Source organism: Vibrio sp. Isolate33 (assembly GCF_022397895.1).
GTDB classification, from domain to species: domain Bacteria; phylum Pseudomonadota; class Gammaproteobacteria; order Enterobacterales; family Vibrionaceae; genus Vibrio; species Vibrio pomeroyi.
This window is the reverse complement of record NZ_JAKEUP010000026.1, coordinates 1-50456: the sequence shown is the minus strand read 5'-3', so window position 1 is coordinate 50456 and position 50456 is coordinate 1. Positions and strand designations below refer to the sequence as shown.

Below are 50456 nucleotides of genomic sequence, written 5' to 3'. Positions count from 1 at the left end.
TTAACGCACCCGAAGGATTGTTAGTGTCGTTTCCGCTCGACTTGCATGTGTTAGGCCTGCCGCCAGCGTTCAATCTGAGCCATGATCAAACTCTTCAATTTAAGATTTTGYGACTCAACGAATACTGACTTCAAAACTAATAYTTACCGAAGTAAACATGTAATTCTAAAGCTATTACCATTCYAACAGAATGRTAATGAATTGACTGTGCCAAATAACCGAGGTTATTTGTATTGGTCACTCAGTTCATTGAAATCATTTTGTTACCGAAGTAACTGCTATTACCTAAGTAATAACGTTTTGATATTCATCAACGAGTGCCCACACAGATTGATAGGTTTAAATTGTTAAAGAGCTTTTCCTTTTTGAGCTTCGCTCAAATCGGACGGCCATTTTAGCGATTTAAGTTNAGTGCCCACACAGATTGATAGGTTTAAATTGTTAAAGAGCTTTTCCTTTTTGAGCTTCGCTCAAATCGGACGGCCATTTTAGCGATTTAAGTTTTAGTGTCAACCACTATTTTCAAAACTTTTTTCAAGCGCTTAGCTTGGCTAATTTGACCTGCTGATTCGTTTTGGTTTCTTTCGAAGCCATCCCGTGTCAGCGAGGTGGCATTATAGAGATTTCGATCACACTGGCAAGCCCTTTTTTAAGTTTTTCTCGTTTTTTTATTCGTTCGATTAAAAAGAACTCAAAACGCCTCAAAAGTAAGCTTTTCTATTACATATTCTTTAGTTTTTCAGTGAACAAAGAGACTTTTTCCCAGTTTGTGTACTCAACTTCCTTGGTTGTATCCGTTTCGCCACCTGTCATATTCATAATGAAGCGAATCATGGTTTTATCGAACCAGTTGTAACGTGGGTAATAGAGGGCACCGGCAAATACACCGATTAACGTCGGCTGCCACGGAGACTTTATAAGAAACTTCTTAATGTAAGCACTTCCTTCTGGCGTATCTTTACCTTGGTCTTCTTTACGCGCTGTTAAGTTCACGCAGAAGAACGCAACCTTGCTTGACTTTAACTGAGCAAGGTTGGCATCAATGAATTGATATAGCTTCTTATTAAGGTGGCCGTAACGAATCGATGCACCGATCAATACTCTGTCATATTGAGCAAAGTCGACAGTACCAATTGTGTGCAGATCTTGAAGCTCACATTCGAACTCATTCATTTCATCTTTTATATAGTTCAAGATTTTCTTAGTCTGGCCTTCACGGCTTGAATACAAAAATAGAGCTTTTGCCACAATGTTGTCCTTAGCTACGCCAAAACGTAGGGGTCAATAAGATTAATAAGGTGAAAATTTCTAATCGGCCAAACAGCATAGATACGATAAGTACCCACTTTGCTTTGTCATTCACATCGCCAAAGTGCACCGCGACTTCCCCAAGGCCCGGGCCGAGGTTATTCAATGTTGCGGCTACGGCAGAGAAAGCACTCAACTCATCCATACCAGTTGCAATAAGAGCCAACATACAAACCACAAAAACCAGAGCGTATGCAGAGAAAAAGCCCCAAACCGCATCCACGACACGTTGTGGTAGTGCAGAACCACCAACCTTGATGGTATAGACAGCGCGCGGGTGAACAAGACGCTTCATTTCACGAGCACCTTGCAGAGTAAGTAGTAAGATTCGAATCACTTTCATACCACCACCCGTAGAACCTGCACATCCCCCTATAAAAGAAGAGAACAAAAGCAGTACGGGTAAGAACAGTGGCCACTCTGAAAAACCAGTCGTAGTGAAACCAGCAGTTGTAGATATAGATACCGTTTGGAACAAGGCTTGATCGAAAGCATCATAGTACGAATCATAAGAGTGGTGATTCAGCAGTAATAAGAAACAAACTAAGAACAGTACTACTTGTATAAAGATAAAAGCGCGAAATTCAGGATCTTTCCAGTAATACTTAGGATGCACACCACCTGAAGCAAATGCTGCGAAGTGAAGTGAGTAGTTACACGCAGATATAAGCAGGAACACAACCGTAATCATGTTGATAGCCGGGCTATTAAAATAACCCATGCTTGCATCGTGTGTTGAGAAACCGCCAATTGCAATAGTCGAGAAGCTATGACTGATCGCATCAAAGAAGCTCATACCCGCCAACCAAAACGCTACTGCACAAGCAATTGTTAGGCTGAGATAGATGTACCACAGCGCTTTTGCTGTTTCAGCAATACGTGGGGTCATCTTACTGTCTTTAACAGGACCCGGTATTTCAGCACGGTACAGCTGCATACCACCGATGCCAAGAACAGGAAGAATGGCTACCGCCAATACGATGATACCCATACCACCAAACCATTGCAGGAACTGACGGTAAAACAGAATTGCCTTAGGGAGATCATCAAGGCCGACAATAACCGTCGCCCCTGTGGTAGTTAATGCAGAAAAGGATTCAAAGAAGGCATCGGTTACCGAAACACTAGGATTATCAGCGATCAGAAACGGTAACGCACCCGCACTACCGATTACCGTCCAGAACAAAACAACAATCAAAAAACCATCACGCGCTTTCAATTCATGTTTATAGCGGCGGTTTGGAAACCAGCAAGTTGCTCCGCAAAACAATAGAACGAAAAAGGTCGTCACAAATGGCACACCCGCACCATCTCGATAGATAAGTGCGACGAGCGCAGGTGCGAGCATTGATACACTAAAAAGTGCTAATAATAATCCGACGATTCGAATAATTGAGCGAAATTGCATGAGCTATTGAACGAAGCGAAATGCTTCACACTTCCTAGTTGTCTTTGACTTTCGTTACCAGTGCCTTAGCACCGCTTTTATTGATCATGGTTTGGGTAAACGAATCTACCTGCAGGAGCTCGATTTCAATAATAAGCTCAACTTGAACACCATAATCCGCTTGGACCTCAACAGCTTGATGCTGAGCCATGATGGATTGCGCAATTGGCACAAAGCCATAGTCTAACTCTAGCCGTAATTTTGTGGTTATTTTTTTCTCGATTGTTTGAAGCAGCTTGAGAGCTTGTTGCACTCCTCCACCATAGGCCTTAACCAAACCACCCGTTCCAAGCTTAATTCCACCTGAATAACGAGTCACCACAGCCGTTAACTCACCCACACCAGAACCAGACAGTTGCGCCAAGATCGGCTTACCCGCTGTACCTGAGGGTTCACCATCATCACTAAAACCCCAAAGCATTGAATCTTCAGGTCGACCCGCCACAAAACCCCAACAATTATGTCGCGCTGAAGAATGCTCTTTCTTTACCTGCTCTACGAACTGTTTGGCAGCTTCTACACTTGGAGTATGAGCAAGATGAGTAATAAAGACGCTCTTTTTTATCTCTTCTTCAAACAGAGCCGACGCAGACGGTATTAAATAGGGCTGTTCATTCATATCGTTAACTTAATTAATAAGAGCGGCGAAGTGTATCACGCGTGAATAATAAGGGTTAGAGGATCTGTGCCATCGCACAATGTTAAACAATTGTTTAAAAAATGTATTGAAATTCACCAAACAGAGGTACAGACTAAGATAACTGGTCTTACCAGGTGTTCTACAATAATAGAAAGATAACAAGATTCTCTCAAACAATCGTGGATTGTATGTCATGGAGATAGACAATGATTTACCAAGCTAACACCCTACAGGTAAAGGAATTACAAGATGGTATTGCGGAATTAAGCTTCTGCGCTCCGGCCTCTGTAAACAAACTCGACCTTGCTACTTTAGAATCACTAGATAAAGCGTTAGACGCTCTTAATGCTCACGCAGGATTACGTGGTTTAATCTTAACTTCAAACAAAGACGCGTTCATTGTAGGCGCAGACATCACTGAATTTCTTGGCCTATTCGCTAAGCCAGAAGCAGAACTTGATGAATGGTTAAGATTCGCGAATTCAATTTTCAGTAAGCTCGAAGACCTTCCTGTCCCAACTCTTTCAATGATGCGTGGCCATGCCCTTGGCGGCGGCTGTGAATGTGTACTGGCTACCGATTTCCGTATCGGTGACAAGACCACCAGCATTGGCCTACCTGAAACCAAGCTTGGCATCATGCCTGGCTTTGGTGGTTGTGTGCGCCTGCCTCGTGTTATCGGTGCTGACAGCGCAATGGAAATTATCACTCAAGGCAAAGCATGCCGTGCTGATGAAGCGCTTAAGGTTGGCTTGCTAGACGCCATTGTAGATACAGACCAGTTATTAGAATCGGCGATCAACACCGTTTCTCTGGCAGCCAATGAAAAACTCGATTGGCAGCTACGCCGTAAACAAAAAACATCAGCGCTTTCACTAAGCAAACTAGAAGCGATGATGAGTTTTACCATGGCTAAAGGCCTAGTCGCTCAAAAAGCAGGACCTCATTACCCTGCGCCAATCACTTCTGTGATTGCGATTGAGGAAGCGGCACGTAGCGATCGCGATGCAGCACTCGACATTGAACGTAAGCACTTCGTTAAGCTAGCGAAATCGGAAGAAGCAAAAGCATTAGTTGGCTTATTCCTGAATGACCAGTACATCAAAGGCCTAGCGAAGCAAGCGGGTAAGTCAGCAAACAAAGCAACGGAGCGTGCAGCCGTACTTGGCGCAGGTATCATGGGCGGCGGTATTGCTTACCAATCAGCATTGAAAGGCGTGCCTGTGATGATGAAAGACATCGCACAAGCATCGCTTGATCTAGGTATGAACGAAGCATCTAAGCTGTTGAATAAACGGTTATCACGCGGTCGCCTAGATGGATTCAAGATGGCAGGTATTCTGTCTTCTATTACTCCAAGCCTACATTACGCAGGTGTAGAACAGTCAGATGTGATTGTTGAAGCGGTAGTAGAAAACCCGAAAGTAAAAGCAGCCGTATTGAGCGAAGTGGAAGGTTTGGTTGGTGAAGACACCGTTCTAACATCAAACACCTCTACGATTCCAATCAACCTGTTAGCGAAATCACTGAAGCGCCCAGAAAACTTCTGTGGCATGCACTTCTTTAACCCTGTGCATCGTATGCCTTTGGTTGAGATCATCCGTGGTGAACATACTTCAGAAGAGACAATCAATCGCGTTGTCGCTTACGCAGCGAAGATGGGTAAATCTCCAATCGTTGTTAACGACTGCCCAGGCTTTTTCGTTAACCGTGTACTTTTCCCTTACTTTGGCGGTTTCAGCATGTTGCTACGTGACGGTGCTGACTTCACTAAGATCGATAAAGTCATGGAGCGCAAGTTCGGTTGGCCAATGGGCCCTGCATACTTGCTAGACGTTGTAGGCCTAGACACTGCACACCACGCACAAGCTGTGATGGCGCAAGGTTTCCCAGAGCGTATGGGTAAAGAAGGTCGTGATGCGATTGATGCACTTTACGTTGCTGAAAAATACGGTCAGAAGAACGGCAGCGGTTTCTATACATACAGCGTAGACAAACGCGGTCGTCCTAAGAAGACCTTCTCTGAAGACATTCTTCCTATCTTGGCTGACGTATGCGAACAGCCACAAGATTTTGATGACCAAACAATTATCCAACGTGTGATGATTCCAATGATCAACGAAGTCGTTCTTTGTTTAGAAGAAGGCATCATCGCAACACCGCAAGAAGCGGATATGGCACTGGTTTACGGTTTAGGCTTCCCTCCATTCCGAGGCGGCGTATTCCGCTACTTAGACAGTGTGGGTATTGGTAACTTCGTAGAAATGGCGAAAGGCTACCAAGACTTAGGTGCAATGTACCAAGTTCCTCAACTATTGCTTGATATGGCTGCGAAAGGCGAAAGCTTTTACGACGCTCAACAAGCCAGTTCTCTGTAACCCACATTTGGAAAAGGAATAGCAAAATGAAAAATGTAGTTGTTGTTGATTGCCTTCGTACCCCAATGGGACGTTCCAAAGGTGGAGCTTTCCGTCACACTCGTGCTGAAGATCTGTCGGCACATTTGATGAAAGGCATTTTAGAGCGCAACCCAGAAGTAAACCCTGTCGAAATTGAAGATATTTACTGGGGTTGTGTACAACAAACGCTAGAGCAAGGCTTCAACGTTGCACGTAACGCTGCCTTGCTTGCTGGTCTACCGATTGAGATTGGTGCGGTGACGGTCAACCGTTTATGTGGTTCATCTATGCAAGCTCTGCATGATGCAACTCGCTCTATCATGGTTGGTGATGCTGAAATCTGCCTGATCGGTGGTGTGGAGCACATGGGCCACGTACCAATGAACCACGGTGTTGATTTTCACCCTGGCATGTCGAAACACGTAGCGAAAGCTGCCGGTATGATGGGCCTAACCGCTGAGATGCTAGGTAAAATGCACGGTATTAGCCGTGAAGACCAAGATGCATTCGCAGCACGCTCACATGCTCGCGCTCAAGCAGCAACAGTTGAAGGTCGTTTCAAAAATGAAATCCTGCCAACCGAAGCTCACGCAGCAGATGGTTCTCTATTTACCCTAGACTACGACGAAGTGATTCGTCCTGAAACCACGGTTGAAGGCCTATCCCAACTGCGTCCTGTATTTGACCCAGCAAACGGTACGGTAACAGCAGGTACTTCATCAGCATTGTCTGATGGTGCTTCTGCAATGCTTATCATGAGCGAAGAGAAAGCCAACGCACTTGGCCTTAAGATTCGTGCTCGCGTGAAGTCGATGGCTATCGCAGGCTGTGATCCTTCAATCATGGGTTACGGCCCAGTACCAGCAACCCAAAAAGCACTAAAACGTGCGGGCCTAACCATTGAAGATATGGGTGTAATTGAGCTAAACGAAGCGTTTGCTGCTCAATCTCTTCCATGTGCGAAAGACCTAGGTCTACTGGATGTGGTTGATGAGAAAGTAAACCTTAACGGCGGTGCGATTGCTCTTGGTCACCCACTAGGCTGTTCTGGTTCTCGTATCTCTACAACCCTAATCAACCTAATGGAAGCACAAGACGTGAAATACGGCTTAGCGACCATGTGTATCGGTTTAGGCCAAGGTATTGCAACGGTATTTGAACGCCCTTAGCGCTCTTTGGTTGTAAAACTTGTCGGGTAATCTTATGTGCAGCTATCTTTATATAGCTGCACTTTTTATATCTGACTATAAAGTCATGTACAGATTCGTTCAGCAAGTCTAGTCAGAGAAAAGCACCCAATGATATGTATGCATAGAACGCATAGATTCAATGTTGATGTTTCATTATTTTTTCTCGGATGATTCAACTAAAGTTACTTCAGTTTCCTAATATTCCTCCTACGGAGCAGATCATGTTTAAAGCACTTGTACTAAACCAAGAAGACAAAAAAACTATCGCATCAGTTTCTCAAATTGAAGAGTCTCAACTACCAGAAGGTAACGTGAAGATCGATGTAAGCTACTCTTCTTTGAACTACAAAGATGGTTTGGCGATTACAGGTAAAGGGCGCATTGTTCGCAACTTCCCTATGGTTCCTGGTATCGACCTTTCTGGTGTGGTTTCACAATCTGATGACCCTCGCTATAAAGCGGGCGACGAAGTGGTTCTAACGGGCTGGGGTGTTGGTGAAGGTCACTGGGGCGGCATGGCTGAGAAAGCAAGCCTAAACGGTGACTGGTTAGTGCCAATGCCTGCAGGTCTTGACGCTAAGAAAGTAATGGCGATTGGTACAGCGGGCTTCACTGCGATGCTTTGTGTACAAGCTATCGTAGATGCTGGTATCAAACCGGAAGACGGTGAAATCCTAGTAACAGGCGCAAGTGGCGGTGTAGGCAGCGTGTCTATCACTCTATTGAACCAACTGGGTTACAAAGTAGCAGCGGTGACTGGACGAGCTTCAGAAAATGGTGAGCTTCTAAAATCACTAGGCGCTACACGCATTGTTGAGCGTGCAGAACTAGAAGAACCAGCAAAACCACTAGAGAAACAACTGTGGGCTGGTGCTATCGATACGGTTGGCAGCAAAGTACTTGCTAAAGTATTGGCGCAAATTGATTACAACGGTGCGGTAGCAATGTGTGGTCTAGCTGGCGGCTTTGACTTACCAACAACGGTAATGCCATTCATTCTGCGTAACGTTCGCCTACAAGGTGTGGACTCAGTAATGTGCCCTCGTGAAAAACGTATTAAAGCGTGGGAACAACTGGCTGAACTATTACCAGAGTCTTTCTACGCTCAAGCTACCAAAGAAGTGTCTCTAGATGGTGCTATTCAAGCGGCAGAAGACATCACTAACGGTCAAATCACTGGTCGTGTAGTTATTAAGCTGTAATAGCTAGCACTCTAAAAGCAACACGCAAAAAACAAAAGGGCTGATCATTATCAACCCTTTTCTGTTTGCTATTCAATATAAAACCTACCCCAAGCCAACATCCGCAATCCGTTTTTGAATCAGCTCACCACACTCCTCTTTTACCACTCTTCTTAGCCACTGTTGTGAGGCAGAAGAATCACAACGGGAGTGCCAGATCAGCGAGTAATCAAATGGCATAAACTCGAATGGCAGCGGCTTAACGACTAAGTCGTAACGCTCTGCAACCAAGTACGCCAGATCGGCTGGTACAGTGATCACGAGCGGCATTCTATCGACAATCGCCAATGCGGCTTCAAGGTGGTACGCGCGCAGCACCATTTTACGAGGTTGTTGATTGGCTAAAGCGTTATCCAATAACGCCTTAACACCATCACTGATCGCAATCATCGCATGAGGTAAAGACACATAATCCTCAAGGCTCAACGAACTGTCAGCCAAAGGGTGATTCTTAGATAGCAAGCACGACACGCCCACTGGCCCTAGCACTTCTTGATGTAGTGGTGCGACACTGCCACTTGGTCGGCAAATCGCCATGTCGACACGTTCGGTACTGAGTTGCTTAAACAAATGCTCATGCTGAAGCGGTGCAAACTCCAAAGAGATGTTCGGCGCTTGCTCATAAATCTTCGGCAGTGCATAAGGCAAGATGGTTTGCATTGCGTAGTCAGTGGTCGCAATCAAAAAGCGCTCACTGCAATAGTATGGTTCGAAATCACTCGGGCTAAGTAACTGACGAAATGATTCTAAAGGCTGATCTATGCGTTGGCTGATCTCGAGTGCTTTTTTGGTGGGGATAAGGTGCTGACCTTGACGCGTAAACAAGGGATCGTTAAGTAACTCTCTTAAGCGCCCTAATACTCGGCTGGTTGCCGACTGGCTTAAGTTAAGACGAATCGCAGCCTGGCTAACACTGCCCTCTTCAATCAATACCTTTAAAGCGACCAATAAATTCAGGTCTCTACGATAGATGTCTTCTAATTCCACGCCACTTACCTAGCTGTATACAATCATCATTAGTCACTAAGTTGTTTATAGCATGCTTTAGATAAAAAAAATCCCGCATTACGCGGGGAAGCCCAAGAAAATTTGGGGATAGTGTCGGAATGTTGTCGTATCGGAATTTGCTTGTTGTACTCGAGTTAGTGCTCTTGCTCTTCGGCTACACCTTGCCAACGGCGCATCTCAACCCAAATACCAATAATCGTTGCTACTATGCCAAAGATTGGCATCAGTGAGGTCTCTGTCGATGAGCGTAGTACTAACGCGCAAAAAGAAATAAAACAGAGAACCGAATAAATTGTTAATCTATCTAATCCTGTCAACATCGCCACTCCTTAGCTAGTTGCCTTTGTCTCAAGTTGTTATCAACTTGTTAACTAAGTTATAGGAAATGATTCTGTTTGCCAAGCACTTATTGCATATTTTTTCTGCAGACGTATTATTCACTCGTTAGATAGATATAGAGATACAAACCATGACATTCAAACCTGAACTGGCAACCCATACTTTAGAAGCTGAAGGCCTGCGTTGCCCAGAACCAGTAATGATGGTCAGGAAGACAATTAGAAACATGCAGGATGGCGATGTGTTACTGGTAAAAGCTGACGATCCTTCGACAACTCGAGATATCCCGAGCTTTTGTCGATTCATGGATCACCAGTTGGTAGGCCAAGCGACTGAAACTTTGCCGTACCAGTATTTGATCAGAAAGGGATTGGAGGCGTAAGCCCCACCTAGAATCAAGCATCAAAAAAGCCGCTCGTACCTTATGTTCTTTGCAGAACTCAGAGTACGAGCGGCTTTTTGTTTATTCGTTTCTCGATCTGTTTTGCAGATGCTCAAGCTGATGTTGAAGCGATCGAATGTCTTTTCGCATAGGAATAATATGCGACACCCGAATCCAAGCTTCGACGGCAAGCGCAGTCATGATCATTGCACCAGCCACCATTGGTAGCCACATGTCCGTCAACACCATGCCTAGTAATGTCAGAGCCAAACCAAAGGTAAATAGATAGCTTTGGCTTTGTGGAGTAATACCCATATAACGCGTCAACATAATCATGCCCTCGTGTTCTTAACTCACAAGATTAAAATATCATGACAAGTATGACAGTTATATGTCCGTTCGCTCGATAAACCCCACAATACTGTAAGAGTATGACCTACAACACATTACTCCACTGGTTGAGTATAATTATCCTCAATAACACCGATTAATAGAACACAGCAGCAATAGCCAAACCGACGAATAACAAGGCCGTGATCTTACGAATCAGGTCAAGCGGCATCTTATCTGCCGACAATTTACCGATGATCACTACAGGCACATTCGCCAACAACATACCGATGGTCGTACCTAGAATCACCCAGGTTAATGCATCCGCATATTGAGCCCCTAGAATGGAGGTCGCTATCTGGGTTTTATCACCAATCTCAGCAATAAAGAAAGCGATAAAACTGGCGACAAATGGGCCTCGGTTCGAGATCTGTTCATCATCGTCTAACTTATCGGGAATCAGAATCCAACCAGCCATCGCAATGAAGCTGACCACCAGCACCCACTTTAAAACTTCAGGCGACAGGTAATCTGCGATCACCACACCGAGCCATGCAGCGAGGGCATGATTGGCGATAGTGGCAAAGAAAATAGCAGCAATGATCGGTATCGGTTTTCGATATCGACTGGCTAACAAAAGGGACAGCAACTGGGTTTTATCACCGATCTCGGCAAGGGCCACAGTTGTAATTGAAATAGCTAAAACGCTCACGACATGCTCATTTGGGATGGAGATTATTATATTTAACCAAAGACAAACCTCGCGCCCCATCCCGGTTCACGATGCTTGTCTAAGGTCTTGCTAAGCGCCACCAAGGTGGTGGTTGCCTCGAACGCCATGATGATTTTGCATCAATTATGTTGACGAACGAACTCATTCAATAGGATATGAATAAGTAAGCTACTCCCCAAAGACCGCGAGATTCTAATCACCCACGTAGTCAAACACAAGTGTCAAACTTATCAAAATATCCACTTGTGCCGAAAAACAAACATTAAAGGCAAAAAAATCCACTAAACGACATTTTAGACCACTAATTAAACAAGATTACCCCTACTCGCTTTACGAATATCTCGGTATACTCAGAGGTTATTTTTCTCATTCATTTAAAAGAATCGCGCGAACCTGACTATGCAAAAATACGATATCAAAACCTTCCAGGGAATGATCCTCGCGCTGCAGGATTACTGGGCTCAAAACGGTTGTACCATTGTTCAACCTCTAGATATGGAAGTAGGTGCAGGCACCTCTCACCCAATGACATGTCTACGAGCACTTGGCCCAGAGCCAATGTCTACAGCTTACGTACAACCTTCACGTCGTCCTACTGATGGCCGTTACGGTGAAAACCCTAACCGTCTGCAGCACTACTACCAATTCCAAGTAGCGCTAAAACCATCGCCAGACAATATCCAAGAGTTGTACCTAGGCTCACTAGAGGTTCTTGGTGTTGACCCACTTGTTCACGACATTCGCTTCGTTGAAGATAACTGGGAAAACCCAACACTAGGCGCATGGGGCCTTGGTTGGGAAGTATGGCTAAACGGCATGGAAGTAACTCAGTTTACTTACTTCCAACAGGTTGGCGGCCTTGAGTGTAAGCCAGTAACTGGCGAGATCACTTACGGTATCGAGCGTCTAGCAATGTACATCCAGGAAGTAGATTCGGTTTACGACCTAGTATGGAACGTAGCACCAGACGGTTCTAACGTGACTTACGGTGACATCTTCCACCAAAACGAAGTTGAGCAATCAACATACAACTTCGAGCACGCAGACGTAGATTTCCTATTCACTTTCTTCGATCAGTGCGAAAAAGAGTGTAAAGAGCTACTTGAGCTTGAGAAGCCACTTCCGCTTCCAGCTTACGAGCGCATTCTAAAAGCAGGTCACGCATTCAACATCCTTGATGCGCGCAAAGCTATCTCTGTAACAGAGCGTCAACGTTACATCCTTCGTATCCGCAACCTGACTAAATCAGTTGCTGAGGCGTACTACGCGTCACGTGAAGCGCTTGGCTTCCCAATGTGTAAGAAGGACAAATAATCATGGCGAAGAATTTTCTAATTGAACTAGGTACGGAAGAGCTTCCACCAACAGCACTCCGTTCTCTAGCAGAAGCATTTGCTTCTAACTTTGAAGCTGGTCTTAAAACGGCTGAGCTTTCTCACGAAGGCATCAAGTGGTACGCAGCACCTCGTCGTCTAGCACTTAAAGTAACAGCTCTGGCTGAAGGCCAAGCGGACAAAGTCGTTGAAAAACGTGGTCCTGCTGTTTCTGTAGCATTCGATGCAGAAGGCAACGCGACTAAAGCAGCACAAGGTTGGGCTCGTGGTAACGGTATTACTGTTGAGCAAGCTGACCGTCTGAAAACAGACAAAGGCGAGTGGCTTCTTTTCAAACAAGAAGTAGCTGGCAAACCTGTTCAAGAATTGGTGATGGATATCGCTGCGAAAGCACTAGCTGGTCTACCAATTCCTAAAGCAATGCGCTGGGGTAACTCAGACATTCAATTTATCCGTCCAGTGAAAACACTGACAGTACTACTAGGTGATGAGCTTGTTGAAGGCGAAATCCTAGGCGTAGCATCTGCTCGTACTATCCGTGGCCACCGTTTCATGGGCGAGCAAGAGTTCACAATCGATTCTGCTGACCAATACCCTGCGATCCTAGAAGAGCGCGGTAAAGTAATGGCGGATTACGAAGCGCGTAAAGCAATCATCCTTGCTGACTCTCAAAAAGCGGCAGCAGCGGTTGGCGGTAAAGCTGACCTAGAAGATGACCTTGTTGAAGAAGTAACGTCTCTGGTTGAATGGCCAGTAGTACTTACAGCGAAGTTTGAAGAAGAGTTCCTAAAAGTGCCTTCTGAAGCTTTGGTTTACACCATGAAAGGTGACCAAAAGTACTTCCCTGTTTACGACGAAAACAAGAAGCTACTTCCGAACTTTATCTTCGTATCAAACATCGAGTCTAAAGAGCCTCGTCACGTTATCGAAGGTAACGAGAAAGTTGTACGTCCCCGTCTTGCTGATGCTGAGTTCTTCTTCAACACAGACCGTAAGCGTCCGCTGATCGACCGTCTTCCTGAACTAGACCAAGCTATCTTCCAGAAGCAACTTGGTACTATCAAGGACAAAACAGACCGCATCACAGAACTTGCTGGCTACATCGCTGAGCAAATCGATGCTGACGTTGAGAAATCTAAGCGCGCAGGCCTACTGGCTAAGTGTGACCTAATGACATCTATGGTATTCGAATTCACGGATACACAAGGTGTAATGGGCATGCACTACGCGACTCACGATGGTGAAGACGAGCAAGTTGCACTAGCACTTTACGAGCAATACATGCCTCGTTTCGCTGGTGACGATCTACCAAGCACGGGTATCTCTTCAGCAGTTGCAATGGCAGACAAGCTAGACACTATCGTAGGTATCTTCGGTATTGGCCAAGCACCAAAAGGTTCTGACCCATTTGCACTTCGTCGTGCGTCTCTAGGTGTGCTACGTATCATCGTTGAAAACGGCTATAACCTAGACCTAACCGATCTGATCGGTAAAGCGAAAGAGCTACTTGGCGACAAGCTAACTAACGAAAACGTAGAAGCTGACGTTATCGACTTCATGCTAGGTCGCTTCCGCGCATGGTACCAAGATGCTGGTTTCAGCGTTGATATCATCCAAGCGGTACTAGCACGTCGTCCAACTAAACCAGCTGACTTTGACCAACGTGTTAAAGCGGTTTCTCACTTCCGTGAACTGGAAGCAGCAGAAGCACTAGCAGCAGCGAACAAGCGTGTAGGTAACATCCTTGCGAAATTCGATGGCGAGCTACCAGCTGAAATCGACCTAACGCTTCTTCAAGAGGATGCAGAGAAAGCACTGGCTGAAAACGTTGAAGTAATGACGGAAGCACTAGAGCCAGCATTCGCAACAGGCAACTACCAAGAAGCCCTAAGCAAGCTTGCAGATCTACGTGAACCTGTTGATGCATTCTTCGATAACGTAATGGTTATGGCTGATGACGAAGCGCTTAAGAAGAACCGTCTAACGCTACTGAACAACCTACGTAACCTGTTCCTACAGATTGCTGACATCTCTCTACTGCAAAAATAAGCACGAGTGAGACAGTTGCTCTCAGTCATACTCTGAGCAATCAAAAGTAAATACCCAAAGGGAAGCGAAAGCTTCCCTTTTTGTTTTTGTGAACCAAGCATTTGTTTGTAGAGGTGTTATTGATTATCTGAATGAATCAGCGCTCAGACTGTAGAGGGCATTGTTTGCTATAACTGACCTGTTTATTCAGGGGAAGGGAACAATGAAAAAAACAGTACTCGCGCTTTCAATACTCGCACTCAGCGCATGCAGCCAAACCAGTGATGACAGCTTATTGCTGACGATTGATAACAACACTGTCGTATTTGAATCGACAGGAAAAGGCACTGTTATTGCTGAACAGGAACTTGCTAAAGGTAGCTATACCTTCTCTATCAGCGATACTCAAAATACCTGTGGCACCAACTATGCGCTGGCTGAAGAAAACCGCATCAAATTCAATAAACCCCTTCGCCTAGACGACTGCGCCGAGAAGTCTGAATTAGATATCAAGGTCTTTCGCGCTAACACCTATCAGTTTACGCTCAACCCACAAACCAATGAGCTGATGGTTCAGATAAAGCCGAAGCAACAACAAGTACAAAGCTTTGCTTGTCCGATTCCTAGTGACGAGCCAACCACCATCGAGGTTGCTCAAACCTTTGATGATGGTACCTTGGTGAGAGATGCCCTTTCAGGCAAACAAGTCACAGTAACTAATGGCCGCGTCACCATGCAGCCAGCAGAAAATAGCCAAGGTGTCTTGTTGCTAGAAAAGGTTGAGCCCGAAACCAAAGCTGAGTTTAGTTGGGATAACGCCACGGTTTACTTCGTGATGACCGACCGCTTCCATAACGGCAACCCTGACAACGACAACAGTTACGGTCGCAGCCAAGACGGACAAGAAGAAATCGGCACCTTCCACGGTGGTGACTTGGCCGGATTAACCGAGAAGCTTGATTACATAGAGTCGCTCGGTGCTAATGCTATCTGGATAACATCTCCGTTAGAACAGATCCACGGCTGGGTTGGCGGTGGTGACAGAGGTGACTTCAAGCATTATGGCTACCATGGTTACTACCACCAAGATTGGACCAAGCTTGATAACAACATGGGTACCGAAGACGAGCTGAAAACCTTCATCGATACCGCGCACAGTAAAGGCATTCGTGTCGTGTGGGATGTGGTAATGAACCACACTGGCTACGCGACCCTTGCCGACATGCAAGAGTTCGACTTTGGTAAGCTCAACCTCACCGATGAAGAAGCAACGAAAACACTTGGCGAAAACTGGACAGACTGGCAACCCGCTAAAGGTCAGAACTGGCACTACTTCAATAACTACATCTCATACAGCGATAAAGAAGCGTGGGAAAAATGGTGGGGCAAGGCATGGCTGCGCAGCGATATCGGTGCTTATGACTCTCCGGGTTACAACAACCTGACTATGTCTTTGGCGCACCTGCCCGATTTCAAAACAGAATCGACAGAAACCACCGGGCTACCGAACTTCTATCGCAACAAATCCACCAGCGCGACCGATGAACTTAAAACACCTCGTGAACATCTGATCACTTGGTTGTCTGACTGGGTGCGCGAATACGGTGTTGATGGCTTTAGGGTCGATACCGCTAAGCACGTTGAACTGGACGCTTGGGCCGAGCTTAAAGAGAGCACCAATCAAGCGCTTGCAGAATGGAAGCAAAACAACCCAGACAAAGCCTTGGATGACCTGCCATTTTGGATGACAGGCGAAGTGTGGGCGCACAGCGTGGTGAAGTCAGATTACTTCGCTAACGGCTTTGACTCGATCATCAACTTTGAATTCCAGAGCGACATCGCCCCTAAAGCGCTGAAGTGCCTATCCGATCTTGATGCTGATTACCTTCGCTACGCAGAGAAGATCAACAATGACAGCGAGTTCAACGTGTTGAGTTACCTATCGTCTCACGATACCTCGCTATTCTGGACACAGCACGGCAGTGACTTTGCTAAGCAGACCAAAGCAGCGAACGCATTAATGCTCGCTCCGGGCGCGGTACAGATCTATTACGGTGATGAAATCGCCCGTGACTTTGGCCCAACAGGTTCCGATCCAATGCAAGGCACGCGTTCAGACATGCCTTGGGATCAAATCACTGACGAACGTGCAGAGCTGCTAGAACACTGGCAAGCGCTTGGCCAATTCCGCCAACGCCACCCAGCCGTCGCGCAAGGTAAGCACATCATCCGTAACAACAAAGGCTATTACGCCTTCGAACGCCAATACCAAGATGACAAGGTGTTAGTTGTGTATACCGGCTCGAAGTAAAAACGCTCAGTTATCAAACGACATAAATTAAAAGGGAAGCTTCGGCTTCCCTTTTTTGATCACTAAAAGCGCGTTCAATAAGCAAGCTGTCACTCATTAGCCAAACTTTATAGAAGTTTTTTTCGTGTTAGAGCATTTGGCGCTATGCGTCGCAAAAACATTGCGGTATGTTCAAGGAATACACTGATGGCAGGCATAAGGTCTGCCTTACTGACACATAACAAGCAATCACAATGAATTAGGTAAAATAAGTAATGCAGTTCTCTAAGTTTGGTGAAAAGTTTAATCGATACTCTGGAATCACTCGTTTAATGGATGATTTGAATGATGGTCTGCGCACTCCAGGCGCTATCATGCTCGGTGGTGGCAACCCAGCCGCTATCCCAGCCATGCTCGATTACTTTAACCAAGCCAGTGCCGACATGCTCGCCAGTGGAGAACTCATCGCCGCCCTCGCCAACTACGATGGTCCTCAGGGTAAAGACAGCTTCATTAAGTCATTAGCTGCGATGCTAAAAGAGACTTATGGCTGGGACATCAGCGAAAAAAACATCAGCCTGACTAACGGCAGTCAAAGCGGCTTCTTTTACCTATTCAACCTATTAGCGGGTCAACAACCAGACGGTTCACACAAGAAAATCCTACTGCCAATCGCACCTGAATACATCGGCTATGGTGACGCAGGGATTGATGACGACATCTTTATCTCTTACCACCCGGAGATCGAGCTGCTAGAAAACCGCCAGTTCAAATACCATGTCGATTTCGAACAGCTAAAAGTGGATGACTCAGTCGCTGCTATCTGTGCGTCTCGCCCAACCAACCCTACGGGTAATGTACTGACCGATGAAGAAGTGCGTAAGTTGGATAAACTCGCACGTGAGAACAACATCCCACTACTGATCGATAACGCTTACGGCCTACCATTTCCAAACATCATCTTTGAAGATGTAGAACCGTTCTGGAATGAAAATACGATTCTGTGCATGAGCCTATCTAAGCTTGGTTTACCAGGCGTACGCTGCGGTATCGTGATTGCGAGCGAAGAAGTTACCCAAGCGCTAACCAACATGAATGGCATCATCAGCTTAGCGCCAAGCAGTGTTGGGCCTGCTATTGCCAACCACATGATTGAGAACGGTGACTTACTGCGCTTAAGCAGCGAAGTGATTAAGCCTTTCTACAAAGAGAAGTCTTTGCGCGCCGTTGAACTGCTGCAAGACGCTATCGACGACCCACGTTTTCGTATCCACAAACCTGAAGGCGCTATCTTCTTATGGCTATGGTTTGATGAACTGCCTATCACAACAATGGAACTGTATGACCGCTTGAAAGCTCGCGGCGTATTGATTGTTCCAGGTGAATACTTCTTTATCGGCCAGGAAGACGAGTGGGATCATGCTCACCAATGCTTACGTATGAACTACGTACAAGACGATGAAGCGATGCAAAAAGGTATTGCAATCATTGCTGAAGAAGTGAAAAAGGCTTACTCAGAGCAGTAATCAGAGCTTTTAGCTTACCGTAGACCAAATACTAAAAGAGCACCTCATTAGGTGCTCTTTCACTTTAACTTCCCGATAATTCTTAGCTCTAAGGAGCTAACAGTAACTAACCTTCTAGTAGGCTATTACCATTAATAGCAATCTTACGAGGTTGCATCGCTTCTGGGATTTCGCGCTCTAGGTCGATGTGAAGAAGACCATTTTCCATACTTGCGCCTACCACTTTCACGTAGTCTGCCAGTTGGAATTTACGCTCGAAATCACGCTCTGCGATACCTTGGTATACGAAGGTTTTCTCTGCTTCTGCTTTACGCTCACCTTTAACAATTAGCATGTTCTCTTTCTGAGTAAGATCTAATTGGTCATCAGCAAAACCAGCAACGGCCATAGTAATACGGTAGTTGTTCTCGTCTTTTTGCTCGATGTTGTATGGAGGGTAACCGCCAGAAGAGTTCTTCGATGTGTTCGCTTCCATCATGTTGAATAGACGATCGAAGCCGATTGCGTTGCGGTAAAGTGGAGTGAAATCTACAGTTCTCATAATGCTATCCTTTTAGTAAGCAATAGTATTAGCTGTAATTTTTACTGAGATCGAACCTGTGAGTGATCCAGTAAACAGCTAAGGGATTCAGTTCGCATTCCTCGGGTTTCACCTCGTTTGGCGACAACGCTGGGACATGGCAATGAATCAATTTTTAAGTTGTGTGCTGCGAAAGTTATCCTCTGTTGAGCGATACTTCGTCAGCGGTAATGAAGGTTCTGTTTCTTCTCTTGTAGAGCAAGACAGTCATCCTCTTCATAAATAGATATATGGATTGAGTAAAACTGTTTCAAGGGATTATTTTTAAATATTTTTCTAGCCCATTATTTTTCAATCACTTAAAAACAAAAAAGACCGCCATTTCTGGCAGTCTTTTAAATAAGGTATTTAGTTTTTTGAGACGAAGCTATTTCGTTTTAGTTCAAGGAAGAGGCGCGGAGCATACGAATGTATGTGAGCACCTCTGACACAGAAATTAAGCGAAAGAGCGAAGTATCAAAGATACTAAACGTCTAGGTTAGCTACTTTAAGTGCGTTCTCTTCGATGAAGTTACGACGAGGCTCAACTTGGTCACCCATTAGCGTCGTGAACAGTTGGTCAGCGCCAACCGCATCTTCGATCGTTACTTGCATCATACGACGAGTTTCAGGATCCATTGTAGTTTCCCAAAGCTGATCTGGGTTCATCTCACCTAGACCTTTGTATCGTTGTAGGCTTAGACCACGACGAGATTCTTTAACCAACCAGTTCAGAGCTTCAACGAAGTTCGTTACCGCTTGAGTACGCTCACCACGTTTGATGTAAGCGCCTTCTTCGATAAGACCGTCTAGTGCTTCTGATAGGCTTGCTAGCTTGCCGTATTCTTTCGAGTTGAATAGCTCAATGCTTAGCGCATGTTCGTGTGTCACACCGTGAGTACGAACCACAATCTTAGGTAGGCTTAAACCTAGCTCTTCATGTTTTTCAACTTCTAGAGAGTACTGGCTTGCACCAACCTCTTTCGCGTTGAGTTGCTCAACCAGCTGCTTACCCCAAGTTTCTACTGCTGACTCATCGTGACACTGCTCTGCAGTTAGACGAGGCATGTAGATCATTTCATGCATCAGTGCATGTGGGTAACGGCGGCTCATGCGCTCAACCAGCTTAATACCAGAGTTGTACTGTTGAACAAGCTTCTCTAGCGCTTCACCTGCCAATGCTGGTGCATCAGGGTTAACGTGTAGAGCAGCGTTGTCTAGTGCCAATGATACTTGGTACTGATTCATTGCATCTTCATCTTTGATGTACTGCTCTTGCTTACCTTTCTTCACTTTGTAAAGTGGTGGCTGAGCGATGTAGATGTAACCACGTTCGATTAGCTCTGGCATTTGACGGTAGAAGAAGGTCAACAGTAGCGTACGAATGTGCGAACCATCGACATCGGCATCGGTCATGATGATGATGTTGTGGTAACGCAGTTTGTCTGGGTTGTATTCGTCGCGGCCGATACCACAACCAAGTGCTGTGATGAGCGTTGCAACTTCTTGTGAAGAAAGCATCTTGTCGAAACGTGCTTTCTCTACGTTTAAGATCTTACCTTTAAGTGGAAGAATCGCTTGGTTCTTACGGTTACGCCCCTGCTTAGCTGATCCGCCAGCAGAGTCCCCTTCCACAATGTATAGTTCAGACAGTGCAGGATCTTTTTCCTGACAGTCAGCAAGCTTACCTGGTAGGCCAGCTAGGTCTAAAGCGCCTTTGCGACGAGTCATTTCACGCGCTTTACGAGCGGCATCACGAGCACGTGCTGCATCGATAATCTTAGAACAAACAATCTTAGCTTCGCCCGGGTTCTCAATTAGGAACTCAGACAGTTTCTCACCCATCGCTTGCTCAACCGCAGACTTCACTTCAGAAGATACTAGTTTGTCTTTAGTTTGGCTTGAGAACTTAGGATCAGGTACTTTCACCGAAATTACAGCAGTTAGACCTTCACGAGCATCATCACCTGAAGTCGCTGTCTTCGCTTTCTTAGAGAAGCCTTCCTTATCCATGAAGCTGTTCAGAGTACGCGTAAGCGCAGCACGGAAACCAGCAAGGTGAGTACCACCATCACGTTGAGGAATGTTGTTTGTGAAACAGTAGATGTTTTCTTGGTAACCATCATTCCACTGCATCGCTACTTCTACAGTGATGCCATCTTCACGTTCGTGGTCGAAATGGAAGATTTTTTGGATGATCGGTGTCTTATTGGTGTTTAGGTGATCAACGAACGCCTGAATACCACCTTCAAACATGAAGTGATCCGATTTATCTTCTTCACGCTCATCAATTAGCTTGATAGATACGCCAGAGTTTAGGAACGACAGTTCACGTAGACGCTTAGCAAGAATATCGTAGTGGAAAAGTACATTTGAGAATGTATCTTCACTTGGCCAGAAACGAATTTCTGTACCTGTTTTATCTGTATCGCCGATAGCAGCAAGAGGAGCTTGCGGCTCACCGTGGTGATACGTTTGAGTATGGATTTTACCACCGCGGTGGATAGTAAGAGTAACCTGCTTAGACAGTGCGTTTACTACTGAAACACCAACACCGTGCAAGCCACCTGATACCTTGTATGAGTTATCATCGAACTTACCACCAGCGTGAAGAACCGTCATGATTACTTCAGCAGCAGACACTTGCTCTTCTGGGTGTAGTTCAGTTGGAATACCACGGCCGTCATCGCGTACCGATACTGAATTGTCTTCATGGATAGTAACAATGATGTCATTACAGTGACCAGCAAGTGCTTCATCAATAGAGTTATCTACTACCTCGAAGACCATGTGGTGCAGACCGGTACCATCATCCGTGTCGCCAATGTACATTCCAGGACGCTTACGAACCGCATCCAGACCCTTCAGTACTTTAATACTCGATGAATCGTAATTATCTGACATAGTTACTCTCTGACTAATTATCCTTGCTCTATTTTGCCATGTTCCACATGAAACATCCTGCTATTTTCATCATGCATATCTGCAATCTGATCAGCGGTAATAGAGCTTACAAAAACTTGAGCCTCGGTCGCCTTTAAACACTCAGCAAGACGTGCGCGGCGTTGGCTATCTAATTCGGAAGCGAAGTCATCTATTAAATAGATACACTGCTTTCCTGTCATCTGAGTGAGGTGCTGCCCTTGTGCTACTCGCAATGCACACACCATCAACTTCAATTGACCTCGTGACAAGACATCTTCCACAGGAGTGCCGTTCACTTTTATCTTTAGATCCGCTTTGTTTGGCCCACTAAAGGTGTAACCAAGCTGCTGATCCCTTTCAAAATTCTTTTCTAATATCTCGGCGTATGGGGTGTCTTTATCCCAGCCGCGATAGTAGTTAATCTTTATCTCAAACTCAGGTAGGAAGGTCGCGCAGATTTCTTCGGCGACTTCTTTAAGCTGATCAACGTAGGTGGCACGCCACTGACTGATGTTTTCTGCTAAACGGGCCAGTTCTTGATCCCAATAGCTCAGCTCTCGATAGTGGGTTGCCGTTTTCAATAATGCGTTTCGCTGTTTATTGAGGCGCTTTACCCTACCCCAAGCATCATAAAAACCCGACTCACTGTGGAAGACTCCCCAATCAATGAATGCTCGGCGATGCTTAGGTCCATCTGTCAGTAAATCAAACCCTTCGGGGTGAATCAACTGCAAAGGTAAGACTTGAGCTAACTGAGCCAACTTTTGCCCAGTTTGACCGCTTATTTTAACCTCTGTCGTGCCATCGCGCTGCTTATTAATGCCAATTGGCAGCTCAAATTGATCCGAGGTCATAAAACGGCCATGTACAAACAGCTCACTACACTCGTTTTGTATGATACGACCGGTTAGCGAACTCTTGAATGAGCGGCCGTGCCCGAGCAGATACACCGCTTCAAGAACACTGGTTTTGCCGCTTCCGTTAGCCCCTATAAGAAAGTTAAAGCCTGATGACGGTTGAATGTCACAGGCTTCAATATTTCTAAACTGCTTAACGATTAAGCGCGATAAAGGCATAACGTCTTCATATTAATCTTCAATCACGACTCGGTAGGTAAACGTTGTTGATCAGTAAACATGGTTGGTTCACAAACAACGCTTATAAGCGAATTGGCATAACAACGTACATTGCGCTGTCATCTTGTGCATTTTCAATCAAAGCACTCGCATTCGCGTCTGACATTGAGATACGAACTTGTTCGCAACGCAGTGTATTCAGAACATCCAATACGTAGCTTACGTTGAAGCCAATCTCTAGCGCATCACCGTCAAAGGTAACGTCTAGCATCTCTTCCGCTTCTTCTTGCTCTGGGTTGTTCGCGGTAATACGCATCTCGCTATCAGCAAGGTTAACGCGAACACCACGGAATTTTTCATTCGAAAGAATCGCAGCGCGAGAGAATGCAGAGCGTAGTTCATCACAACCAGCTTCTAGCGTTTTAGTGGTATTTTGCGGCATTACGCGGCGATAATCAGGGAAACGACCATCAACTAGCTTAGAAGTGAAGACATAGTTGTTCACTTCAGCACGCACGTTTGAGTTACCAATTTGCAGCGTTACTGGCTGTTCAGGTGCATCCAATAGCTTCACTAGCTCTTGAACACCCTTACGAGGAACAATGATCTGCTTTTGAGCAAAATCCGCACCTAGCTGTGCCTGAGATACTGCCATACGGTGACCATCTGTCGCTACGCTGCGCAGGATAGAACCTTCAATCTCAAACAACATACCGTTGAGGTAATAACGAACGTCTTGGTTCGCCATTGAGAATTGAGTTTTTTCAATAAGACCGCGTAGTTCAGCTTGTGTCACTGACACTTCAACTTCACTGCTCCAATCTTCAATATTTGGGAAATCAGCCGCAGGCAAAGTTGCCAACGAGAAACGGCTACGACCAGAACGTACTTGAACACGGTCGCCATCCAATACCACAGTGATGACTGAGCTATCAGGTAAACCACGACAGATATCTAGGAATTTACGAGAAGGAACGGTGATACTGCCCGCTTCGAAATCACCTTCAAGCGTTACACGGCTGATCAGTTCAACTTCTAGATCCGTTGCTGTCATCGACAACACGTTATCTTCTACTTTAATCAGTAGGTTTCCTAGAATTGGAAGCGTTGGCCTGCCACCTAGCGCGCCAGACACTTGTTGTAATGGCTTAATCAGATGACTACGTTCAATGGTAAATTTCATATCTTGCTCTTACGGTCTAAATGGCACGCCTCATAGTGCGTGGCCAAGATTCTGCTTATTAAGGTTAAGAATACTGTGTATTAAGAAGAAAGGGTACGAATCAAGTTCGAATAATCTTCTTTAATGTCGTGGCTCTCTTCACGCAGCTGAGCAATCTTACGACAAGCGTGCAGCACGGTAGTGTGGTCACGACCACCGAATGCATCACCAATCTCAGGCAAGCTGTGGTTAGTCAGCTCTTTCGCCAGTGCCATCGCCAATTGACGTGGACGAGCAACAGAACGAGAACGACGTTTAGACAAGAGATCGGCTACTTTGATTTTGTAGTACTCAGCAACGGTCTTTTGAATGTTATCAATGGTGACCAGCTTCTCTTGCAGTGCAAGAAGGTCACGCAGTGCTTCACGTACGAAATCGATCGTGATCGGGCGACCGGTGAAGTTTGCATTAGCAATCACACGGTTCAATGCGCCTTCAAGCTCACGAACGTTAGAGCGTAGACGCTTAGCAATAAAGAACGCCACTTCATCCGCAAGGTGAATTTGGTGGTCTTCCGCTTTCTTCATTAAGATCGCAACACGTGTCTCAAGCTCTGGTGGCTCAATCGCTACCGTCAAACCCCAACCGAAGCGAGATTTAAGACGATCTTCTACGCCGTTGATCTCTTTTGGATAACGGTCAGAAGTTAGGATGATCTGTTGGTTGCCTTCAAGCAGCGCATTAAAGGTATGGAAGAACTCTTCTTGCGAACGCTCTTTATTAGCGAAGAATTGGATGTCATCGATAAGCAATGCATCAACACTACGGTAGTAGCGCTTGAATTCTTCGATCGCGTTGTTTTGCAGTGCCTTTACCATATCCTGAACAAAACGCTCAGAGTGCATGTACACCACTTTCGCATTTGGCTTGCCATCAACAATGGCGTTACCTACGGCGTGCAACAAGTGAGTTTTACCTAGACCGGTGCCACCGTATAGAAATAGAGGGTTGTACGCCGCGCCTGGGTTATCCGCCACCTGACGTGCAGCAGCCAAACCCAGTTGGTTCGACTTACCCTCAACAAAGTTATTGAACTTATGCTTAGGGTTCACGTTTGAACGGTGGTTAATGTCCACGGCTACAGGCTCTTCATCACGCCACGTGTTGTGAACAGGTTTACGAGCTTGCAATTGTGCAGGAGCAGATGACTCAGCGGCCACATCGGCTGCCGTACGTGTACGAGTCGGTGCTGGTGTCGCTGGCTTTGGTGCAACCACGCGCTTGCTTCCCACTTCAAAATGCAGATGTGGGATATCGTTACCGCAATATTCTTGCAGCAAGCGGTTGATGCTATTTAAGTACTTATCACGAACCCAATCGAGTACGAATCGGTTCGGAGCAAATAGAGTTAGAGTATTGTCATTGAGCTCCGCTTGTAACGGACGAACCCACATACTGAATTCTGTAGCTGGTAACTCTTCTTGAAGCTGTTGCAAACACTGCAACCAAAGCGAAGATGACACGGTGCCCCCACTCTATTTAAGTAATATGAAATGACTGCTAATTTTACCTGTTGATAAGTCAGATCACCAGCAATTGATCACAGATCCAGTGAATAAGATCCAAGTTATTCACAATAAATTTGTAATTAATCGGTGGATCCACACATCTTGCCCCTAATTTACTCACATAACGATCCACTTATGCCCGGATCCTTGCTAGTTATCCCCAAATCAGGAATGCGATCTGGTTATGGTTAATAACATCTGGTTATTTATTCTATTGTGCATTTTCCCAGTAACATCCAATCCCATAAATATAAGGAGTTACCAAATGAATAACTGGATTAAGGCTGCAATTGCGGCTATCGCACTCTCTGCTGCTACTGTTCAAGCCGCGACTGAAGTTAAAGTCGGCATGTCTGGTCGCTACTTCCCGTTTACTTTCGTTAAACAAGACCAGCTACAAGGTTTTGAAGTGGATTTATGGGATGAGATCGGTAAGCGTAACGACTACAAGGTTGAATACGTAACGGCAAACTTCTCTGGTCTGTTCGGTCTTCTTGAAACGGGTCGAATCGATACCATTTCAAACCAAATTACAATGACGGATGCACGTAAAGCGAAATACCTATTCGCAGACCCATACGTAGTAGACGGCGCACAGATTACCGTTCGTAAAGGTAATGACAGCATCAAAGGCATCGAAGACCTAGATGGCAAGACAGTTGCGGTAAACCTAGGCTCAAACTTTGAACAACTACTTCGTAGCTACGACAAAGACGGCAAGATCAATGTGAAGACCTACGATACAGGTATTGAACATGATGTAGCACTAGGCCGTGCAGATGCATTCGTAATGGATCGCCTATCAGCACTAGAGCTTATCAAGAAGACTGGTTTACCATTACAACTAGCAGGTCAGCCATTCGAAACAATTGAAAACGCTTGGCCTTTCGTTGACAACGACAACGGTAAAAAACTGCAAGCAGAAGTAAATGAAGCATTAGCAGCAATGCGCGCAGATGGTACGCTAGAAAGTATCTCTCAGAAATGGTTTGGTGCGGACATTACTCAGAAGTAATTACTCACTTTCTCCATTGAAGGCCCACTGCTTTACACAGCGGTGGGCTTTTTGCTTTTGTGTAACCGATTAAAAAGCCTGATATAACCGTACTTCAAAAGATAACAACACTTCCAATAAAAATACGAGATAGATTATGGGATTTGACTTTAATTACATGCTAGAGCTGTTGCCGATACTGCTGAAGTATCTGGGCACCACCATGGAGATGGCGATTTGGGGCTTATTCTTTGCTCTGATCTTGTCTCTAATACTGGCGAACATTCGTGTATTCAAAATCCCAGTACTCGACCAGCTAAGCCAATTGTATATTAGCTTCTTCCGAGGCACGCCACTGCTGGTACAACTATTCCTCCTTTATTACGGCTTACCACAAGTATTCCCGTGGATGGTTGGTTTAGACGCCTTCAGCGCCGCTGTGATTGGTTTAACTTTGCACTTTGCCGCGTACATGGCAGAAAGTATTCGTGCAGCGATTATTGGTATTGATCGCAGCCAGATGGAAGCCAGCCTTTCGGTAGGTATGACAACCAGCCAAGCGATGCGCAGAGTGATCTTGCCACAAGCCACCCGCGTGGCACTGCCATCACTGATGAACTACTTTATCGACATGATTAAGTCGACTTCGCTTGCATTCACCCTAGGCGTAGCCGAAATCATGGCTAAAGCTCAGATGGAAGCCTCTTCAAGTTTCCGCTTCTTCGAGGCTTTCTTAGCAGTCGCGCTGATTTACTGGGGCGTGGTGGTTATCCTCACTCGTATTCAAATTTGGGCCGAAGTGAAACTGAATAAGGCGTATGTACGATGATCAAATTACAAAATATCCACAAGCAGTTTGGTGACACCGAAGTTTTGAAAGGGATCGACCTAGAAATCAAACAAGGTGAGATAATTGTCATCATAGGTTCAAGTGGTACTGGTAAATCTACCTTACTGCGTTGTGTGAACTTTCTAGAGCAAGCCGATCAGGGCACCATTTCGATAGATGATATTAATGTCGATGCTCAGAAACACACCAAAGCAGAGGTGCTTGCACTACGTCGTAAGACCGGTTTTGTGTTCCAGAACTATGCCCTATTCGCTCACCAAACCGCGAGACAGAATATTGCCGAAGGTTTAATCACCGTTCGTGGCTGGAAGAAGCAGCAAGCTCATGAAAAAGCACAACAAATACTCGATGATATTGGTTTAGGTGACAAAGCCGATAGCTACCCAGCCGCGCTCTCAGGTGGCCAACAACAACGCGTTGGAATTGGCCGTGCAATGGCACTCCAACCTGAGCTTTTGTTGTTTGATGAGCCGACCTCAGCGCTTGATCCTGAGTGGGTTGGCGAAGTGCTTAACTTAATGAAAAAGTTAGCAAATCAGCATCAAACCATGCTGGTGGTCACCCATGAAATGCAGTTCGCTAGAGAGGTCGCAGACCGAGTGATCTTCATGGCAGACGGTCATATTGTCGAGCAGGGATCTCCACAGGATATTTTTGGTAATCCACAGGATCCTAAATTAAAAAAATTCTTAAATAAGGTTGGGATCGACTAAGGATCCTTGTGATTTTAGTTAATCTACGTATAATCCCCCGACCGGAATTTTAGTTAACCCAATCATTGACACTTTTTGTGACAGTGATTACAATTCCGCCTCTTTGTTGAGAGGCGTCGGTTTTCCTTTCTTATATAAAGAAGAGAAAAAATGCCCACGCCGGGTTTAACAAAAACCTAAAACTACTGATCAGTAAGGTAATTACAAATGAAACGCACTTTTCAACCTACAGTTCTAAAGCGTAAGCGTACTCACGGTTTCCGTGCTCGCATGGCTACTAAGAACGGTCGCGCAACAATCAATGCACGTCGTGCAAAAGGCCGTAAGCGTCTTTCTAAGTAATCTTTGATTATTTTGAATAAGCTAGCCTTCGGTCGGGAGTTACGCTTGTTAACTCCCGAACATTATCAAAATGTCTTCAAGCAAGCTCATCGAGCTGGCTCTCCTCATTTCACCATCATTGCTCGAAATAACTCTCTTTCAAATCCTCGCCTTGGATTAGCCGTTCCGAAAAAGCAGATTAAAACCGCAGTTGGTCGTAACCGATTCAAGCGTCTTACTCGTGAAAGCTTTCGTAACACTCAACACAAACTTCCTAACAAAGATTTTGTTGTAATCGCTAAGAAGAGCGCGCAAGATTTAAGCAATGAAGAAATGTTCAAGCTACTCGACAAATTATGGCTTCGCCTGTCTCGCCCTTCGCGTGGATAGCGCTAATACCCATCTATTTTTATAGATGGTTTATTAGTCCACTCATCGGCCCACGCTGCCGATTTACTCCAACCTGCTCTTTATATGCGATAGAAGCGTTGAAAGCTCACGGTTTTGTAAAAGGGTGTTGGTTATCAGGCAAACGTCTATTAAAATGCCATCCTTTGAACGAAGGGGGCTTTGACCCCGTTCCACCAGTCCAAAAACAAGACAGAGATAAATAACGATGGATTCTCAACGTAATATCCTGTTAATCGCATTGGCATTGGTTTCTTTCCTACTTTTCCAACAATGGAACGTAGCTAAGAACCCAGCACCACAAGCGGTTGAGCAGGCACAATCTGGCAGCACCCTACCAGCGCCATCTTATGCAGATGATCTAGACCCGGCTCCTGGTCAAGTTGCTGCTGCAAAAACTATCACAGTAACAACTGATGTACTGACTCTGTCAATTGATACGGTTGGTGGTGATGTCGTTAAAGCAAACCTAAATGATTACTCTGCTGAGTTCGATTCAGAAGATACGTTTGTTCTTCTTAAAAACGAACCAGGTCACCAATTTATCGCTCAAAGCGGTCTAGTTGGTCCTCAAGGTATCGATTTAAGCAGCACTAACCGCCCTAGCTACACGGTTTCAGCAGACAGCTTCAAGCTAGCTGAAGGTCAAGATGAACTACGCATCCCAATGACTTACCAAGCGAACGGCCTTGATTACACAAAAACATTCGTACTTAAGCGCGGCAGCTACGCGATTGACGTTGAATACGATGTAATCAACAACTCTGGTAACAACGCGACATTCGGCATGTACGCTCACCTACGTCAAAACGTTATGGATGACGGCGGTAGCCTAACAATGCCAACTTACCGTGGTGGTGCTTACTCTACGGAAGATACGCGTTACAAAAAATACAGCTTCGACGATATGCAAGATCGCAACCTGTCTCTTAACCTAGCAAACGGTCAAGGTTGGGCAGCGATGATTCAGCACTACTTTGCAAGTGCTTGGATCCCACGCGATGAAGCAGGCAGCAACCTTTACACTCGTGTAATCGGTAACCTTGGCGACATCGGTGTTCGTATGCCGAACAAAACCATCGCTAACGGTGACGAAGCGAGCTTCAAAGCAACGCTTTGGGTTGGTCCAAAACTTCAAGACCAAATGGCTGAAACTGCACCTAACCTAGACCTAGTAGTTGACTACGGTTGGTTATGGTTCATTGCTAAACCTCTTCATACTCTGCTTTCGTTCATTCAAGGCTTCGTATCGAACTGGGGTGTGGCAATCATCATCCTAACTTTCATCGTTCGTGGTGCTATGTACCCACTAACGAAAGCTCAGTACACGTCTATGGCGAAAATGCGTATGCTTCAGCCTAAGCTGACTGCAATGCGTGAGCGTATTGGCGACGACCGTCAGCGCATGAGCCAAGAAATGATGGAGCTTTACAAGAAAGAGAAAGTAAACCCACTAGGTGGTTGTTTACCTATCCTTCTGCAAATGCCTATCTTCATTTCGCTATACTGGGCACTAATGGAGTCTGTTGAACTGCGTCACTCACCGTTCTTCGGTTGGATTACTGACCTTTCAGCACAAGACCCATACTACATCTTGCCACTTCTGATGGGTGCTTCAATGTTCCTAATCCAGAAGATGAGCCCGACAACTGTAACGGATCCAATGCAGCAGAAGATCATGACCTTTATGCCGGTTATGTTCACATTCTTCTTCCTGTTCTTCCCTTCAGGTCTGGTTCTATACTGGCTAGTATCGAACATCGTAACTCTAATTCAGCAAACGCTTATCTACCGCGCGCTGGAAAAGAAAGGCTTACATTCTAAGTAAGTTCGATAATAGAAAGAGATAAAGAAAGGCGACCAAAAGGTCGCCTTTTTGTTTTTAGCTGATTACAATTCAGCTAATTGATTAATCGTGAACGCCCCTTTTTGGCTTTCACATGCTAGCAGGCACACCTATGACTACAGATACGATTGTTGCTCAAGCGACCGCGCCCGGCCGTGGTGGCGTCGGTATTATCCGCGTTTCCGGCCCATTGGCGACTCAGGTTGCCCTAGAAGTAACAGGAAAAACACTTAAGCCTCGCTACGCTGAGTACCTGCCTTTTAAATCGGCCGATGGCATCGAGCTCGACCAAGGTATCGCGCTTTACTTCCCTAACCCACATTCGTTCACTGGCGAAGACGTGTTAGAGCTGCAAGGCCACGGCGGCCCAGTGGTTATGGACATGCTCATCAAGCGCATCCTAACCATCTCAGGCGTACGTGCTGCGCGTCCAGGCGAGTTCTCTGAGCGTGCCTTCTTGAACGACAAAATGGATTTAACTCAAGCTGAAGCGATTGCTGACTTGATTGATGCAAGTTCAGAAGAAGCGGCAAAATCAGCGCTTCAGTCACTACAAGGTGAGTTCTCTAAGCGCATTAACACATTGGTCGATTCATTGATTCACCTACGAATCTATGTTGAAGCGGCTATCGACTTCCCAGAAGAAGAAATTGATTTCCTAGCTGACGGTAAAGTAAGTGCTGACTTACAGGCTATCATCGACAACCTAGAAGCTGTGCGCCAAGAAGCCAACCAAGGTGCCATCATGCGCGAAGGTATGAAGGTGGTAATTGCTGGTCGTCCAAATGCGGGGAAATCGAGCCTATTGAACGCACTGTCTGGCAAAGAGTCAGCGATTGTGACCGATATTGCCGGTACTACACGTGATGTTCTGCGTGAGCACATCCATATTGACGGTATGCCACTGCACATTATCGATACTGCAGGCCTACGTGATGCGTCTGACGAAGTCGAAAAAATCGGTATTGAACGCGCTTGGGAAGAAATTGCTCAGGCTGACCGAGTTTTATTTATGGTGGATGGCACCACCACAGACGCCACTGACCCGAAAGATATCTGGCCAGATTTCGTTGATCGTTTACCAAATAACATAGGCATGACGGTGATTCGTAATAAAGCGGATCAAACCAGTGAAGAGCTGGGCATTTGCCATGTGAACGATCCAACCCTAATCCGCCTATCGGCGAAAACAGGCCAAGGTGTGGATGCACTGCGCAGCCACCTTAAGGATTGCATGGGCTTTGCTGGTGGTCATGAAGGTGGATTTATGGCGCGTCGTCGCCACTTAGATGCCCTAGAACGCGCCTCTGAGCACCTAGATATTGGCCAACAACAACTTGAAGGCTATATGGCTGGAGAGATCTTAGCGGAAGAGCTTCGTATCACTCAACAGCACCTTAATGAGATCACGGGTGAGTTCAGCTCAGACGATCTTTTAGGTCGCATCTTCTCTTCTTTCTGTATCGGTAAATAACCTTTAAAGGCCAGCTAATGCTGGCCTTTTTCTTTAGTAAGGACAATTTAATGATCCACATTATTACAGGCAGCACCCTAGGCGGCGCCGAATACGTTGGCGATCACCTTAATGATCTTCTTGAAGAACAAGGTCATGAGATCACCCTACATAATCAGCCTGGGTACGATGATATTCCACAACAGGGTTTTTGGTTATTGGTGACTTCAACTCATGGTGCGGGTGAGTTTCCAGACAATATTAAGCCTTTTATCGACGCATTAACCCAACACTCTCCAGACTTAAACCAAGTTCGCTTTGCTGTCGTGGCGCTTGGCGATTCAAGCTACGATACCTTCTGTTTGGCCGGGAAATCCGTCCACAGCCAACTGGAAAACCTCGGCGCAAAACCGATTTCAGCGTGTTTTACCATCGATGTATTGGAAACTCCGGTACCTGAAGATGCTGCAGAAGAATGGTTTAACGATCATAGCGACCAGTTTTAACCTCTCCTTTGTTCCCAAAAGCGGCTTATGCCGCTTTTTTTTGGCTCCGAATATCGTGATTGTGAATAACTTTTTTTCAAAAATATCGAAAATAAGCGATTTATTTTCGATATTCGCTGTGGATAAGATCATACATATACGGTGATTAACCTATAGTTATCCAAATAACAAGTTTTAAGCCAATTTCCCCCTGTGAATAAGTAGCCATTTTGATCCCAGCTAATCCTCATCCTGATCAAAGTTAGATCACATCATTTGATCCAAAAAAGATCCATGATCTCGTTGATCATTTTCGACTTATCCACAGGTCACCTCGATCCTAATAATAGATCTAATAAAAGATCTCCTTAAAGATCTTATCTATATTAATTAAAAACAGCTTTCTCGAAAAATTCCAAAAACGTTTTCTCAGGCTATGAAAACAGGTAGAATATCGCTCCTTTTTATCAGTCTAGAAAACGTTTGAATACCTGAGGTCGGTTCATGCTTTATCACGAAAAATTTGACGTCATCGTTGTTGGTGGTGGCCATGCAGGAACGGAAGCCGCACTCGCATCTGCACGTACTGGTCAAAGTACGTTATTACTTACTCATAATATCGATACATTAGGACAAATGTCTTGTAACCCAGCCATTGGCGGGATCGGTAAGGGCCACTTAGTAAAAGAGGTCGATGCAATGGGTGGATTAATGGCGCAAGCTATTGATCATGCAGGTATTCAGTTCAGAACATTGAACGCATCAAAAGGCCCTGCGGTTCGTGCAACTCGTGCACAAGCTGACCGCGCGCTTTACAAAGCGTTTGTTCGTAACGTTCTTGAAAACACACCAAACCTGACTTTGTTCCAACAGTCGGTTGATGATTTGATCGTTGAACAGGATCAAGTGGTGGGTGTGGTTACACAGATGGGCCTTAAGTTCCGCGCAGATGCTGTGGTTTTGACTGTAGGCACATTCCTAGGTGGAAAGATCCATATTGGTATGGAGAGTTCTTCTGGTGGTCGTGCGGGTGATCCACCATCGATCGCACTGGCTGACCGTCTTCGTGATCTTCCATTCCGAGTTGATCGCCTGAAAACAGGTACACCTCCACGTATCGATGCACGTAGCGTTGATTTTTCTGAGCTTGAAGTTCAGCACGGTGATAATCCAACCCCTGTTTTCTCGTTCATGGGTAGCCGAGCGCAACAGCCTCGTCAAATCCCGTGTTACATCACGCATACCAACGAAAATACGCACGACGTTATTCGTGCCAACCTAGATCGCAGCCCAATGTACGCGGGTGTGATTGAAGGCATTGGCCCTCGTTACTGTCCTTCGATTGAAGACAAAGTGATGCGTTTTGCTGATAAGAACAGTCACCAAATCTTTATTGAACCTGAAGGTCTAACGACACATGAGCTATACCCGAACGGTATCTCAACCAGTCTGCCGTTTGATGTACAGGTTCAAATCGTTCGCTCTATGAAGGGCTTTGAAAATGCTCATATCGTTCGTCCAGGCTATGCGATTGAGTACGATTTCTTCGACCCTCGCGATCTTAAGCTGACTTACGAAACCAAGTTTATCAAGGGTCTGTTCTTTGCTGGCCAAATCAACGGTACAACGGGTTACGAAGAAGCAGCAGCACAAGGCTTGATGGCCGGTCTGAATGCGAGTTTGTTTACGCAAGGCAAAGAAGGCTGGAGCCCACGTCGTGACCAAGCTTACATGGGCGTTCTTATTGATGACCTATCAACGATGGGCACCAAAGAACCTTACCGTATGTTTACGTCTCGTGCGGAATACCGTTTGTTGCTTCGCGAAGATAACGCCGATATCCGATTGACTGAGAAGTCTCGTGAACTTGGCCTTGTTGACGATGCGCGTTGGGCTCGTTTCAACGAAAAAATGGACAACATGGAGAAGGAACGTCAGCGTCTGAAAGAAACTTGGATTAATCCAAAGTCTGAAGACATCGGTGCGTTGAACCAGATCCTAAAAACACCAATGTCTCGCGAAGCGAGTGGTGAAGATCTTCTTCGTCGTCCTGAAATGACTTATTCACAGCTTACAGCATTGGATCGTTTCGGCCCTGCACTGGAAGATCAACAAGCATCTGAGCAAGTTGAGATCCAAGTGAAGTACGAAGGCTACATTCAGCGCCAACAAGACGAAATCGAAAAATCACTGCGTCATGAAAACACCAAACTGCCTCCTGATATCGATTACAGCAAGGTGAAAGGGCTTTCTAACGAAGTGGTTCTAAAACTGACAACCACTAAACCAGACTCTATTGGTATTGCTTCTCGTATTTCAGGTATCACACCTGCAGCAATCTCAATTTTGTTGGTTTACCTGAAAAAGCACGGCCTATTAAAAAAAGGTGAGGAAGCATAATGAGCGCATTACGCGAGAAACTGGATCACCTGATTGGCCAGACTGAATTAGAAGTATCTGAAAAACAACGTGGCCAATTGGTTGGCTACGTTGAGTTACTAAATAAATGGAACAAGGCGTACAACCTAACGTCAGTTCGTGATCCGTTAGAAATGATGGTGAAACATATCTTAGATAGCATCATTGTTAGCACTCACTTACAAGGTAAGCGCTTTATTGACGTTGGCACTGGCCCTGGTCTTCCTGGGATTCCGCTCTCAATCATGAATCCTGACTGCGAGTTTTACTTGCTAGATAGCCTGGGTAAGCGTATTCGTTTTATCAAACAGGTGATTCATGAGCTGGGTATCGACAACGTTGTGCCGGTTCAAAGTCGTGTTGAAGAGTTTCAACCTGAAGAAAAGTTTGATGCAGTGCTCAGTCGTGCATTTGCATCAATGACAGACATGGTAGAGTGGTGTCACCATTTACCTAAAGAGCAATCCGGTGTATTTTTGGCTCTTAAGGGACAACATCCTAGAGACGAAATCGACCTGTTACCTGAATGGTGTTCAGTGACAGACATTAAAGCTTTGCAAGTACCAGAGCTTGATGGAGAGCGTCATCTAGTAACTTTATCGCGTCAGGGATAATCAGCGAGGCCATAGTGGGTAGAATCGTAGCAATTGCCAACCAGAAGGGCGGCGTAGGAAAAACAACAACTTGCGTTAATTTAGCAGCATCAATGGCGGCGACAAAACGCAAGATATTGGTTGTTGACCTAGATCCCCAAGGTAATGCCACTATGGCGAGCGGTGTCGACAAATATCAAGTTGAAGCAACTGCTTACGATTTGTTGGTTGAAGACACCCCATTTGATGAGGTAGTTTGTCGAAGTACGTCTGGTAATTACGACCTCATCGCCGCTAACGGTGATGTTACTGCGGCAGAAATCAAGCTGATGGAAGTCTTTGCTCGCGAAGTTCGCCTTAAGAATGCACTGGCATCCATTCGCGATAATTATGATTTCATCTTTATTGATTGCCCACCTTCTCTAAATCTTCTTACAATTAACGCGATGGCTGCGGCCGACTCCGTGTTAGTTCCAATGCAATGTGAATACTTTGCTCTGGAAGGTTTGACTGCGTTGATGGATACCATCAGTAAGCTCGCTGCGGTTGTTAACGAGAACCTGAAGATCGAAGGTCTTCTGCGTACTATGTATGATCCTCGAAACCGCTTATCGAACGAAGTATCTGATCAACTCAAAAAACACTTCGGTAGCAAAGTCTACCGAACTGTGATCCCTAGAAATGTGCGTCTGGCAGAAGCGCCAAGTCATGGCAAGCCAGCAATGTACTACGACAAATATTCCGCAGGTGCTAAAGCATATCTTGCTCTGGCAGGCGAAATGTTGCGTCGTGAAGAAGTCCCAGTATAGGTCTAACCAAAGGAATTCGCTCAATGTCTAAGCGTGGTTTAGGAAAGGGGCTAGATGCATTGCTTGCAACTAGCTCGTTGGCTCGTGAAAAACAGCAAGTTGCTTCTCATAGTCAGGCGTTGTCTGCTGATGGAGAGCTAACAGAACTGGCTGTTGGTTGCTTGAAGCCAGGTGTTTATCAACCGCGTAAGGATATTGCGCCTGAAGCGCTAGAAGAACTAGCCGCGTCAATCCAGTCTCAAGGCATTATTCAGCCAATCGTAGTACGCCCTTTAGCGCACGACCAGTTTGAGATCATCGCTGGTGAACGTCGTTGGAGAGCGGCTCGTCAAGCAGGCCTAAAACAAGTGCCATGTCTGATCAAGCGAGTGGAAGACAAAGCCGCGATTGCGATGGCATTGATCGAGAATATTCAGCGTGAAGACCTGAATGTTATCGAAGAATCACAAGCACTAGAGCGTCTACAGAACGAATTTGAACTGACGCATCAACAAGTCGCTGATGTGATCGGTAAATCGAGAGCAACGGTCAGTAACTTATTACGTCTAAATCAGCTCGAAAATGAAGTAAAAGGTTTAGTTTCCAATAAACAACTGGAAATGGGGCATGCTCGAGCACTACTTGCGCTAGAGGGTGATATCCAGGTTGAAGCGGCAAACACAGCGGCAACCAAAAAAATGACCGTGCGTCAAACTGAGCAACTTGTTAAAAAGTGCTTAAAACCAGACGTTGAACCTGAATCGAAGCCTGAAGATACAGAAGCTATCGAACTTTCACGAAGACTCACGGAAAAATTGCAAGCAAACGTTTCAGTTACTCGTTCTGTTAGCGGTAAGTCAAAAGTGACAATTACTCTTGATGAGCCTCACAAATTAGAGCAACTTATTGCTAAACTAGAGTACTAAATGAGATAATTGATTTAGGTCAATTATGTAATAAACAAGTAATTTCGTACAAAAGTTGTAGGTTTGTATACAAAAATGTAAATGATTGCTGCATTGTTATTGCAATCAATTTGGCTGAACGTATAATTTTCGCCAATTTCTCAGCACGCTTTTAAGCGAGTAGTAAAGAAGGCTTAAAAGAGGAACGAATACATGGTAGCGGCGTTAGCAAGACCAGGACGAGTGCTTGCAAAGCAAATGTTATTGATCGAGCTTAGCGCGGTTATATTAGTGGCGATAGGGTTAGGTTTAGCTGTTAATCCTGATTGGGGTTTTGCTGCATTAATCGGTGGCGGTATTTTTGTCATCGCGAATGTAGTTTTTTGTGTGTGTGCTTTCCTATTTTGTGGAGCTCGCGCAACTAAGTTAGTTGCGGCGTCGTTCTATGCAGGCGAAGCGCTAAAAATCCTTATCACAGTTCTACTATTCTCTATTGTCTACATGTATATGCAGGTGGAATTAATTCCCCTCAAACTGACCTATTTACTGGTTCTAGGTATTAATATCTTTGCGCCAGTGCTTTTCATTAACAATAAAAAATAGGATGAGTTATGGCTGCGCCAACAGCATCCGGATACATTGAGCACCACTTACAAAACCTTTCTTTAGCTAAGTTTGGTCTTGTAGAGGAGACAAGTTTCTGGAACGTACATATAGACAGTCTGTTTTTTTCGGTGTTGACAGGGATGTTATTCCTTTGGGTTTTTCGCTCAGTCGCTAAGAAAGCAACAGTAGGTGTACCTGGTAAGCTTCAGTGTTTTGTTGAAATGGTAGTGGAATTCGTTGGCGACAACGTTAAAGAAACTTTCCATGGCCGCAACCCTCTGATTGCCCCACTAGCACTGACTATATTCTGCTGGATTATCTTAATGAACTTGATGGACTTAGTGCCTATCGATTTCTTACCATATCCTGCAGAGCATTGGCTAGGTATCCCTTACTTGAAAGTGGTTCCTACAGCTGATGTAAATATAACCATGGCAATGGCTTTGGGTGTTTTTGCTCTGATGATCTACTACAGCATCAAAGTGAAAGGCCTAGGCGGATTTGCTAAAGAATTGGCACTGCATCCATTTAATCACCCAATCATGATTCCATTTAACTTGGTACTTGAGGTAATTTCGTTATTAGCGAAGCCACTATCTTTAGGTATGCGTTTATTTGGTAATATGTTTGCGGGTGAGGTGGTGTTTATTCTTATCGCGGCAATGCTACCGTGGTACTTACAATGGGTAGGTGCACTACCTTGGGCTATCTTCCATATCTTGGTTATTTTGATTCAAGCGTTTGTTTTCATGATGTTGACAATCGTTTATTTATCAATGGCTCATGAAGATAGTGATCACTAAAAAAATTTTTAAGCTTTATTCTAACTATTAATGTTAATCGGAGAACGTAAATGGAAACTGTACTAAGTTTTTCAGCAATCGCTGTTGCTATTATTGTTGGTCTTTGTGCCGTAGGTACTGCAATTGGTTTTGCTATTCTTGGTGGTAAATTCCTAGAAGGCGCTGCGCGTCAACCTGAAATGGCTCCAATGCTACAAGTTAAGATGTTCATCATCGCTGGTCTACTGGATGCTGTTCCAATGATCGGTATCGTAATCGCACTACTATTCACGTTTGCTAACCCATTTGTTGGTCAACTAGCAGGCTAATTAACTCTCAATAGTTAATTAAATTTTTGTAGTTGATTCTTAACGAGGGGTAGCTGTTGTGAATATGAACGCAACTCTGTTAGGTCAAGCAATTGCTTTTTCACTTTTTGTTTGGTTCTGCATGAAATATGTATGGCCACCAATTATGCAAGCAATTGAAGAACGTCAGAAGAAAATTGCTGACGGTCTAGTAGCCGCTGAACGCGCTGCTAAAGACTTGAACCTGGCACAAGCCAACGCTTCTGAGCAAATGAAAGAAGCAAAGCGCACTGCAACTGAGGTTATTGAACAGGCAAACAAACGTAAAGCTCAAATTATTGATGAAGCTCGCGAAGAGGCTCAGGCAGAACGCCAGAAGATCTTAGCGCAAGCTGAAGCAGAAATTGAAGCTGAGCGCACACGTGCCCGTGATGACCTGCGCAAACAAGTCGCAACTCTGGCTATAGCTGGTGCTGAGAAAATCCTTGAACGTACTATCGATAAAGATGTACACGATGATCTTCTTAACAACATTACTGCAAAACTTTAAAGCAAGGGGCTGTATATGTCTGATTTGACTACAATCGCACGCCCCTATGCTAAAGCAGCGTTTGACTTTGCGGTAGATAAAGGTGAGCTAGACCAATGGGGTCAGATGCTTACTTTTGCTGCCGAAGTGGCACAAAATGATGATGTTCATAATTTATTAAGCGGTTCTATGACTGCTGAAAAATTAGCTGAAGTATTCATTGTAATTTGTGGCGAACAATTTGATGAATTCGGTCAGAACTTAATTAAAGTGATGGCAGAGAATGGCCGCTTAATGGCTTTTCCTGATGTTTGCAAAGAGTTCTTTATACTCAAAAAAGAGTATGAGAAAGAGATCGACGTTGAAGTGACTTCAGCGGTTGAACTTTCTGAAGAACAACGCGCAGATATCAGCAGCAAATTGGAACAGCGCCTAGCGCGCAAAGTTCAGCTGAATTGCAGTATAGATGAGACTCTACTTAGTGGAGTTATTATTCGAGCCGGAGACCTAGTCATCGATAACTCAGCGCGCAGTCGTTTAGACCGCCTGAGCGATGCATTGCAGTCTTAATGGGGATTGGAGCATGCAACTTAATTCCACTGAAATTAGCGATCTAATTAAACAACGTATTGAATCTTTCGACGTTGTTAGTGAAGCTCGCAATGAAGGTACTATCGTTTCGGTAAGCGATGGCATCCTTAGCATTCACGGCCTAGCGGACGTGATGCAAGGTGAAATGATTGAACTACCGGGTGGCCGTTACGCGCTAGCACTTAACTTGAACCGTGATTCGGTTGGTGCTGTTGTAATGGGCCCATATGCTGACCTACAGGAAGGCATGAAAGTTACAGGTACTGGTCGTATTCTAGAAGTACCAGTAGGTCCAGAAATGCTTGGTCGTGTTGTAAACACGCTAGGTGAGCCAATTGATGGTAAAGGTCCTATCGAAGCGAAACTAACTTCGCCTGTAGAAATTATCGCACCAGGTGTAATCGACCGTAAATCGGTAGATCAACCTGTTCAAACTGGTTACAAGTCAGTTGACTCAATGATCCCTATCGGTCGTGGTCAACGTGAACTAGTGATCGGCGACCGTCAGACTGGTAAAACAGCAATGGCGATCGATGCGATTATTAACCAAAAAGATTCTGGTATTTTCTCTATCTACGTAGCTATCGGCCAAAAAGCGTCGACTATTGCTAACGTAGTTCGCAAACTAGAAGAGCACGGCGCACTAGCAAACACTGTTGTTGTTGTTGCATCGGCTTCTGAATCTGCAGCGCTACAATACCTAGCGCCATACGCAGGTTGTGCGATGGGTGAATACTTCCGTGATCGCGGTGAAGATGCACTGATTGTTTATGATGATCTATCTAAGCAAGCTGTAGCTTACCGTCAAATCTCGCTACTACTTAAGCGTCCACCAGGTCGTGAAGCGTTCCCAGGTGATGTTTTCTACCTTCACTCTCGTCTACTAGAGCGTGCTGCTCGTGTAAGCGAAGTATACGTAGAGAAGTTCACTAACGGCGAAGTGAAAGGCAAGACTGGTTCTTTAACTGCTCTTCCTATCATCGAAACGCAAGCTGGTGACGTATCTGCATTCGTACCAACGAACGTAATCTCGATTACTGATGGTCAGATCTTCCTACAAACTGAGCTATTCAACGCGGGCGTACGTCCAGCTGTTGACCCAGGTATCTCAGTTTCTCGTGTAGGTGGTTCGGCGCAGACTAAAATCATCAAGAAGCTATCTGGCGGTATCCGTACTGCACTAGCTCAATACCGTGAACTTGCAGCATTTGCACAGTTCTCATCGGATCTTGATGAAGCGACTAAGAAGCAGCTAGACCACGGTCAAAAAGTTACAGAGCTGATGAAGCAGAAGCAATACGCTCCTATGTCTGTATTTGACCAAGCTCTAGTAATCTTCGCTGCAGAGCGTGGATACCTTCAAGATGTTGAACTTTCTAAAGTTCTAGACTTTGAAGCTGCTTTACTGTCGTTTGCTCGTGGTCAATATGCCGATCTAGCAACACAGATCGACACAACGGGTGCTTTCAATAAAGAAATCGAAGCTGAGCTGAAGAAGCTTGTTGACGATTTCAAGGCAACCCAGACCTGGTAATTGGTGGGTGGTCTTAGGGCCACCTCATACCATTAACGGAGAGTAACGATGGCCGGCGCAAAAGAGATACGTAATAAAATCGGTAGTGTTAAAAGCACACAGAAGATTACGAAAGCAATGGAAATGGTAGCAGCTTCAAAAATGCGTCGTTCTCAAGACGCAATGGAAGCTACTCGTCCATATGCAGAAACAATGCGTAAAGTGATCGGTCATTTGGCTAATGGTAGCCTCGAGTATAAGCATCCTTATCTTGAGGAACGTGAAGCCAAACGTGTTGGTTACATCATCGTTTCTACAGACCGTGGTCTTTGTGGTGGTTTGAACATTAACTTGTTCAAGAAAGCCATGAACGACATGAAAGATTGGTCTGAGAAAGGTGCTGATGTGGAGCTTGCAATTGTAGGTTCTAAAGCAACAGCATTTTTCAACAACAGCGGCGCGAAAGTAGCAGCTCAAGTTTCTGGTCTGGGCGATCGCCCAAGCCTTGAAGACTTGATTGGCTCTGTAAGCGTTATGCTGAAGAAATATGATGAAGGCGAATTAGATCGCCTGTTCGTAGTGTTCAACAAGTTTGAAAACACTATGGTACAAGAACCAACGATCGATCAATTACTTCCTTTGCCTAAATCAGACAGCGAAGACATGAAACGCGATCATGCTTGGGACTACATTTATGAGCCTGAGCCAAAACCACTACTAGATGCACTACTGGTTCGCTACGTCGAATCTCAAGTATATCAAGGTGTGGTCGAGAACCTTGCTTGTGAGCAAGCGGCTCGAATGATTGCTATGAAATCAGCAACAGATAACGCTGGTGACATTATTGATGACTTAGAACTTGTGTACAACAAAGCGCGTCAAGCGGCGATTACACAAGAACTTTCTGAGATCGTTTCAGGCGCAGCTGCGGTTTAAGCTTAGGTAAAACTAAATAGTTAGAGGATTAACGATGGCTACAGGTAAGATCGTACAGATCATCGGTGCGGTAGTCGACGTAGAGTTCCCACAGGGTGAAGTACCTCGTGTATACGACGCTCTGAATGTTAATGAAGTACAAGAACGTCTAGTTCTTGAAGTTCAGCAACAACTTGGCGGTGGCGTAGTTCGCGCAATCGTAATGGGTAGCTCTGATGGTTTACGTCGTGGTTTGACAGTTGAAAATACTGGCGCTCCAATCTCAGTACCAGTAGGTACTAAGACATTGGGTCGTATCATGAACGTCCTAGGTGACGCGATTGATGAGTGTGGTGAAATCGGTGCTGAAGAGCATTACGCAATTCACCGTGAAGCTCCAAGCTACGAAGAGCAGTCTAACGAGACAGCTCTTCTAGAAACTGGTGTTAAAGTAATCGACTTGATTTGTCCATTCGCTAAGGGTGGTAAAATCGGTCTATTCGGTGGTGCTGGTGTAGGTAAGACCGTTAACATGATGGAACTTATCAACAACATCGCACTTCAACACTCAGGCCTATCTGTATTCGCAGGTGTAGGTGAGCGTACTCGTGAAGGTAACGATTTCTACTTTGAAATGCAGGAAGCTGGCGTTGTAAACGTTGAAAAACCTGAAGAATCAAAAGTAGCGATGGTTTACGGCCAGATGAACGAGCCACCAGGTAACCGTCTACGTGTTGCACTGACTGGTCTAACAATGGCAGAGCGCTTCCGTGACGAAGGTCGTGACGTTCTACTGTTCGTTGATAACATCTACCGTTACACACTAGCAGGTACTGAAGTATCAGCACTTCTAGGTCGTATGCCTTCTGCGGTAGGTTACCAACCTACGCTAGCTGAAGAAATGGGTGTTCTACAAGAGCGTATCACGTCAACTAAATCTGGTTCTATCACGTCTGTACAGGCGGTATACGTACCAGCGGATGACTTGACTGACCCGTCTCCAGCAACAACGTTCGCTCACTTAGATGCAACGGTTGTACTTAACCGTAACATCGCATCTATGGGTCTATACCCAGCGATCGACCCGCTAGATTCTACTTCACGTCAACTGGATCCATTGGTAGTTGGACAAGAGCACTACGACATCGCTCGTGGCGTTCAGTCTACTCTTCAGCGCTATAAAGAGCTGAAAGATATCATTGCTATCCTAGGTATGGACGAGCTATCTGAAGAAGATAAGCAAGTTGTATCTCGTGCTCGTAAGATTGAGAAGTTCCTAACTCAGCCTTACCACGTAGCGGAAGTATTTACAGGTGACCCAGGCGTTTACGTACCTCTTAAAGAGACTCTACGTGGCTTCCAAGGTCTTCTATCTGGTGAATACGATGACATTCCAGAGCAAGCGTTCATGTACTGTGGTGCAATTGACGAAGCTATTGAGAATGCTAAGAAGCTATAAGGCTAACTAGGAGGCGATATGGCAGCAATAACCTTTCACCTAGACGTTGTAAGTGCAGAGAAACAACTTTTCTCTGGTCTTGTTGAGACGTTTCAGGTGACCGGTAGTGAGGGTGAACTTGGTATTTTCCATGGTCACACTCCACTGCTGACCGCTATCAAGCCTGGTATGGTGCGTATTGTTAAGCAGCACGGCCACGAAGAAATCATTTATGTTTCTGGTGGTATGGTAGAAGTTCAGCCTGGTACAGCGACTGTACTGGCTGATACAGCTATCCGTGGTGAAGAACTAGACGCAGCAAAGGCGGAAGAAGCTAAGCGCAAGGCTGTGGAGAATATCCAAAATCAGCATGGCGACATAGACTTCGCACAAGCGGCCGGTGAACTGGCTAAAGCCATTGCTCAGTTACGAGTTATCGAACTGACAAAACAGCGTCGTTAATCTTTTATAAGATGACCGACTCTGAGATAAAGGCGACCTACGGGTCGCCTTTTTGCGTTTTTGGGATTCTTAAAAATGCTCCTTTTACATATCACTAACGGTTAAATGGTTATTACGATTTAATTTTTTGCCCAAAAACGGTTACAATATCGGCTTAATAAAAATAACGTTGGATAGGTTTACAATGAAGTTTAGCGCGGTAATTCTCGCGGCGGGCAAAGGTACTCGCATGTATTCAAACACACCAAAGGTTCTGCACACGCTTGCGGGTAAACCTATGGTGAAACATGTTATCGATACATGTAATGGTCTTGGCGCTCAAAATATCCACTTGGTTTACGGACATGGTGGTGATCAGATGAAGGCAACCTTAGCTGAAGAATCTGTAAATTGGGCTCTGCAAGCTGAGCAGCTGGGCACTGGCCACGCAGTTGATCAGGCATCTGCGCACTTCGCCGATGATGAAAAGGTACTGGTACTGTACGGTGATGTGCCTCTTATCTCACCAGATACTATTGAAAACCTATTAGACGCTCAACCAAACGGTGGCATTGCGCTGCTAACGGTCGTGTTAGACAATCCAATGGGCTACGGTCGCATTATTCGTCGCAATGGCCCTGTTGTGGCTATCGTTGAGCAAAAAGATGCAACCGATGAGCAGAAGCTTATCAAAGAGATCAACACTGGCGTTATGGTCGCAACGGGTGGCGATCTTAAGCGTTGGTTATCTGGTCTAAGCAATGACAACGCACAAGGTGAATACTACCTGACTGACGTTATTGCAGCCGCTCACGACGAAGGTCGTGCGGTAGAGGCTGTACATCCAGTTAGTCCGATTGAAGTTGAAGGCGTTAACGACCGTTCTCAGCTGGCTCGTTTAGAGCGTGCTTACCAAGCTGAGCAAGCAGACAAGCTATTGAAGCAGGGCGTTATGCTACGCGATCCAAGTCGCTTTGACCTACGTGGTGAGCTTCAGTGCGGTATGGATGTTGAGATTGATACCAACGTTATCATCGAAGGCAGCGTAAGCATTGGCGATAACGTTGTTATCGGCACAGGCTGTGTATTGAAAGACTGTGAGATTGATGACAACACCATTGTTCGTCCATACAGCGTAATTGAAGGTGCTACAGTGGGTGAAGACTGCACTGTTGGTCCTTTCACTCGTCTACGCCCGGGTGCGGATATGCGTAACAACTCGCACGTTGGTAACTTTGTAGAAGTGAAGAATACCCGCCTTGGTGAAGGTTCTAAAGCGAACCACCTAACATATTTAGGCGATGCTGAAATTGGTCAGCGCGTAAACGTAGGTGCTGGTGCGATTACTTGCAACTACGACGGTGCAAACAAATTTAAGACCATCATTGGCGACGACGTATTTGTTGGTTCAGATAGCCAACTAATCGCTCCAGTTACCATTGGTAACGGCGCGACTGTTGGTGCTGGCTCTACGGTAACACGCGATGTTTCTGAGAATGAACTGGTTATCAGTCGTGCGAAAGAGCGCAAGATTGCAGATTGGCAGCGCCCAAAGAAGAAGTAACCTTCTAACATCTAAAGTTTGATTCTTGTGAAAGCCAGCAACTTACGTTGCTGGCTTTTTTGTCATCATTTACTGACAAAAAAATAATCTATTTCCTAATTGTATTTTGTAGGAAGATTGTTACTATTCGGGCAGTGGTTCTGTAAAATGGAAGTGAACATACCGTGAGACTCGTCGATAAAAAATGGCAGACCCTGCCAATCGTTATTTTATCTTTTTCAATGCTGGTGGGCTTGTATGGCTTCTACATCACCTTGGAAAAGTTAGTGGTAGAGAACGAACGTAACCACTTAGTGTCGTTGATGTCTGATGTCGTTTATGAAATACGTGAAGACAGCAGTTTGTTTACAGGCGGAGTGGATGTTGATGATTATATTGGCAACCTGACGCAAGCCAATACACGATTGAGAATTCAGGTCATTAACCTCGACGGTGTCGTGATTGGTGATACCGATTTGTCTGACCATGCACTCGCGGGGGTTGAAAACCACAGTGATCGCCCTGAGTTTCAGCAAGCTCTGAAAACAGGGCTTGGCAGTGATGTACGTTTTAGTACCGTTACCTCTGTCGACCGCATCTATTACTCTCACAAAGAAACGGTAAACGATAACAGCTTCGTTATTGTCATTTCCTCGCCGATGCACCAACTTAAACAGATGAACTTCCAATTGATGGGTATTTTGATTGGGATGGTCGTATTGAGTTTAAGCTTCCTAATCGGCACTTCTTATGTGAGTAACCGCCAGATCGTTCATAAAGTTGAAGAAGAGCAGAAGAAACAAGACGAACGTATTCGCCAGAGAACCCATGAAATTGAACTAATGCACCGCTTAGCGAACATGCTTGCAGCGTGTAATAACATGGTTGAAGCACAACAGATTGTTTCTGATATCTTGCCGCGAATCCTTGGTAACGTGAACGGCAGTGTATCTCTGATGCGCGCATCACGTAACCAGCTGATCACTCAACTGGATTGGGGTGATACTTGGCCGGGAAGTGCTAGTTTCGCACCTGAAGAGTGTTGGTCTCTGCGTAAGGGGCGTGCTCATCAATCGAATGATGATTTCCATTCTCTAACCTGTGGTCACATGCATGAGATGGAAAACAACCAAACCCTTTGTATCCCGTTGACCGCTCATGGTAACACCATCGGCATCATGCACCTGTATTTCGGTGTCGGTGATATTAAGATTGACCCGATTACCGAGCAATTGGCTTTTAGTGTTTCAGAACATCTAGGCTTGGCATTGGCTAACTTGAGCCTACAAGAGAAGCTTCGTTCACAGGCGTTAAGCGATCCACTAACAGGGCTGTTCAACCGTCGTTTCTTCGAGCAGAAACTGGAAGAGCATTCGATGAATTCCGCCACCAGCGAACAACCACTATCGCTATTGATGCTCGATTTGGATCACTTCAAGCGCTTCAATGACAACTTTGGTCATGATGCGGGTGATTTTGTGCTGAAAGAGATCAGTGCGCTACTTAAACAGAGCGTGAGTGAAGATGAGATCGCATGTCGATTGGGTGGTGAAGAGTTAGCTGTGTTGCTTCCGCATTACACCATGCAGCAAGCGACCGAGTTTGGCCAAACGCTGTGTGACGCTGTGCGTTCTATGCATCTTGAGCACAAAGGCTTATCGCTAGGTCAGCTTGGAGTTTCAATTGGTGTAGCGACTTATCCTAAGCCCGCTTCTGATACAGAATCCCTGGTTAAGATGGCCGATAACGCACTCTACATGGCCAAAGACATGGGGCGTAGTCGAGTGGTTAACTATGATGAATACAGCCGCCATAAAGCGCCTGCGTTAGAAGTGGTCGATGGTGACGTTGCTGCTAAATAAGCAGAAGTGAAATTTAGATATAAAAAAGAGCGAGTAATCTCGCTCTTTTTTGTTTCTGCTAGATGAGGAACTAGTCTTGTTTCTCGTCTGCCACTACTCGAGAGTTATCTGGTGTTGCGAAGTGTTCAGACAGCTCTTTGTTCGAAATAATGTAGCCAACCCACAATGCACCTAAACAAATCACAACCGCAATACCCGTTGCACTTAGTGCTTGGCTAGCCATTGCAGCTACCAATGCACTTGATAAGCCACTGATGCTGATTTGCAGACTGTTCTGTAGGCCTGCCGCAGTTGCTGGGCTTTGCTTCGCACTCGATAGGGCACGGTTTACTACGATTGGGTAAAGTGCGCCATTCGCTACTGCAATCAAACAGAAAGGTGCAAGTAGAGGCCAGATTGATGTCAGTTCCCACTGTGATGCGATGAAGATAAGCATCGCAGCTACGCTGAACAAACCGATAAGGTTTCTTAGTACAACGCCGTCACCATATTTCTTCACTGCTTGTTTACCGAAGTAACCACCTGCCATGAAGGCGATCGTTTGTGGGATAAAGCTTAAGCCGATGTCTTTTGCTTCATAACCTAGCTGAGCCATGATCTCTGGCATACCTGTTAGGTAAGCGAAGAACGCTGCTGAAGCTGATGCAAACATCAATACATTGCCCATGTAAGGCTTTGATTTAAGAAGTGTCTTAATGTCTGTTTTGATCGATGTTTGTTTTACTTCTAGCGCTTCCTTCGGTTGAGCCATCGTTGTTGCTACCAACAGTGCACCCATCAGCGTTAACGTGATGAAGATACTGTGCCAACCGAAGTTGTCTGCCAGTAGTACACCAAGTTGAGGTGCCAGTGCTGGAGATAGCGCAACCAAAGGCATGATGGTTGCAAAAATTTGTTGGCTGCTGCTTTGAGAGTAACGCTTAATCACCATAGCTTGCCAAATTACCGCTGGAGCACATACACCGATTGCTTGGATGAAGCGCAGTGTTAGTAGGTGCCATACCTCGGTGCTGAATGCCAAGCCGAATGAAGCTGCCGTAAAGATAACAAGACCAACCGCCAGTGTGTTGCGGTGACCATACTTGTCACTCGCCAGACCCCAAAGAAGCTGACCCATAGCCATACCACCAAGGAACACCGTTAGCGACAGCGCGATCTGCTCTGGACCGGTTGCGAAATCGATCTCCATCGCCTTAAATGCAGGAAGGTACATATCGGTCGCAATAAAACCAAGCATTGAAAGTACTGCAAGGTAGACCAATTGAAATTTAGAAATATTCATAAGATGCCATTAAGCTAAAAGTAGTGATGCATTTATCATCAAAAAAATTGTCTGATAGACAGAAGCTAAAGCCCCTATTTATTTATGCTGACATTCTATTTTTCAGACCTGATAAAATAAAACGCTAAAATATGTGGTTATCAATCAAAAAATTTGAAGGCTTATGTTCTCAAAATCCTCTTTAGAAATGCTCGATACGGTTGCTCGCTTAGGTAGCTTTACTGCGGCTGCAGAGCAATTGCACAAAGTGCCCTCGGCGATTAGCTATGGTGTTAGGCAGGTCGAGCAAGAATTGGATGTTTTACTTTTCAGACGTTTACCGAGAAAGGTAGAGCTAACGCCCGCGGGTGAACTGTTCATTGAAGAAGCTCGTGCGCTACTGAGGCAAATGGAAGAAGTTAGTGCCCAGACGCGACGGGCTGCTCGTGGCTGGAAGAAAACCTTGCGCCTGACGCTCGATAACGTGGTTAAGCTCGACAAGATGAAGCCGATGATTGAAGAGTTCTATCAAACCTTTGAGTTTGCAGAGCTTCAGATCAATATGGAGGTGTTCAACGGCTCTTGGGAAGCCATCGCTCAGGGTAGGGCGGACATCGTGATTGGCGCAACTTCTGCGATTCCGGTCGGTGGAGATTTTGAGGTGAAAGACATGGGGCGCTTAGACTGGGCGTTTGTCATGTCGCCAAGTCACCCGTGTGTGCGAGAGCAAAACCTCAATGAAGAGTTCGTGAGTCAGTTTCCTGCAATCTGTTTGGATGATACCTCTAGCGTGCTGCCTAAACGCCACACTGGCCACTATGGCAACCAAAGACGCTTATTGTTGCCTAACTGGTACAGTGCGATTGAGTGCCTCAAGAACGGTGTTGGAGTGGGTTACATGCCAAGGCATATCGCTGCTCCTATTATTGAACAAGGCTTGCTGGTGGAGAAAATCTTACCAGAACCAAGCCCGCAGAGTCATTGCTGTTTGGTTTGGCGAAAAGACGATAATCATAAATTGATCGAATGGATGGTGAAGTACCTAGGATCGAGCGAGCAGCTTCATCGAGATTGGTTGGATCATCGTAAGGCGATCTAATGATCCATCTGAAAGAGATCTTTTGGGGCTTGGCCTGAATAGATAGCAATAAAAAGAGCGAGTAAAAACTCGCTCTTTTTGTTTCGATTGTACCGTCCTAACTATGGTTGACACATTTCCAACATGAAATTGGAGAGTGTCATGAAAACAACAAGTAGAYGTACTCAACGAGATTATTCTCTTGCCTTTAAATTGTCAGKCGTAACCCAAGTTGAAAAAGGCGAAATGACTTATAAGCAAGCTCAAGAACGTTATGGGATCCAAGGTCGCTCTACCGTTTTAGTTTGGCTTCGCAAACATGGTCAACTA

At 45.3% G+C, this 50456-nt stretch carries 46 protein-coding genes, 1 pseudogene and 1 riboswitch; of the genes and pseudogenes, 34 read left to right on the top strand and 13 right to left on the bottom strand.

Translation table 11 applies throughout. The features are described 5' to 3' along the window. Positions 1-720: 720 nt before the first annotated feature. Genes hemG through L1D37_RS22375 form a run of 3 tightly spaced genes read right to left on the bottom strand, consistent with a single transcriptional unit; the run spans position 721 to position 3374 of the window. Entirely contained in the window at positions 721-1248 is a 528-nt protein-coding gene (gene hemG / locus L1D37_RS22385) for a menaquinone-dependent protoporphyrinogen IX dehydrogenase (RefSeq protein WP_239849212.1), read from the bottom strand. A 10-nt stretch (positions 1249-1258) separates the two neighbouring features. Further along, positions 1259-2716: a TrkH family potassium uptake protein gene (locus L1D37_RS22380; RefSeq protein WP_239849211.1), complete on the bottom strand. Its 1458-nt coding sequence runs from the start codon at positions 2714-2716 to the stop codon at positions 1259-1261. 34 nt (positions 2717-2750) lie between these two features. Continuing rightward, a complete protein-coding gene (locus tag L1D37_RS22375; protein ID WP_017058823.1) occupies positions 2751-3374 on the bottom strand; it encodes a YigZ family protein in 624 nt (207 codons plus the stop codon). 227 nt (positions 3375-3601) lie between these two features. Here L1D37_RS22375 and fadB point away from each other — a divergent pair, with 227 nt between their 5' ends. The 3 genes from fadB (at position 3602) to L1D37_RS22360 (ending at position 8186) form a co-directional block, all read left to right on the top strand. Continuing rightward, a complete protein-coding gene (fadB, locus tag L1D37_RS22370) occupies positions 3602-5773 on the top strand; it encodes a fatty acid oxidation complex subunit alpha FadB (RefSeq protein ID WP_239849210.1) in 2172 nt (723 codons plus the stop codon). A gap of 26 nt (positions 5774-5799) precedes the next feature. Continuing rightward, complete coding sequence (gene fadA, locus L1D37_RS22365) at positions 5800-6963, top strand: acetyl-CoA C-acyltransferase FadA (RefSeq protein WP_017058821.1); 1164 nt, start codon at positions 5800-5802, stop codon at positions 6961-6963. A 242-nt stretch (positions 6964-7205) separates the two neighbouring features. Next, entirely contained in the window at positions 7206-8186 is a 981-nt protein-coding gene (locus L1D37_RS22360; protein WP_172380844.1) for an MDR family oxidoreductase, read from the top strand. Positions 8187-8270: 84 nt separating this feature from the next. Here L1D37_RS22360 and L1D37_RS22355 read toward each other — a convergent pair whose 3' ends face one another. Continuing rightward, positions 8271-9212 (bottom strand): LysR family transcriptional regulator, encoded by a 942-nt coding sequence (locus L1D37_RS22355; protein ID WP_239849209.1) that lies wholly within the window; start codon positions 9210-9212, stop codon positions 8271-8273. Between the two features lie 155 nt (positions 9213-9367). After that, on the bottom strand, positions 9368-9553 hold the full coding sequence (locus L1D37_RS22350; RefSeq protein WP_004739241.1) for a hypothetical protein: 186 nt from the start codon (positions 9551-9553) through the stop codon (positions 9368-9370). 149 nt (positions 9554-9702) lie between these two features. On the opposite strand from L1D37_RS22350, the gene tusA reads away from it, so the two are divergent. Beyond that, positions 9703-9954, top strand: coding sequence for a sulfurtransferase TusA (gene tusA / locus L1D37_RS22345; protein WP_004736675.1), 252 nt, complete (start codon positions 9703-9705; stop codon positions 9952-9954). Positions 9955-10035: 81 nt separating this feature from the next. Here tusA and L1D37_RS22340 read toward each other — a convergent pair whose 3' ends face one another. Together L1D37_RS22340 and L1D37_RS22335 are read right to left on the bottom strand one after the other, a co-directional pair. Continuing rightward, positions 10036-10290, bottom strand: coding sequence for a hypothetical protein (locus L1D37_RS22340; RefSeq protein WP_017632671.1), 255 nt, complete (start codon positions 10288-10290; stop codon positions 10036-10038). Positions 10291-10441: 151 nt separating this feature from the next. Further along, complete coding sequence (locus L1D37_RS22335) at positions 10442-10996, bottom strand: TMEM165/GDT1 family protein (protein ID WP_239849208.1); 555 nt, start codon at positions 10994-10996, stop codon at positions 10442-10444. Between the two features lie 34 nt (positions 10997-11030). Next, a riboswitch (yybP-ykoY riboswitch) is annotated at positions 11031-11206 on the bottom strand. A gap of 210 nt (positions 11207-11416) precedes the next feature. On the opposite strand from L1D37_RS22335, the gene glyQ reads away from it, so the two are divergent. The 4 genes from glyQ (at position 11417) to L1D37_RS22315 (ending at position 18195) form a co-directional block, all read left to right on the top strand. Further along, complete coding sequence (gene glyQ, locus L1D37_RS22330; RefSeq protein WP_017632669.1) at positions 11417-12331, top strand: glycine--tRNA ligase subunit alpha; 915 nt, start codon at positions 11417-11419, stop codon at positions 12329-12331. 2 nt (positions 12332-12333) lie between these two features. Next, entirely contained in the window at positions 12334-14400 is a 2067-nt protein-coding gene (glyS, locus tag L1D37_RS22325) for a glycine--tRNA ligase subunit beta (protein ID WP_086712378.1), read from the top strand. 202 nt (positions 14401-14602) lie between these two features. Further along, the gene (locus L1D37_RS22320) at positions 14603-16690 is read left to right on the top strand and encodes an alpha-amylase (RefSeq protein ID WP_239849207.1); all 2088 of its coding nucleotides are present in this window, start codon (positions 14603-14605) and stop codon (positions 16688-16690) included. Between the two features lie 254 nt (positions 16691-16944). Continuing rightward, positions 16945-18195: a valine--pyruvate transaminase gene (locus L1D37_RS22315; RefSeq protein ID WP_048657810.1), complete on the top strand. Its 1251-nt coding sequence runs from the start codon at positions 16945-16947 to the stop codon at positions 18193-18195. 106 nt (positions 18196-18301) lie between these two features. Here the strand turns inward: L1D37_RS22315 and L1D37_RS22310 are convergent, their stop codons facing one another. The 5 genes from L1D37_RS22310 to dnaA all read right to left on the bottom strand — a co-directional run bounded on the left by L1D37_RS22310 (position 18302) and on the right by dnaA (position 25440). Further along, complete coding sequence (locus L1D37_RS22310) at positions 18302-18736, bottom strand: Hsp20 family protein (protein ID WP_009848140.1); 435 nt, start codon at positions 18734-18736, stop codon at positions 18302-18304. 504 nt (positions 18737-19240) lie between these two features. Next, positions 19241-21658 carry a DNA topoisomerase (ATP-hydrolyzing) subunit B gene (gene gyrB / locus L1D37_RS22305; protein WP_176680655.1) on the bottom strand — a complete coding sequence of 806 codons (2418 nt, stop codon included), beginning with the start codon at positions 21656-21658 and terminating at the stop codon, positions 19241-19243. Between the two features lie 17 nt (positions 21659-21675). Then, positions 21676-22755 (bottom strand): DNA replication/repair protein RecF, encoded by a 1080-nt coding sequence (gene recF / locus L1D37_RS22300; protein ID WP_239849206.1) that lies wholly within the window; start codon positions 22753-22755, stop codon positions 21676-21678. A gap of 82 nt (positions 22756-22837) precedes the next feature. After that, positions 22838-23938: a DNA polymerase III subunit beta gene (dnaN, locus tag L1D37_RS22295; RefSeq protein ID WP_017632662.1), complete on the bottom strand. Its 1101-nt coding sequence runs from the start codon at positions 23936-23938 to the stop codon at positions 22838-22840. A gap of 80 nt (positions 23939-24018) precedes the next feature. Next, a complete protein-coding gene (gene dnaA / locus L1D37_RS22290) occupies positions 24019-25440 on the bottom strand; it encodes a chromosomal replication initiator protein DnaA (RefSeq protein WP_017632661.1) in 1422 nt (473 codons plus the stop codon). 310 nt (positions 25441-25750) lie between these two features. Here dnaA and L1D37_RS22285 point away from each other — a divergent pair, with 310 nt between their 5' ends. The 24 genes from L1D37_RS22285 to L1D37_RS22170 all read left to right on the top strand — a co-directional run bounded on the left by L1D37_RS22285 (position 25751) and on the right by L1D37_RS22170 (position 47787). After that, on the top strand, positions 25751-26500 hold the full coding sequence (locus tag L1D37_RS22285) for an amino acid ABC transporter substrate-binding protein (protein ID WP_009848135.1): 750 nt from the start codon (positions 25751-25753) through the stop codon (positions 26498-26500). Between the two features lie 136 nt (positions 26501-26636). Continuing rightward, the gene (locus L1D37_RS22280) at positions 26637-27308 is read left to right on the top strand and encodes an amino acid ABC transporter permease (protein WP_017632660.1); all 672 of its coding nucleotides are present in this window, start codon (positions 26637-26639) and stop codon (positions 27306-27308) included. Continuing rightward, complete coding sequence (locus L1D37_RS22275) at positions 27305-28042, top strand: amino acid ABC transporter ATP-binding protein (protein ID WP_176680654.1); 738 nt, start codon at positions 27305-27307, stop codon at positions 28040-28042. Before L1D37_RS22280 ends, L1D37_RS22275 begins: the two co-directional genes overlap by 4 nt. Before the next feature lie 207 nt (positions 28043-28249). Next, entirely contained in the window at positions 28250-28384 is a 135-nt protein-coding gene (rpmH, locus tag L1D37_RS22270) for a 50S ribosomal protein L34 (RefSeq protein ID WP_004735800.1), read from the top strand. Between the two features lie 45 nt (positions 28385-28429). Then, positions 28430-28753, top strand: a complete 324-nt coding sequence (rnpA, locus tag L1D37_RS22265; RefSeq protein ID WP_017055478.1) for a ribonuclease P protein component — start codon at positions 28430-28432, stop codon at positions 28751-28753. After that, the gene (yidD, locus tag L1D37_RS22260; RefSeq protein ID WP_004735802.1) at positions 28720-28977 is read left to right on the top strand and encodes a membrane protein insertion efficiency factor YidD; all 258 of its coding nucleotides are present in this window, start codon (positions 28720-28722) and stop codon (positions 28975-28977) included. The genes rnpA and yidD overlap by 34 nt, the downstream gene beginning before the upstream one ends. A gap of 2 nt (positions 28978-28979) precedes the next feature. Beyond that, on the top strand, positions 28980-30599 hold the full coding sequence (gene yidC / locus L1D37_RS22255) for a membrane protein insertase YidC (protein WP_239849205.1): 1620 nt from the start codon (positions 28980-28982) through the stop codon (positions 30597-30599). 130 nt (positions 30600-30729) lie between these two features. Continuing rightward, a complete protein-coding gene (mnmE, locus tag L1D37_RS22250; RefSeq protein ID WP_176680652.1) occupies positions 30730-32091 on the top strand; it encodes a tRNA uridine-5-carboxymethylaminomethyl(34) synthesis GTPase MnmE in 1362 nt (453 codons plus the stop codon). A gap of 50 nt (positions 32092-32141) precedes the next feature. Continuing rightward, the gene (gene mioC, locus L1D37_RS22245; protein WP_239849204.1) at positions 32142-32576 is read left to right on the top strand and encodes an FMN-binding protein MioC; all 435 of its coding nucleotides are present in this window, start codon (positions 32142-32144) and stop codon (positions 32574-32576) included. A 483-nt stretch (positions 32577-33059) separates the two neighbouring features. After that, positions 33060-34955, top strand: coding sequence for a tRNA uridine-5-carboxymethylaminomethyl(34) synthesis enzyme MnmG (gene mnmG, locus L1D37_RS22240; RefSeq protein WP_239849203.1), 1896 nt, complete (start codon positions 33060-33062; stop codon positions 34953-34955). Next, positions 34955-35587, top strand: coding sequence for a 16S rRNA (guanine(527)-N(7))-methyltransferase RsmG (rsmG, locus tag L1D37_RS22235; protein WP_076654327.1), 633 nt, complete (start codon positions 34955-34957; stop codon positions 35585-35587). The genes mnmG and rsmG overlap by 1 nt, the downstream gene beginning before the upstream one ends. Positions 35588-35601: 14 nt before the next feature. Beyond that, positions 35602-36375, top strand: a complete 774-nt coding sequence (locus L1D37_RS22230) for a ParA family protein (RefSeq protein WP_239849202.1) — start codon at positions 35602-35604, stop codon at positions 36373-36375. A gap of 23 nt (positions 36376-36398) precedes the next feature. Beyond that, positions 36399-37280, top strand: a complete 882-nt coding sequence (locus tag L1D37_RS22225; RefSeq protein WP_239830825.1) for a ParB/RepB/Spo0J family partition protein — start codon at positions 36399-36401, stop codon at positions 37278-37280. Positions 37281-37472: 192 nt separating this feature from the next. Further along, positions 37473-37862, top strand: a complete 390-nt coding sequence (locus L1D37_RS22220) for a F0F1 ATP synthase subunit I (RefSeq protein WP_008221392.1) — start codon at positions 37473-37475, stop codon at positions 37860-37862. Between the two features lie 8 nt (positions 37863-37870). Beyond that, complete coding sequence (gene atpB, locus L1D37_RS22215) at positions 37871-38668, top strand: F0F1 ATP synthase subunit A (RefSeq protein ID WP_017632650.1); 798 nt, start codon at positions 37871-37873, stop codon at positions 38666-38668. 50 nt (positions 38669-38718) lie between these two features. Beyond that, entirely contained in the window at positions 38719-38976 is a 258-nt protein-coding gene (gene atpE, locus L1D37_RS22210; RefSeq protein ID WP_004411110.1) for a F0F1 ATP synthase subunit C, read from the top strand. 58 nt (positions 38977-39034) lie between these two features. Beyond that, positions 39035-39505: a F0F1 ATP synthase subunit B gene (gene atpF / locus L1D37_RS22205; RefSeq protein WP_128644429.1), complete on the top strand. Its 471-nt coding sequence runs from the start codon at positions 39035-39037 to the stop codon at positions 39503-39505. A 15-nt stretch (positions 39506-39520) separates the two neighbouring features. Next, the gene (atpH, locus tag L1D37_RS22200; RefSeq protein WP_017632648.1) at positions 39521-40054 is read left to right on the top strand and encodes a F0F1 ATP synthase subunit delta; all 534 of its coding nucleotides are present in this window, start codon (positions 39521-39523) and stop codon (positions 40052-40054) included. A gap of 13 nt (positions 40055-40067) precedes the next feature. Further along, positions 40068-41609 (top strand): F0F1 ATP synthase subunit alpha, encoded by a 1542-nt coding sequence (gene atpA, locus L1D37_RS22195; RefSeq protein WP_017632647.1) that lies wholly within the window; start codon positions 40068-40070, stop codon positions 41607-41609. A gap of 48 nt (positions 41610-41657) precedes the next feature. Beyond that, positions 41658-42524 (top strand): F0F1 ATP synthase subunit gamma, encoded by an 867-nt coding sequence (atpG, locus tag L1D37_RS22190; RefSeq protein ID WP_017058793.1) that lies wholly within the window; start codon positions 41658-41660, stop codon positions 42522-42524. A 34-nt stretch (positions 42525-42558) separates the two neighbouring features. Further along, positions 42559-43962, top strand: coding sequence for a F0F1 ATP synthase subunit beta (atpD, locus tag L1D37_RS22185; RefSeq protein WP_019825544.1), 1404 nt, complete (start codon positions 42559-42561; stop codon positions 43960-43962). 18 nt (positions 43963-43980) lie between these two features. After that, a complete protein-coding gene (locus tag L1D37_RS22180; RefSeq protein ID WP_017107532.1) occupies positions 43981-44403 on the top strand; it encodes a F0F1 ATP synthase subunit epsilon in 423 nt (140 codons plus the stop codon). A gap of 184 nt (positions 44404-44587) precedes the next feature. Then, a complete protein-coding gene (gene glmU / locus L1D37_RS22175; protein WP_239849201.1) occupies positions 44588-45946 on the top strand; it encodes a bifunctional UDP-N-acetylglucosamine diphosphorylase/glucosamine-1-phosphate N-acetyltransferase GlmU in 1359 nt (452 codons plus the stop codon). Between the two features lie 221 nt (positions 45947-46167). After that, positions 46168-47787 carry a diguanylate cyclase gene (locus L1D37_RS22170; protein WP_239849213.1) on the top strand — a complete coding sequence of 540 codons (1620 nt, stop codon included), beginning with the start codon at positions 46168-46170 and terminating at the stop codon, positions 47785-47787. A gap of 70 nt (positions 47788-47857) precedes the next feature. On the opposite strand, the gene punC is transcribed toward L1D37_RS22170, so the two are convergent. Then, positions 47858-49069 carry a purine nucleoside transporter PunC gene (gene punC, locus L1D37_RS22165; RefSeq protein ID WP_239849200.1) on the bottom strand — a complete coding sequence of 404 codons (1212 nt, stop codon included), beginning with the start codon at positions 49067-49069 and terminating at the stop codon, positions 47858-47860. Positions 49070-49232: 163 nt separating this feature from the next. On the opposite strand from punC, the gene punR reads away from it, so the two are divergent. Both punR and L1D37_RS22155 read left to right on the top strand, forming a co-directional pair. Next, positions 49233-50147: a DNA-binding transcriptional activator PunR gene (gene punR, locus L1D37_RS22160; protein ID WP_210455681.1), complete on the top strand. Its 915-nt coding sequence runs from the start codon at positions 49233-49235 to the stop codon at positions 50145-50147. 141 nt (positions 50148-50288) lie between these two features. Next, positions 50289-50456 (top strand): annotated as a pseudogene (locus L1D37_RS22155) (IS3 family transposase); the annotation flags it as partial.

Coding starts and splice junctions, on each gene's coding strand:
- L1D37_RS22380 (WP_239849211.1), bottom strand. CDS start 2,716: ATGCAATTTCGCTCAATTATTCGAATCGTCGGATTATTATTAGCACTT.
- L1D37_RS22375 (WP_017058823.1), bottom strand. CDS start 3,374: ATGAATGAACAGCCCTATTTAATACCGTCTGCGTCGGCTCTGTTTGAA.
- fadB (WP_239849210.1), top strand. CDS start 3,602: ATGATTTACCAAGCTAACACCCTACAGGTAAAGGAATTACAAGATGGT.
- fadA (WP_017058821.1), top strand. CDS start 5,800: ATGAAAAATGTAGTTGTTGTTGATTGCCTTCGTACCCCAATGGGACGT.
- L1D37_RS22360 (WP_172380844.1), top strand. CDS start 7,206: ATGTTTAAAGCACTTGTACTAAACCAAGAAGACAAAAAAACTATCGCA.
- L1D37_RS22350 (WP_004739241.1), bottom strand. CDS start 9,553: ATGTTGACAGGATTAGATAGATTAACAATTTATTCGGTTCTCTGTTTT.
- tusA (WP_004736675.1), top strand. CDS start 9,703: ATGACATTCAAACCTGAACTGGCAACCCATACTTTAGAAGCTGAAGGC.
- L1D37_RS22340 (WP_017632671.1), bottom strand. CDS start 10,290: ATGATTATGTTGACGCGTTATATGGGTATTACTCCACAAAGCCAAAGC.
- glyQ (WP_017632669.1), top strand. CDS start 11,417: ATGCAAAAATACGATATCAAAACCTTCCAGGGAATGATCCTCGCGCTG.
- glyS (WP_086712378.1), top strand. CDS start 12,334: ATGGCGAAGAATTTTCTAATTGAACTAGGTACGGAAGAGCTTCCACCA.
- L1D37_RS22320 (WP_239849207.1), top strand. CDS start 14,603: ATGAAAAAAACAGTACTCGCGCTTTCAATACTCGCACTCAGCGCATGC.
- L1D37_RS22315 (WP_048657810.1), top strand. CDS start 16,945: ATGCAGTTCTCTAAGTTTGGTGAAAAGTTTAATCGATACTCTGGAATC.
- L1D37_RS22310 (WP_009848140.1), bottom strand. CDS start 18,736: ATGAGAACTGTAGATTTCACTCCACTTTACCGCAACGCAATCGGCTTC.
- gyrB (WP_176680655.1), bottom strand. CDS start 21,658: ATGTCAGATAATTACGATTCATCGAGTATTAAAGTACTGAAGGGTCTG.
- recF (WP_239849206.1), bottom strand. CDS start 22,755: ATGCCTTTATCGCGCTTAATCGTTAAGCAGTTTAGAAATATTGAAGCC.
- dnaN (WP_017632662.1), bottom strand. CDS start 23,938: ATGAAATTTACCATTGAACGTAGTCATCTGATTAAGCCATTACAACAA.
- L1D37_RS22285 (WP_009848135.1), top strand. CDS start 25,751: ATGAATAACTGGATTAAGGCTGCAATTGCGGCTATCGCACTCTCTGCT.
- L1D37_RS22280 (WP_017632660.1), top strand. CDS start 26,637: ATGGGATTTGACTTTAATTACATGCTAGAGCTGTTGCCGATACTGCTG.
- L1D37_RS22275 (WP_176680654.1), top strand. CDS start 27,305: ATGATCAAATTACAAAATATCCACAAGCAGTTTGGTGACACCGAAGTT.
- rpmH (WP_004735800.1), top strand. CDS start 28,250: ATGAAACGCACTTTTCAACCTACAGTTCTAAAGCGTAAGCGTACTCAC.
- yidD (WP_004735802.1), top strand. CDS start 28,720: ATGGCTTCGCCTGTCTCGCCCTTCGCGTGGATAGCGCTAATACCCATC.
- yidC (WP_239849205.1), top strand. CDS start 28,980: ATGGATTCTCAACGTAATATCCTGTTAATCGCATTGGCATTGGTTTCT.
- mnmE (WP_176680652.1), top strand. CDS start 30,730: ATGACTACAGATACGATTGTTGCTCAAGCGACCGCGCCCGGCCGTGGT.
- mioC (WP_239849204.1), top strand. CDS start 32,142: ATGATCCACATTATTACAGGCAGCACCCTAGGCGGCGCCGAATACGTT.
- mnmG (WP_239849203.1), top strand. CDS start 33,060: ATGCTTTATCACGAAAAATTTGACGTCATCGTTGTTGGTGGTGGCCAT.
- rsmG (WP_076654327.1), top strand. CDS start 34,955: ATGAGCGCATTACGCGAGAAACTGGATCACCTGATTGGCCAGACTGAA.
- L1D37_RS22225 (WP_239830825.1), top strand. CDS start 36,399: ATGTCTAAGCGTGGTTTAGGAAAGGGGCTAGATGCATTGCTTGCAACT.
- L1D37_RS22220 (WP_008221392.1), top strand. CDS start 37,473: ATGGTAGCGGCGTTAGCAAGACCAGGACGAGTGCTTGCAAAGCAAATG.
- atpB (WP_017632650.1), top strand. CDS start 37,871: ATGGCTGCGCCAACAGCATCCGGATACATTGAGCACCACTTACAAAAC.
- atpE (WP_004411110.1), top strand. CDS start 38,719: ATGGAAACTGTACTAAGTTTTTCAGCAATCGCTGTTGCTATTATTGTT.
- atpH (WP_017632648.1), top strand. CDS start 39,521: ATGTCTGATTTGACTACAATCGCACGCCCCTATGCTAAAGCAGCGTTT.
- atpA (WP_017632647.1), top strand. CDS start 40,068: ATGCAACTTAATTCCACTGAAATTAGCGATCTAATTAAACAACGTATT.
- atpG (WP_017058793.1), top strand. CDS start 41,658: ATGGCCGGCGCAAAAGAGATACGTAATAAAATCGGTAGTGTTAAAAGC.
- atpD (WP_019825544.1), top strand. CDS start 42,559: ATGGCTACAGGTAAGATCGTACAGATCATCGGTGCGGTAGTCGACGTA.
- L1D37_RS22180 (WP_017107532.1), top strand. CDS start 43,981: ATGGCAGCAATAACCTTTCACCTAGACGTTGTAAGTGCAGAGAAACAA.
- glmU (WP_239849201.1), top strand. CDS start 44,588: ATGAAGTTTAGCGCGGTAATTCTCGCGGCGGGCAAAGGTACTCGCATG.
- L1D37_RS22170 (WP_239849213.1), top strand. CDS start 46,168: ATGCTGGTGGGCTTGTATGGCTTCTACATCACCTTGGAAAAGTTAGTG.
- punC (WP_239849200.1), bottom strand. CDS start 49,069: ATGAATATTTCTAAATTTCAATTGGTCTACCTTGCAGTACTTTCAATG.
- punR (WP_210455681.1), top strand. CDS start 49,233: ATGTTCTCAAAATCCTCTTTAGAAATGCTCGATACGGTTGCTCGCTTA.